Source organism: Escherichia sp. 93.0816, from assembly GCF_013368855.2.
Taxonomy (GTDB): Bacteria; Pseudomonadota; Gammaproteobacteria; order Enterobacterales; family Enterobacteriaceae; genus Escherichia; species Escherichia ruysiae.
The window spans coordinates 1-54,071 of sequence record NZ_JABWNC020000020.1 but is presented as its reverse complement, the minus strand read 5'-3'; the positions used below and the strand labels follow the sequence as shown (position 1 = coordinate 54,071).

The following is a 54,071-nucleotide window of genomic DNA, read 5'->3' as shown; positions in this document are numbered from 1 at the left end:
GCTATCGCCATAACACCTCCGTTGAGTTGATTACGCCGTCAGCGGCGCGCCATTGCACACGTAACGTCAGATGTTCCCCGTCGATTACCGGTGTCACCTTCAGCAACCGGCAGCGCGGTTCCCACTGGCGGATGGCCTCTACCGACTCCCTTACCACATGCGGGATCGCCCGCTCGATGGGATAATCGATGTAGTGCCACAAGTTGCTGCCAAACAGCGGTCTGTGGGGATCACTGCCGCGCGGTGTGCGCAGAATGATGTGTATTGCCTGGTGAATATCATCCAGTCCGCAGACGTATTCTTCAGGCCGCTGCAAGGCGGGTTGCCAGTGCAGCGTAGAGGGGCGTGTTTTCGTGTTCATGAGGGTATTTTCGCCCTGAACAGGCGGCGGGGATATTAAAGCGATTTAGAAAACTGATTGATTAGAAAGAGAAAACCCGCCATCAGGCGGGTTAAACGTCAGTGTGAATGGTGGTTGGAGTTGCCACCGCTGTCCTGCAATGTGCCGCTGGCCTGAACGTTACCAATCACGTTGACATTGCCAGTTATCGTGGCGGCGTTGCCGATGCCTCCACTTCCTGCCATGCCACCAAGCCAGGTCAGTTTTTTCATCACCGTGACGTTGCCGGTAAAGGTGCTCATGGGCGCATCTACCGTCACTGCTGCCGCTTTAACATCGACCTTACTGGCTTCAATGCTGACATCGGTGGCTTTCACATCAACAGTGTCGGAAGTCACGGTGACGTGTTGGGCTTTAACCTCAACGTTGGGCGATGTCAGGCTGGTACGGTCAATAACCTCAATCACGATTTTTTCGATGCCACCATTAATCGTAAGCTGGTGGGTGCTGCGGTCATATTCAAACGCTGCGCCATCAGAAAACTGGACATAGCGTTTGTCGCGCGATGCTACTGGCGCAGTGTCTACCGTTGAATATACTGCGCCCAGCACCACGCCATCTTCACCGTTATCATCCAGCAGAACTTCCACCTGTTCGCCCATATCCGGTAGCCAGTAGTCTTTATTGTCCTGAGAATTGCGCTGCAGCACCGCAAGCCAGTTACTCTTCAGATTGTCACACTCTGGTAGCGTGACCCGCACCCGAACGCTGGTTTCGTCAATATCGCTGATAATCCCCGTTTGCCGGGTTACTCCTTTCATATTGCCTCCTTACTGGCTGGTTGCTGGCCCACGTGAAACGTCGATCTCAGTGGTATAGCCGCTGCGCACAAAACTGTGAGTCGATTTATCAATCAGCCACTGACCGGAAAGCACACCAAAATCGGTTAGCTCGATTTTATTGCCTGCCGTCAGTTCCGGGCAGCCCATCATCCTGAGCGTTCCGGTTTGTTGATATTCGTTGTGGCTGTCGAGCGCGGCGTTGGCCTTGGCCTGAGCTGCGCCAACGTCCGGCGCCCGACTGTTCAGTTTTAGCGTGTCGGCACTGGTGCCGACTCCACGGGCAGACGGCTTTTGCTGGCTGTCGTGAGTGTAGATAACCAGTTCTTTTTTCTTACTATTTTGATGCTGTACGGTGGCGTTTTTGTAGATGCGGTTAATGGTATCTTTGAAGGTGAAATGCGAAACGTCTTTGCGGTCGATCTTTTTCACCGGCGCCAGGCAGCGCAGCGTGGGTAAATGCAAAAAAATCAGTTCTTTGGTGGTCACCTTTACCGCATAGCCATATTCGCTGGCCAGGCGCTTGAGAAATCCGACATCGGTTTCGCCGTACTGTGTCACCCGGTCAATCGTCAGCGGCTCGATTTTGCCCACCAGCGTCAGGCCGTGAGTTTGCGCGATACGGCTGGCGATGGCTGAAAGCGTTGTCTCTTCAAAGCCCTGACTGTTACGGGTGCGCAGCGCCTGATTGACGGAAGTGGCGATGCCATCAATATTTACCGTGGAAGGTGGTGCTGAAATGTCAATTTTATCAATGATATATTGACCACAATCGAGCAGTTTTTCCCCCTGATAACCTATGTGCAGCGCCAGCGTATCGCCTTTGCCGGGATACCACTCTTTTATCCAGCGTCCATCGGTGTCATCCAGTGTAATCGCGATGGTATCCGACTCGTTTTTAATACTGTCCTGGTAACTGATGCTGGTGACATAAGGCGTGATGTCATAAGTGATATCTTTATGCCCATACCAGAGGGTAAAAATGGGCGCGAGCGTGGCAAAGACGCCGCCAGTTACGCTTATCTCAGCCATGGTGGGATCTCCGATACGGTCTTGTTGACGGTAATGACCGGAATAATGAGCTGAATACCGGCAGGCAGTACCGGATAAATGGCGACATGTGGATTGGCGGCGATAATGCGTTCATAAGCCAGTGCATCACCGTAGTAATGCCATGCCAGGTTATCCCAGCGTTCGCCGTCGGTGGTGATATGTTCAAGGTATCGCATTACCAGCTCCTCGTAATGGTCGCGGCAGCGAGCTGAGTCACTGCGGGAGTGGTTTGCTGTACCGTTGTACGCGCCTGCTCAACCAACGTTGTGGCTTTATCGAAAGTTGCTTCGGCGATGGCGCTGGTAATGTCGTCAAAAAGCGCCTGTGCATGGTCAACCAGTGTCCGGGCGTCTTTGGCGCAGTCGCGGATACCCGGCATGTTACCCAGCAATGCTTTAATCTGCGCCGACAACGCTTTTGGTAATCCTGCCAGCGTTTGCAGATCCATCGGTTGTTTAAACAGGGTTTCGATGGCATCGATAGTCTTTTTCAACGACGTAATTATCTTTTCACACTTTTCTTTTAACGCTTTGGCCTCTTTAATCAGTGCTTTGACCTTTGCCACTGTTTTTTTAATATCTTCAATGGATTGCGCCAGTTCATCGAGCATCTCTTTGGCTTTGCGCATACCTTCTTCAATGGCGTTCAATATCTGATCCAACCAGGACTCCACCTTGTCCGGAAAATCGCTCGCCTTTTCGTCAATATTAGGCTCCTGGGTGGTAATCGCCGGGGGCAGGAGTGGGTTTTTCGGATCGCCGGTATACTCCTGGAGCGACATTGTTCCGCTTTGGGCAATCACATTGCCCCAGGGATCGGTGTGCTGGTGGGTGGCGGTTAACTCTGTAATCACAAACCAGCCGCGATAATCACCGTTGCCAAACACCAGCGCCATTGCTTTGTGAGCAAGCATGGCTTCACGCAGTCGATTCAGCTCTGTTGTGGGTTGGCAAAACTGGCTGTGCAGGGAAAATTCCAGCGCCAGCATGTCCAGCTTATCGCCAATAAACTGCACGCCAGGTTTGCCTTCAATACGGGCATGTGTGGCGTAATCCACGCCCATTGTGCTTTTAAAGCCGTCCCAGAATGTGACAACCTTAAATTCAATCTCTCCTAAAACGGCATACATCAGGCATACCCCCGGCGCTGTTGCTGCGCCATTACGTCGTTAATCATTCTTTCCAGTTCGCGTTTACTCATCGTCAACACGTTCTGAATGTCTTTAGTGGTGTTTTGTCCGTTACCCTGCACGGTAATTTGTGGCGAAAAATTCACCTGGACTTTTCCTGGGGAACGGGAGGGTAGCGTCGCCGGTTTGGTTACGGATTTACCTGGTAAAGAGGCCGACGCGAGTTTTGCCGCTGGCACCGATGACGGCGTAGCCGTTTTGCTGGATGGCGCGAGTTGTTTGCCCACTGGAGGCGTTAAAATCGCACCGGCAACGCCTGGAACAACAGTCGCGGGGGAGACTGATGCGGTATTAGTCGTGCCTGTAACAGCCGTAGCCGATGCTTCTGTGCCGATACCCATTGTGGCTTTTAGCCAGTCTGGCATGGCATTTTTGACCTGATCAATAATGCCTTTCAGAGCGGGGAAAGCATTCATTATGCCGTCGGTCAGGCTACCCAGTATATTGCTGCCGAACTCGCTAAAACTCGCAGGCATCTCAACACCAAACCAATTCATCACATCGGAAAAGGCGCTGTAGAACAGCCCCAGTGGCGACCAGTCGAGAATCAACCGGCTAATACCAGCAATGCCGCCATCAAAGGCCGTGGTGATACGTTGCCAGATGGCGGAAAAGAACCTGGTGATAGGTTCCCAGTTGCGATAAATCAGATAAGCCGCGCCCGCAATCGCAGTGATGACCAGACCAATGGGATTCATCAGTAGCACCCGGCCTAGTGAGATAACGGTCCGACCAACCAGTTTCAATGCTCCGCTCAGGCCACGACCAAGCAGTTGCGTTAGCCATTTTGCGCCGCCACCCAATGACTTAACCGCCGATAGCACCTTACTCGCTGCGCCTCCGAGCGCCAGACTTGCCCTGACTTTCAGGAAGATATCGACCAGACGAATAAACGGCGAGGCGATGAAGTTCGCGCCCAGCTTTAAAATATTCAGCGCACCGTTAAACAGCCAAATCGCCCCGACGATTTTCGCAATGTTTTGCACCAGTGCCGGGTGTTCGCGTAGCCAGGCGCTGAACTGGCGAATAACCGGCGCAAGGCTTTGCGCCAGCTCGCCAATCGCCGGCATAAGTTGTAAGCCAATGCTGAGCCATAAATCATTTAACGCCAGTTGTAACGCTTTAGTCTGTTCAATGGGCGAAGCCATTTGCGCAGAAAAGTCAGCATCAATCAGATTCTTGCTGGTGGCTTGCATGGCAGAGGCTTTTAGCTGGCGATACTCTTCCATATTCGCCAGCATAGGGGCCAGGAATTCCACCGTTTGCGCATCGCCGAACATTTCGCCCAGATTAAACTGCGTCACCATCGATTGCAGCGCAGTGCTGCGAGCAGATAAATCTTCAATCTGCATGGTGCGTTTGAAAGTGTCGAGGATCGCCGGATTCATCTTCTCAAGCTGCATTTGCACGATATGAGTCATGGCTTCGCTAACACCCATACCGTTTTGTTGATGCTCAAGCAGAGAACCTTGCAGATCGACGCCCTGGCTGGCGAACCAGCTATCGGTTTTTTTCGAAAAGGTGGTTTGTAGAAAATGGTCGAAATTCTCCGCCGCTGCACTGGCGCTGGCACCGTTTTTCATGGCGATCTGCATGGTGGCGGTCAGTTCAGCCATACCTTCCAGACCCTGAGCGCCGGTTTTACCTGCAAATTTCTCTATCCACTGCGTTTGTTCGGCAATGGCAGGCCCACCGCTTTTGGTAACGCTGTACATCATGTTTTGCGCGGCGTGGAAATTTTCCGGGGCAATATTCAGTTGATCATGAGTCGCGAGCGCGGCTTTCGCCCATGTTTCGGCGCTGTCGCGCGTGGCGGTGGCGGCTTTGGCGATCTCCGGCATATAGCGGTTGAGATCCTGCAAAGACGATATGTTGCCTTCAACTAAGGTCAGAGCGGCGGACTGTAACGTGGTCTGCTGCTGGTTAAAATCCATACTCCAGTCGCGCAGATTCAGGCTAAGCGTCTCGCGAGTGGCATCACTCATCCCATCTTTGGTCGCCATATTGACCATATTGTCCTGAAACTCATACGGCAACTTCCAGTCGGGGGCTTCAACATTGAATACTTTGCTAAATTGCCCGGCAAATGTTTGGGTTTTCTCCATCAGATTAGCGCGGCTGCGGCTATTTTCCTCCAGGCGGAGAGCGGAATCGGCAAGTCGCTGCGTTAGTTTGATAACTGTCGCTTGCTGAGTAGAGAGAGTTAACAATGTTCTGGCGTTGAGTGAGCCGTAACGGGCTATTGCCTGCGTCAACGTCTCATTACGCGCCTGAAGCTGGGTAATAATATCGTTGGCCAAAATTGTTTCTCTTTAAATATTGATAATGGCCCGCTGGTTATTTTTCTAAAAAAAAGGGGCAGGGAAGAAATAAACCTGACGGGCTTGGAAAACTCGCAGACATCAGGTCTGCGAGTCATATTCGATTTTTATTTGGGCGTTGGCTTCATCCAGCCAGTTGCTAAAGTCATCGACGGTAAGGGCGTCTATCTCACTGGGCGGAAAGCGAAACCATCTCGCCAGTAACGCCATCGCTTGCCATAACAGTGGCGGATTCTGTAGCCACGCTAAGCATGGATTGAAATCGTTTCTGCAATGCCTGGTAATCCAGCAAATCCATTTCAGCTAAATCTTCTGGCACCAGTCCGGTCATTGCAGCCATTAGCGGTTCATCCCATTCTTCTGGTTTTTCGCTGATCCGGCGCGCGTTGCGCATATCTTTTACTTTCAGGCGACGTAATTGCAGAGTGTTAATTACGTCTCCCGCCGCTGAAGTAAACGGGAACTGTAAGGTATAATGTTCTTTCATTTTGTATCCTTATTGGTCATGCGGAAATCGGGGCCGTAGCCCCGAATAACTTAGCCACCGATGTTATTGCGATAGGTACTTAATTGATCCACGCCGTTAACGCGGAAAATATTCGCCAGGTAATCCAGTTCCAGCAGCGTTTCACCATCGACCACCTGTTTAATATAGGTACAACCAAAGGCGCTGCTGAATTCCGGGTTTTCATTCTGTTTAAATGTTCCCAATGGATTCTTTTTAAACATAACAGTCAAATGAGTGACTAACGCTAATTGATTCGCTTTCCCCTGGGAGTTATAGCAATCAATACTGGAGCGGCACTGTAATGCTACCGCCTGCCACGGGTTTGCCGTTTTACGCATGACGTCCTGATAAAAGGAGTTCCATTTAATTTCCCCTTCCAGTTTATCGAAACCTGCCGGGAGTTCGATTTTGCCGACCATGCCCAGTGCTTTATGCTCCTGCATAATTAAACTGACATCCGGTAATTTAATTTCGGTTGCACGACCTAAAAGGTTATTACCATCGAGATAAATATTGGCATTGGTAATACGGTTAATTTGAATTTTTCCAGCCATTAGCTATTGCTCTCCAGAGAGACTAAATATTCAGAGGTAATTTCAGTTTCAAACGTCAGACGTTCCAGCGGCGGTGGCGGGGTGAATTTATAGCTCAGCAATAAATGCCCGGCACTGAGTTCGGTCGGTGAATTTCGCGCCGGATCGTACCAGCACTCAAAGCCAAGCAGTGCGCCGTCGGCAATCAGCTTACGGCCCCAGGTATTTACCGACTCGGTCAGGGCATCAATTAGTGCCTGATTAATCGGCATATCGATATACTGCTGGCTGAAATAACGGATCGACTCGTTAATCACATCACCCGTGCGGCGAACGTTTTCAAAGTTACGCATATGGGTCACGGTTGGCCATGCCGCAGTGCGGTTGCCCCATAAACGCAGACCAGAGCCGTAACTATTGAAAACAGTGGTAATGCCGTTTTCGTTGAGCTGATTCACTTCACTTTGCGGGTCATCAACCATTGCGGAAAGTGAACGTTCGATACCGATAATGCCCTGAATTTCCTGGTTTGAGTTGCTCCACCAGAAACCTTTCTCCAAGTCTACTTTGGCACGCAGTCCGGCAGCGCGTGAAGAGAGCGGTTCGAGAACTTCCTGGTTGGTTGAGCCGTCATAAACTTTGACGTGCGGATAGCACAAACGCGCACGGTCAGAACTGGTGTTGAAGTTGATTGCGCCTTTCGAGCCGCGACCAGCCAGTACCTGCTGGAATGTAGTACCGATTGGGGCGTCAATGTAGGCGATAGCACCGAGTTTTTCCGCCTGAGCAATCAGTTCGGTGGTGACCGATTTTTGCGTACAGAAAACGGGAGCAAGCAGGATTTTGGCGTAGAAACCATACAGGTTATAGGTATCCTGTAGCAGTTTCATCCCCGTGCGATCGCCTGCGGTATTAACGGCGCCAATAATATCGGCTGCGGTAACTTTTGTTGGATCGGCCCATGAGTAATAGGCGCAAACTTTCGCTCCGGCAGGGATCTCAGTCTCTGCACGAGTGATTATTCCTGTTTGTTCATCAACATGAAACGCTGCGCTGCTATACGTAGTGGCTGATGTTGAAGAGGGTTTCAGGACGACATTGCGCACCGCACGATGAGCCAGTTTTGCCTGGTTGTTGGAATCAAAAGTGATACTCTCATTGCTGATGCTGGAGCCATGTTTTGCCGGATCCAGTACGTTAATCACCACCACCGTACCGGCGCCGTGGTCATAAATCGCCTTCAGCGCCTGCGGGATAGTAAAGTTAGCCTGAGTCGAGCCAAACTGCGCGGCGTCGCTTTCAGAAAGGCACAATGTTGGTTTGTTTACCGGACCGCATGGTGCACTACCGATTAAAGCGATTACAGCGGATTTTACCGCTTTAACCGGGCGCGGACCGGTTTCAATTTCAATGGTTTCTACACCGTGCAGGTAATTAGCTGCCATGTACAATTTCCTCTCCGTTATTTTGTTCTTCCTGAGTGATGACAGGAGTCAGGTGATTGCGGGCAATCATGGTCATAACCCACTCGTTTTCTTCTGGCAGATCAATTTCACTGTTCGGCCACAATAAGATTTCTTGTCCGTCGGCAAGGGTGACGCCGCTTGCCGGGCCGTTGTAGATGTATTTCATTCAGTTTCCTCGTAATTAACTTCAGTAAGCAGGGTAAGGTCCGTGCTTTCCCGTTTTGCGATAAACAGCGATCTGGTCGCCATTTCCAGGACGTAGCGGCAGAAACCACCGCTCTCGCCTGCATTGATTTCTGTTTCAAGCCAAAGAAGACGCTCGCAATCAGGAAGCTGGATCCCCCCCAATGCGCTGCGTATGCGATCCAGTGCGTTTAACGCGCCACAATTTTTGCCAACAATAACGGTGGCAGTTAAACGGAGCGTTTGCTGTTGCACGAGGGCATCACTGCTTTCAGGCATGGCAAATAGAGAACCGCTATAATTAATAATCACTGTAACTTGCTGCGTCTGCGGAATATATTTATTGGCATCAACCGATGAAATAAATACGTCCATTTCGGGATTCTGTTCACGTAATCTGGTCACAACAGAATTAATTACAGATAAAATTTCCATATAGGGTATTCCTTAATTACCGCTCACTTCGTTATCGTTGAAATGTATTCTGAAGCAGTGAAGGTGAAGAATCTTTTAATGTGATTTAGAGAAAAAATTGAATGGCTATAAAAAATCCCCACACTTACGTAAAGGTGGGGATGTATTTAATAGCTGCCACGTTGTAATAGCTCTATTTTGCTATATAAGGCATCCAGCTTTGCTTCTAATACTGCCTGGCCACGAAGATAATCTTCTCTGCGGACATAATGCAGCGGAAGCTCGGCACGAAATTCGAGAAATTCTCTTTCCAGTTTCGACCAGCTTGTTTCTGATTCCCGGCGCGCGTTTTCCAGAGATTCAAAACGCTCATTAAGTCTTTTTTCAATTTGCGCTAACAGCAATTTTCCGGCAGCAAACATTAATCCAACGAAGGAAAGCATAAGGGAGATCACTTCCCAAAAATCGATACTGAGTTTCATCGGCCCCTCTGATTAGTGAAGACAGCTTGCCTGCCCCCAGAGTAAGTAGCGGGCGGCATGTTGATAGAGGATCATCTTCGGATAGTGACGATTTTCTCGCCAGTTTGCGGCACTACGCCCGGCGTTGACGTGCTCAACATGACCAAACCAGATGGTGGCATCTAACCCTTTGGATGCGGCCAGTTTTTTATCCCGATTAACCCATCCCTGACCACCGTTATAGGCGCTTAGGGTAAATGCCATACGCTGGCAGCCATTTTTCGCCGAGATGTTTTTCCACAAATGCTGGTCATATTGCACCAATGCGCGAATCGCCCAGGTTGGGTTATAGGGCTTGTTTTCACGTAGCTGTGGATACAACTGGCTTATCCATGTCGCTGTGGCAGGCATAAATTGCGCCATACCCTGTGCGCCGACGGGGGAACGCGCCATTGGCTGCCAGGCTGATTCCTGGTGCAACTGCCCGGCGAAGTCTGCCACCGGGGCGTTCAGTCCCCAGACTTCTCGTGCAGTTCGAATCAGTTCGTTTCGCCATGCCAGAGATGCTCGCGGCGGTTCAGATGCGTTAAGCGGGAAGAACGCGAACAGAGTAATTAGCGCGAGAAATTTTACCTGCATCACTAAAGTCCTAACGCGACGGAAAGGCAGACGGCTGCAACGATGATAGCCCGACGAATCATTGCCGCCGCGCAGCATCGCGCCTCTTCCCAGGGGCAAAATGAGTCAGGCCGCGCCCAGGGAAACAGACTGCGATCGAGCCAGTATCCCAGCACAGCGGCGAGCGAAACCAGACTTAGTTTATAAATGACAACCGGGATCTGTGCGGAAGATGTCCAGCCGATCGCGACAAACAGCGCGACGGAAGCGACCAGCCAGCCGGAAAGACGGGGAAAAGTGACTTTTTTCATACGATATCTCCTGATAAGTGAGCGTTTAGTGTCGCCAGATCCCTCCAGTGAAGAATGAAAAAAGCTTTAATAAATAACTTTAAAAAATAGATCCTCTATAAATGAACATGCTTGCTAATAAATCCACCCATTAATAAAAGAGCAAAAGGTGTCCTGGAGAATAAGCGCGTCATTATGCAGGGAAAAGAGGACGATGAATCGTAGGAATAGTCCATAGTCATTTGATTTTTAAAGTTTGTTTAAGAAAGTCAGCGACTGTGAGGGAAACGATCTTTTTACACTACAGGTAAAAATAATACTGTATGCACATACAGTATCGTGTAAAATGATACTCCAGTTGACAAGAAACATAACGCAAACAATATATTTATTTTGTGAATTTATGACGTTCATTAATATTAAAAATTTATATTTTTGGTGATTGTTTATTTGTTTGTTGAATGTATTGAGTAGCAGTAATGACAACTGCTTAGCGTATATCCGTGGTTTTACACGCATCGGGTCTTATACAGGATGCAAGATATATGGAGATGAAAAATGATACGAAAATCAAAAGAGATGGCCCGGACACCGGAGATCATTAACGACCTGGCGTTTCATGCATCGCAAGTTCTGATTGAGAGCATCAATCTCGACAGCTCATCGGCGGAAAATGTGGGCTTTGCCATTGCCGACCGAATGATGCGTAACTGGGGTGGGCAAAGCATTTATTTCCCGAAAGGGATCTCCGGACGGGCGTCGGAGCGTGACTACCAAATCTATAGCGAGTGCGATGGTCGCAACTACGCCGAATTAGCGAAGAAATATAATCTGACGCTGCAATGGATTTATAAGATAGTGAAACGCGTACATGCGGAAAAGCAACAGCGCCGTAGTAATTCGTAATTGATCCGGCATGGTGAATAGCGACGTGGGTCGCTATTCACCTGTACTGGTCGTTTACTCAAACAAATTACTATGCAATTTCTGTACTACCTGCTCTGCATCAGCACCCGGCACCAGGAAGCACAGGTTATTGCTGGAAGCGCCGTAGCAAATCATGCGGATGTTGAACGGTTCCAGTACGCCAAATACTTCTTTGCCGACGCCGCAGGCTTTGGACAGGTCGTTACCAATCAGCGCCACCAGCGCCAGGCCTTCTTCCACTTCTACACGGCACAGTGCTGAAAGCTCCATCAGCAGTGATTGCGTCAACAATGTATCGCCGGTAGAAGTTGAACCAGTAGTATCAAGAGTTAATGCCACGCTCACTTCGGACGTAGTAATTAAATCCACCGAAATATTATGCCGCGCGAGGATACCGAAAACTTCCGCGAGGAAGCCACGGGAATGCAGCATATTCAGGCTGTGCAGGGTTAATAGCGTTTGTTTACGGCGCAGAGCCAGTGCACGGAACAGCGGTGGATTTTCGGTTTTATTACACACCAACGTACCGCCAGCACGTGGGTCTTTGCTGGAACCGACAAATACCGGAATATCGCTGCGCACTGCGGGCAGCAACGTCGCTGGATGCAGCACTTTCGCGCCAAAGGTCGCCATTTCAGCGGCCTCTTCAAAAGCGATTCTATCAATGCGTTTTGCTGCTGGCACCACGCGTGGATCGGTAGTGTAGATGCCAGGGACGTCAGTCCAGATATCAACGCGAGATGCGTGTAAGGCTTCCGCCAACAGGGCTGCCGTATAATCGCTGCCGCCACGTCCAAGTGTTGTAGTACGCCCTTTACTTTCGCTACCAATAAAGCCCTGGGTGATGACTAAACCTTCACTGAGCCGTGGAGTCAGATGCAACGCAGCCAGTTCCGCCAGTGCAACAACATCTGGCTCCGCACGACCAAAACGGTCGTTGGTGCGCATCACTTTTCGCACATCAAACCACTGCGCCTGGACATCGCGTTCGCGCAGGATTTCAACAAACAGCAGAGTGGACATCAGTTCGCCGTGGCTGACCAGTTCATCCGTCAGTGCCGGAGATGTTGCCAGTGCCGCCGCTTCGGCCAGAACGGTAATGTTCTCCAACAAACGTTCAATCTCTTCACGGATGACGTTCGGGTAACGCAGACGCTCCAGAATGGCGAACTGAATATTGCGAATAGCATCGAGTTTTTCGAAACGCTCAACCGGTTCCAGACCTTCAGCCAGTGCAACCAACAGATTGGTAATCCCCGCAGAAGCAGAAAGCACAACCAAACGAACATTCACATCAGAAAGCACAATGTCGGCGCTGCGGTTCATGGCGTCGAAATCAGCCACGCTAGTACCACCAAATTTGGAGACAACAATATCGGGCATAACAACCTCGTGTCAGGGAATGAAAGAAGCGACCTTGGCACAAAGGCAAAATAGAAACCGGTGCAGGCGCAGACCGTATTTATAAATAAAAGGTGTAGGGGAGTGTGTCAACGCCGGGATTATGCGGATTATTCATGCAGCGGGCGTGGTCAGAAATTGTGCTTATAACGTCTATACTTTTTATCCTCTTCAGTAGTTAGCTGAGCTAACGGCACTAAAACCATCACATTTTTCTGTGACTGGCGCTACAATCTTCCACAGTCACAATTCTCAATATCAGAAGAGTATTGCTAATGAAAAACATCAATCCAACGCAGACCGCTGCCTGGCAGGCACTACAGAAACACTTCGATGAAATGAAAGACGTTACGATCGCCGATCTTTTTGCTAAAGATGGCGATCGTTTTTCTAAGTTCTCCGCAACCTTCGACGATCAGATGCTGGTGGATTACTCCAAAAACCGCATCACCGAAGAAACTCTGGCGAAATTGCAGGATCTGGCGAAAGAGTGCGATCTGGCTGGCGCGATTAAGTCGATGTTCTCTGGCGAGAAGATCAACCGCACCGAAAATCGTGCCGTGCTGCACGTGGCGCTGCGTAACCGTAGCAATACGCCGATTCTGGTTGATGGCAAAGACGTAATGCCGGAAGTTAACGCGGTGCTGGAGAAGATGAAAACCTTCTCGCAAGCGATTATTTCCGGTGAGTGGAAAGGTTATACCGGCAAAGCAATCACCGACGTGGTGAACATCGGGATCGGCGGTTCTGACCTCGGCCCGTACATGGTGACTGAAGCACTGCGTCCGTACAAAAATCACCTGAACATGCACTTTGTTTCTAACGTTGACGGAACTCACATCGCAGAAGTGCTGAAAAAAGTGAACCCGGAAACGACGCTGTTCCTGGTGGCGTCTAAAACCTTCACCACTCAGGAAACCATGACCAATGCCCATAGCGCACGTGACTGGTTCCTGAAAGCGGCAGGTGATGAAAAACACGTTGCGAAACACTTTGCGGCGCTTTCCACCAATGCGAAAGCCGTTGGCGAGTTTGGTATTGATACCGCCAACATGTTCGAGTTCTGGGACTGGGTCGGCGGTCGTTACTCTTTGTGGTCAGCGATTGGCCTGTCGATTGTTCTCTCCATCGGCTTTGATAACTTCGTTGAACTGCTTTCCGGCGCACATGCCATGGACAAGCATTTCTCCACTACTCCAGCAGAGAAAAACCTGCCTGTATTGTTGGCGCTGATTGGCATCTGGTACAACAATTTCTTTGGCGCGGAAACTGAAGCGATTCTGCCGTATGACCAGTATATGCACCGTTTTGCGGCGTACTTCCAGCAGGGCAATATGGAATCCAACGGCAAATACGTTGACCGTAACGGTAACGTCGTGGATTACCAGACTGGCCCGATTATCTGGGGTGAGCCAGGTACTAACGGTCAGCATGCGTTCTACCAGCTGATCCACCAGGGAACCAAAATGGTGCCATGCGATTTCATCGCGCCAGCTATCACCCATAACCCGCTCTCTGATCACCACCAGAAACTGCTGTCTAACTTCTTCGCCCAGACCGAAGCTCTGGCCTTTGGTAAATCCCGCGAAGTGGTAGAGCAGGAATATCGCGATCAGGGTAAAGATCCGGCGACGCTCGACTATGTAGTGCCGTTTAAAGTGTTCGAAGGTAACCGTCCGACCAACTCCATCCTGCTGCGTGAAATCACTCCGTTCAGCCTGGGGGCGTTAATTGCGCTGTATGAGCACAAAATCTTTACTCAGGGCGTGATCCTGAACATCTTCACCTTTGACCAGTGGGGCGTGGAGCTGGGTAAACAGCTGGCTAACCGCATTCTGCCGGAGCTGAAAGATGACAAAGAAATCAGCAGCCACGATAGCTCGACCAATGGTCTGATTAACCGCTATAAAGCGTGGCGCGGTTAATCATCGTGCATGTCTGATGTCGCTACGTAGGCCGGATAAGGCGTTTACGCCGCATCCGGCAACCGGTGCCTGATGCGACGCGGTCGCGTCTTATCAGGCCTACAGGTCGATGCCGATATGTACATCGTATTCGGCAATTAATACATAGCACGATTGATTAAATAACCTTAATAACAATGCCGACTATAAGTCGGCATTGTTTTATCAGATAAATCCTCTTGTCTGTGATTTAACGAAAATCATACCGTGAGGTTAATCCTAAAATAGATTTTCAGTCTGTAATTATTTCGGAATATACGCAGGTTAATCGCTTTTGTATTTATTTTAACTCCATGATTAACATGATTATTTATATATAATAAAAAATATATAATTGATATTAATTCCAATTATCCTAAAACCCCATCACTAATTCCCCACGCCGTAATTCACATGCTTTAGTTGTGTATACTCAATCCCGCCCGAAATGTTTTTGGGTAAATCTCCATTCATTTAATGAAGGGAAATTGATATGAAAAAAGTTCTGTATGGCATTTTTGCCATATCTGCGCTTGCGGCGACTTCTGCGTGGGCTGCACCTGTACAGGTGGGCGAAGCGGCAGGATCGGCAGCAACGTCGGTTTCGGCGGGTAGTTCCTCCGCGACCAGCGTCAGCACCGTAAGCTCAGCGGTGGGTGTCGCGCTCGCGGCAACCGGTGGCGGCGATGGTTCTAATACCGGAACTACCACAACCACGACCACCAGTACCCAGTAATAACGTATGTATCCCCAAAATAATTCGAGTTGCAGGAAGGCGACAAGTGAGTGAGGCCCAGGGAGCATAGATAACTATGTGACCGGGGTGAACGAGCGCGGTCACCGCATCTGCATCTTGAAGTAGGACGGGGATTAACCATAACCACACTCCGGTGTGGTTATTCTGCCCCTCTGGAGAAGAGTCGTGAAGCGACCTGCACTCATTCTTATCTGCCTGCTATTACAGGCCTGTTCAGCCACGACTAAAGAGCTGGGCAATTCACTGTGGGACAGTCTGTTCGGCACGCCAGGCGTACAGCTGACGGATGATGATATTCAAAATATGCCCTACGCCAGCCAGTACATGCAGCTTAATGGCGGGCCGCAGTTATTTGTGGTGCTGGCCTTCGCTGAAGACGGACAACAAAAATGGGTCACTCAGGATCAGGCCACTCTCGTTACACAACATGGTCGTCTGGTGAAAACTCTGCTCGGCGGCGACAACCTGATTGAAGTGAATAACCTTGCCGCCGACCCGCTGATTAAACCCGCACAAATTGTTGATGGTGCAACCTGGACGCGCACGATGGGCTGGACCGAGTACCAGCAGGTGCGCTATGCCACCGCACGCTCAGTCTTCAAATGGGCTGGCACCGATACCGTCAAAGTCGGCAGCGATGAAACCCCAGTTCGCGTACTGGACGAAGAAGTCTCTACCGACCAGGCGCACTGGCATAACCGCTACTGGATCGACAGCGAAGGGCAAATTCGCCAGTCGGAACAGTATCTCGGCGCGGATTATTTCCCGGTGAAAACCACTCTCATCAAGGCAGCAAGACAATGATTAAACTAACAATTGCAGCGTTGCTTTTGAGCGTGGGAGCGTCATCGGTCTTTGCGGCGGGCACCGTCAAGGTGTTCAGCAATGGCAGCAGTGAGGCCAAAACGCTGACGGGCGCAGAGCATTTAATCGATCTGGTAGGTCAACCACGACTGGCGAATAGCTGGTGGCCTGGTGCGGTGATTAGCGAAGAGCTGGCAACGGCGGCAGCATTGCGGCAGCAGCAGGCGTTGTTGACGCGGCTGGCAGAACTGACTGCAGATTCCAGCGCCGACGATGCCTCAGCGATCAACGCCTTACGCCAGCAAATTCAGGCGTTGAAAGTGACGGGCAGGCAAAAAATCAATCTTGATCCCGATATCGTCCGCGTTGCCGAACGCGGTAACCCGCCGTTGCAGGGTAATTACACGCTGTGGGTGGGTTCCGCGCCGTCAACGGTCACGTTGTTCGGGCTTATCAGTCGTCCTGGCAATCAGCCATTCACTCCAGGTCGCGACGTGGCGAGCTATCTCTCCGGTCAGAACCTGCTTAGCGGTGCAGATCGCAGCTACGCGTGGGTCGTTTATCCGGATGGACGAACGCAAAAAGCGCCGGTGGCTTACTGGAACAAGCGTCACGTAGAGCCGATGCCCGGCAGCATTATTTATGTTGGTCTCGCGGACTCCGCCTGGAGTAAGACGCCCGATGCCCTGAACGCCGACATTCTTCAGACTCTGACGCAGCGGATACCCCAATAATGAAAAAAAGACATCTGCTTAGCTTACTGGCGCTGGGCATTAGCACGGCCTGCTACGGTGAAACGTATCCAGCGCCTATTGGCCCATCGCAATCGGACTTCGGCGGCGTCGGTCTGTTACAAACGCCTACCGCCCGTATGGCGCGGGAAGGGGAGTTGAGTTTGAACTATCGCGATAACGATCAGTACCGTTATTACTCTGCTTCAGTGCAACTCTTCCCGTGGCTGGAAACAACGCTGCGCTACACCGATGTGCGCACCCGGCAGTACAGCAGCGTCGAAGCGTTCTCTGGCGATCAAACGTATAAAGATAAAGCCTTCGATCTCAAACTGCGTTTGTGGGAAGAGAGTTACTGGCTGCCGCAGATAGCGGTTGGTGCGCGGGATATCGGCGGTACGGGGCTGTTTGATGCGGAATATCTGGTCGCCAGCAAAGCCTGGGGGCCGTTCGATTTTACGCTCGGCCTGGGCTGGGGATATCTGGGCACCAGCGGTAACGTGAAAAATCCGCTCTGTTCAGCCAGTGATAAATATTGCTATCGCGATAACAGCTATAAACAGGCGGGATCTATCGACGGCAGCCAGATGTTCCACGGCCCGGCCTCACTGTTTGGCGGTGTGGAATACCAGACTCCCTGGCAGCCGCTGCGCCTGAAACTGGAGTACGAGGGTAATAATTATCAGCAGGATTTTGCCGGGAAGCTGGAACAAAAAAGTAAGTTTAACGTCGGGGCGATTTATCGCGTTACCGATTGGGCCGACGTTAACCTTAGCTATGAACGCGGTAACACCTTTATGTTTGGCGTTACGCTGCGCACCAACTTTAACGATCTACGTCCTTCGTACAACGATAACGCCCGACCGCAATATCAACCGCAGCCACAGGATGCCATTTTGCAGCATTCGGTGGTGGCGAATCAGCTAACACTGTTGAAATATAACGCCGGACTGGCCGATCCGCAGATCCAGGCGAAAGGTGATACGCTGTATGTTACCGGCGAGCAGGTGAAATATCGGGATTCACGCGAAGGGATCATCCGTGCTAATCGGATCGTGATGAACGATCTGCCAGATGGGATCAAAACGATCCGTATCACGGAAAACCGCCTTAACATGCCGCAGGTGACGACGGAAACCGATGTCGCCAGCCTGAAAAACCATCTCGCCGGCGAGCCGCTTGGGCATGAAACGAAGCTGGCGCAAAAACGCGTCGAGCCGGTGGTTCCGCAGTCCACCGAGCAGGGCTGGTATATCGACAAATCGCGCTTTGATTTCCATATCGATCCGGTGCTGAACCAGTCGGTCGGTGGCCCGGAAAACTTTTACATGTACCAACTGGGCGTGATGGGAACGGCGGATTTGTGGCTGACGGACCATCTGCTCACCACCGGCAGCCTGTTTGCTAACCTTGCCAACAATTACGACAAGTTTAACTACACCAATCCACCGCAGGACTCGCACTTACCGCGCGTTCGTACCCATGTGCGCGAGTATGTGCAGAACGATGTCTATGTGAATAACCTGCAAGCCAACTACTTCCAGTATCTGGGCAACGGCTTTTACGGTCAGGTCTACGGCGGTTATCTCGAAACCATGTTTGGCGGCGCGGGGGCAGAGGTGTTGTATCGTCCGCTGGACAGCAACTGGGCGTTTGGTCTGGATGCCAACTACGTTAAACAGCGCGACTGGCGTAGTGCAAAAGATATGATGAAATTCACCGACTACAGCGTGAAAACCGGACATCTGACCGCCTACTGGACGCCATCTTTCGCTCAGGATGTGTTAGTGAAAGCCAGCGTCGGGCAGTATCTGGCAGGCGATAAAGGCGGCACGCTGGAGATCGCTAAACGCTTTGACAGCGGCGTGGTGGTTGGCGGCTATGCCACGATCACCAACGTTTCGAAAGAGGAGTACGGCGAAGGGGACTTCACCAAAGGCGTGTATGTCTCTGTACCGTTGGATCTCTTCTCGTCTGGTCCGACACGCAGCCGTGCGGCAATTGGCTGGACGCCGCTGACGCGTGACGGTGGTCAGCAACTTGGGCGTAAGTTCCAGTTGTATGACATGACCAGCGACCGAAGCGTGAATTTCCGCTAAGTCATGGGAAAGGTGCCAGTTTTCGCAATCTCTGGCACCCTCATTCTTAATGGCCTGTCGAGCCATCAGGAACGCAGTTCACCCCCGGTTTGCGATCTGGTGTGTAAAGGCGAAAACATTCTGTCTTCCTGTCCGTCGATATCGGTTGCAGGTCTGGTTGCCTGAGCGACTGGGCCATCATTGGGCTAGAGACATTGCTTTGCGGTAGGTCGGCTTTATCAGCAGTACCGAGCGGACCAGCATAAGCAGGAAGAACAGAGACTGATAACAACAAAGCAGCAAAATAAGGCTTCATTTTTACCACCTTTATCAGGTTACGTTTCATTTGTTCCAGAGGAACATTGTCGATTTTTCGCGTATTGCTGGTGGCTGGGAATCACCTGAATGGGTGATTTTTGCAGTACAGGCTATGGTGTGGTTTGTCTTGCCGGATGCGGCGGGAGGCGCCATCTAACACCAGGTTGAACAAAACATACACAAAAAATATAGATCCCCGTCACATTTTTGCGTTATACAGGAAGCTCGCCACAGAGTTGGAGGGCTGTTATGACGTCGTTATCTCGTCCGCGCGTGGAGTTTATCTCCACCATTTTGCAGACCGTACTCAATCTTGGCCTGTTGTGCCTCGGCCTGATTTTGGTCGTATTCCTCGGCAAAGAAACGGTGCATCTGGCTGATGTGCTGTTCGCGCCAGAACAAACCAGCAAATATGAGCTGGTGGAAGGGCTGGTGGTTTACTTTCTCTATTTCGAATTTATCGCCCTGATTGTGAAGTACTTCCAGTCCGGTTTTCACTTTCCCTTGCGTTACTTTGTCTATATCGGGATCACCGCCATTGTGCGCTTGATCATCGTCGATCATAAATCACCGCTGGATGTGTTGATCTACTCGGCAGCGATCCTGTTACTGGTGATCACACTATGGCTGTGTAATTCGAAGCGGCTGAAGCGGGAGTAAAAAAAGGCGCTCCAGGGAGCGCCGAATAACAGTCACAAGTTGGGATAACGTAAGTTGAGGGTGCAGCGGCATAACATTGGCAGAACAACATCTTTAACCTTTCACACCACCTGCCGTCAGGCCGTTGACCAGCCAGCGTTGAGCCAGCAAGAAGACGATGGTGATCGGTAATGCAGACATCACGGCAGCGGCGGCAAAATCTCCCCACAGGTAGTTTTGCGGGTTGAGGTATTGCTGCATTCCCACGGCCAGGGTGTAGCTGTTCACGTCACGCAGTAACAACGACGCGACCGGAACTTCAGTAATGGCAGCGATAAACGACAGGATGAACACCACCGCCAGAATCGGTACTGACAGCGGCAGCAGTACGAGGCGGAAGGCCTGCCACGGTGTCGCACCGTCCAGCGCCGCCGCTTCTTCCAGCGAGCCGTCGATCGTTTCGAAATAACCTTTAATCGTCCAGACGTGCAGCGCAATCCCGCCCAGGTAAGCAAAGATAACGCCGCCGTGGGTATTCAGACCGATAAACGGAATGTACTCACCCAGACGGTCAAACAACGCATACAACGCCACCAGTGAGAGTACCGCCGGGAACATCTGGAAAATCAACATTCCTTTCAGCAGCGTCGCTTTGCCTGGGAAGCGCATACGGGCGAAGGCGTAGGCGCAGGTGGTGGAGAGCGCCACGATACCAATCGCGGAAATCCCGGCGACCTTTACCGAGTTCCACAGCCACAGCAGTACCGGGAATGGCGGTGGCGTAATGCGACCATCGGCCTGTTCAACGCTAAAGCCTAACGCCAGTTTCCAGTGATCCCACGAGATTTGTTCCGGGATCAGGCTGCCTGTCGCGAAGTTCCCCTGGCGCAGCGAGATTGCGACGACCATCAGCAGCGGGAACATAATCGCCGCGATAAAAAGTAGCAGTAGCAGGTGAGTAATAAACAAACGTGCTTTTTGTGATTTCGGTTGGACCATTGCCATTTTTGTTATCTCCCTTAATCAAACTTCATTCGCGTGGCTTTCAGGTTCACTATCGCCAGCGCGCCTACCAGCAGGAAGATCAGCGTGGCAATTGCTGCCGCCAGACCGAAGTCCTGACCTCCGCCGCCTTCAAAGGCGATACGGTAGGTGTAGTTAACGAGCAGGTCGGTATAACCGGCTGGCGTGGTGGTGCCAAGGCGATCCGGGCCACCGTTGGTCAACAGTTGGATCAGTACGAAGTTGTTAAAGTTAAAGGCGAAGCTGGCGATCATCAGCGGCGTCAGCGGCTTGATCAGCAGCGGCAGCGTGATTTTAAAGAAGTTCTGGAATGGACCTGCGCCATCCATCGCTGAGGCTTCATACAGATCGTCAGGAATCGCTTTCAGCAAGCCCATGCAGAGGATCATCATGTACGGATAACCCAGCCAGGTGTTGACGATAATCAGCATCGTCCGCGCGGTAGTAGGGTCGCTGAACCAGGCGGGCTTCACGCCAAACAGCGCGCTCAGCATCATGTTGATTTCACCGAAGCTCTGGTTGAACAATCCTTTGAAAATCAAAATGGAAATAAACGATGGCACCGCGTAGGGCAGAATCAGCAGTACGCGGTAGATAGCTTTGCCGCGCAACGCTTCCCATTGCACCAGACAGGCCAGCACCATGCCGACTGCAACCGTTAAAAAGACAGTGATCAGTGAGAACATCACGGTCCAGACGAAAATCGCGAGGAACGGTTTCTGAATGCCTTCGTCGGTGAAGACGCGGGTAAAGTTTTTCCAGCCGGTAGTCACGGTGTAACCGGGGCTGAGTTTGTCGTCGCCCCAGTTGCCATCGGCGGTGATGGACTGGTAAAAGCCGGTCTGGTCATTCGGACGATATTTTACGCCGCTCTGGTTATTGGTCAGCGTACCGTCATCGCCCAATGTGTAGAGCGGTTGTGTGCCAGAGAACTGGCGCAGGGAGCTCATCATCACTTTGTTGTCATCTGGAAGAATGGCGGTAATGTTGCTCAGTGCCTGACGATTTTGGGTAATCACGCGCAGATTTGCGCGCTCGCCTTCAGGTTGTGTGGCGCTTTCTTTCAGTTGCAGCTTTTGCTCGCCGCCAAATTTAAAGGCGTCGGAGAGATAATGCTTACCGGTTTCGCCATCGGTGAGCGCCAGTTGCCACTCATCACCTGCGGGATAAAGCCCAAAGTTATAGGTTTTGCCAGCTTGCCAGGAACGATCTAACAGAACTTCCTGGGCGCGTTCAAAAGTTAGCTGGTTAGTGCTGCTGTAGTTGGTAAAAGCAATGGCGATGGTGCAGACCAGAGGGAAGAGGACGAATAATCCCATTCCTGCCATTCCCGGATAAACATAGCGCCAGGCGTAGGCTTTCCGGTTGGCGAAAATATACAGTCCCGCAGAACTTAAAATCAGCGTGGTAATGGCGAACAGGTACTCCCCTTGTGCGTACATTAAAACAACAAGGTAACCCACCAGCAGGCCAAGCAGACCTAACACTGACCATTTCAGTGCGTCGCTTTGCCACCAATGTTTCTTTTTAATGACATCCATGGGGTTCTTCCTCATTCCTGGACGGATAAATGATTACACCGCATCCGGCAACAACTGCCTGATGTGGCGCTGACGCGTCTTATCAGGCTTACGTACAGTTCGTTTTTCCAGGTCGGATGAAGCATTTACGCCGCTCCGACAACAACCGCCTGATGCGACGCTGACGCGTCTTATCAGGCCTACATATGCTTCGGTTTCGTAGGCCGGATAAGGCGTTCACGCCGCATCCGGCATTTCACAGCATTACTTGGTGATACGACCCTGTGCATCTTTCAGCGCGGCATCAACAGTCTGACGACCGCTGGCGGCGTTGATCACTGCGGTACGCACGGCATACCAGAAGGCGGACATCTGCGGGATGTTCGGCATGATTTCACCGTTCTTGGCGTTATCCATAGTGGCGGCAATGCGTTGATCTTTCGCCAGCTGATCCTGGTAAGACTTCAGCGCCACGGCGCCCAGCGGTTTATCTTTATTTACCGCTTCCAGCCCTTCGTCAGTCAGCAGGTAGTTTTCGAGGAACTCTTTTGCCAGTTCTTTGTTCGGGCTGGCAGCGTTAATGCCTGCACTCAGAACGCCAACGAACGGTTTGGAAGGTTGTCCCTTGAAGGTCGGCAGCAGCGTCACACCGTAGTTCACTTTGCTGGTATCAATGTTGGACCATGCCCACGGACCGTTGATGGTCATCGCCGTTTCACCTTTGTTAAAGGCCGCCTCTGCGATGGAGTAATCAGTATCCGCATTCATGTGTTTGTTTTTAACCAGATCAACCAGGAAGGTCAGACCCGCTTTCGCGCCAGCGTTATCCACACCAACGTCTTTCACATTGTATTTGTCGTTTTCATACTTGAACGCATAACCACCGTCGGCAGCAATCAGCGGCCAGGTGAAGTACGGTTCTTGCAGGTTGAACATCAGCGCGCTCTTACCTTTCGCTTTCAGTTCTTTATCCAGCGCCGGGATTTCTTCCCAGGTTTTTGGCGGGTTCGGCAGCAGGTCTTTGTTATAAATCAGCGATAACGCTTCAACGGCAATCGGATAAGCAATCAGTTTGCCGTTATAACGTACAGCATCCCAGGTAAACGGATACAGCTTGTCCTGTAACGCTTTGTCTGGGGAGATTTCAGCCAACAGGCCAGATTGGGCATAGCCGCCAAAGCGGTCGTGCGCCCAGAAAATAATGTCCGGACCATCGCCAGTGGCCGCAACCTGAGGGAATTTCTCTTCCAGCTTATCTGGATGCTCAACGGTGACTTTAATTCCGGTATCTTTCTCGAATTTCTTACCCACTTCTGCGAGGCCGTTGTAGCCTTTATCGCCGTTGATCCAGATTACCAGTTTACCTTCTTCGATTTTGGCGAGAGCCGAGGCGGAAAACATCATCGTCGTCAAAACAGATAATGCGAGGATGCGTGCACCTGTTTTTATTTTCATAATCTCTGGTCCTTGTTGGTGAAGTGCTTGTGAAAACGCCTGAACGGACTCTAGTTTCTTTATACGGCAACCTCTTTCCATCCTCCTTGCCCCTACGCCCCACCTGCGTTTTATGTGATCTGCATCGCAGAAACGGCAGTATTGCGGTAAGGCGCACACAAAATTGCCGTGTTTTTTGCAAGCAATATCACGAATTTCCTTACTTTCCCTCGGATTACTATGCAGACCCCATCTTCTCATCCTCCCGCCTCCTCCCCCATAAAAAAGCCAGGGGGTGGAGGATTTAAGCCATCTTCCGATGACGCATAGTCACTGCATCATGAATGTTGCTGTCGATGACAGGTTGTAACGAAGGGAGAAGGGCATGGCGAGCGTACAGCTACAAAATGTAACGAAGGCCTGGGGGGATGTGGTGGTATCGAAAGATATCAACCTCGACATCCACGAAGGTGAGTTCGTGGTGTTTGTCGGACCATCTGGCTGCGGTAAATCCACTTTACTGCGCATGATTGCCGGTCTTGAGACGATCACCAGCGGCGACCTGTTCATCGATGAAAAACGAATGAACGACACCCCGCCAGCAGAACGCGGCGTCGGCATGGTGTTCCAGTCCTATGCGCTCTATCCCCATCTGTCTGTGGCAGAAAATATGTCTTTTGGCCTGAAACTGGCAGGCGCGAAGAAAGAGGTTATCAACCAGCGTGTTAACCAGGTGGCGGAAGTGCTGCAACTGGCGCATTTGCTGGATCGCAAACCGAAGGCGCTCTCCGGCGGACAGCGTCAACGTGTGGCGATTGGTCGTACGCTGGTGGCTGAGCCAAGCGTGTTTTTACTCGATGAACCGCTTTCTAACCTTGACGCCGCGCTGCGTGTACAGATGCGTATCGAAATTTCCCGTCTGCATAAACGCCTGGGTCGCACGATGATTTACGTCACCCACGATCAGGTCGAAGCGATGACGTTGGCCGACAAAATCGTGGTGCTGGACGCCGGTCGCGTGGCGCAGGTCGGGAAGCCGCTTGAGTTGTATCACTATCCGGCCGACCGCTTTGTCGCCGGTTTTATCGGTTCACCGAAGATGAACTTTTTGCCGGTGAAAGTAACTGCCGTTGCAATCGATCAAGTCCAGGTTGAGCTGCCGATGCCAAACCTCCAGCAGGTCTGGCTGCCGGTTGAAAGCCATAACGTTCAGGTCGGCGCCAACATGTCGCTGGGCATTCGCCCGGAACATTTACTGCCAAGCGATATCGCCGACGTCATCCTTGAGGGTGAAGTTCAGGTGGTCGAGCAGCTCGGCAACGAAACGCAAATTCATATCCAGATCCCTTCCATTCGTCAAAACCTGGTGTACCGCCAGTCTGACGTGGTGTTGGTAGAAGAAGGTGCCACATTCGCTATCGGCCTGCCGCCAGAGCGTTGCCATCTGTTCCGTGAGGATGGCACTGCATGTCGTCGACTGCATCAGGAGCCGGGCGTTTAAGCACCCCTACAAAAGACACAAAGCCTGTAACAGGCGATGTGAAAAAAGAAAAGCAATGACTCAGGAGATAGAATGATGATTACTCTGCGCAAACTTCCTCTGGCGGTTGCCGTCGCAGCAGGCGTAATGTCTGCTCAGGCAATGGCTGTGGATTTCCACGGTTACGCTCGTTCCGGGATCGGCTGGACAGGGAGCGGCGGTGAACAACAGTGTTTCCAGACCACTGGCGCTCAAAGTAAATACCGTCTTGGCAACGAATGTGAAACTTATGCTGAATTAAAATTGGGTCAGGAAGTGTGGAAAGAGGGCGATAAGAGCTTCTATTTCGACACTAACGTGGCCTATTCCGTAGCACAACAGAATGACTGGGAAGCCACCGATCCGGCCTTCCGTGAAGCGAACGTGCAGGGGAAAAACCTGATTGAATGGCTGCCTGGTGCCACCATTTGGGCCGGTAAGCGTTTCTATCAGCGTCATGACGTTCATATGATCGACTTCTACTACTGGGATATTTCTGGTCCTGGTGCCGGTCTGGAAAACATCGACGTTGGCTTCGGTAAACTTTCTCTGGCAGCAACGCGTTCTTCTGAAGCGGGCGGTTCTTCTTCTTTCGCCAGCAACAATATCTATGACTATACCAACGAGACAGCGAACGACGTCTTCGACGTGCGTTTAGCGCAGATGGAAATCAACCCGGGCGGCACCCTGGAGCTGGGTGTTGACTACGGTCGCGCTAACCTGCGTGATAACTATCGTCTGGTTGATGGCGCATCGAAAGATGGCTGGATGTTCACTGCCGAGCATACCCAGAGCATCCTGAAAGGCTTCAACAAGTTTGTTGTTCAGTACGCTACTGACTCGATGACCTCGCAGGGTAAAGGTCTGTCGCAGGGTTCTGGCGTTGCGTTTGATAACGAAAAATTTGCCTATAATATCAACAATAACGGTCACCTGCTGCGTATCCTCGATCACGGTGCGATCTCCATGGGCGACAACTGGGACATGATGTACGTGGGTATGTACCAGGATATCAACTGGGATAACGACAACGGCACCAAATGGTGGACCGTCGGTATTCGTCCAATGTACAAGTGGACGCCTATCATGAGTACCTTGCTGGAAGTGGGTTACGACAACGTCGAATCCCAGCGTACTGGCGACAAGAACAATCAGTACAAAATCACCCTCGCACAACAATGGCAGGCTGGCGACAGCATCTGGTCACGCCCGGCTATTCGTGTCTTCGCAACCTACGCCAAGTGGGATGAGAAATGGGGTTATGACTACAACGGTAGCTCCTCTTCCAACCCGAACTACGGCAAAGCTGTTCCGGCGAATTTCGAAGGCGGTAGCTTCGGTCGCGGTGATAGCGATGAGTGGACCTTCGGTGCCCAGATGGAAATCTGGTGGTAATAGCAATGTGTAGGCCGGATAAGGTGCTTGCACCGCATCCGGCATAAAACGGGTTGTCATTATCTATAAGGGGCGTAAGCCCCTCTGATTATCGGGTTAAGCGCGCTATTGCCTGGCTACCGCTGAACTCCAGATTTTGAGGTGAAAACAATGAAAATGAATAAAAGTCTCATCGCCCTCTGTTTATCAGCAGGGTTGCTGGCAAGCGCGCCTGGAATCAGCCTTGCCGATGTTAACTACGTGCCGCAAAACACCAGCGATGCGCCAGCCATTCCATCTGCCGCGCTGCAACAATTAACCTGGACGCCAGTCGATCAATCTAAAACCCAGACCACCCAACTGGCGACTGGCGGGCAACAACTGAACGTCCCTGGCATCAGCGGTTCAGTCGCCGCATACAGCGTCCCGGCAAACATTGGCGAGCTGACTCTGACGCTGACCAGTGAAGTGAACAAACAAACCAGCGTATTTGCGCCGAACGTGCTGATTCTTGATCAGAACATGACACCATCGGCCTTTTTCCCCAGCAGTTATTTCACCTACCAGGAACCGGGTGTGATGAGTGCTGATCGTCTGGAAGGCGTTATGCGCCTGACACCGGCGTTGGGGCAGCAAAAACTTTATGTACTGGTCTTTACCACTGAAAAAGATCTCCAGCAGACGACGCAACTGCTCGATCCGGCAAAAGCCTATGCCAAAGGCGTCGGTAACTCGGTGCCGGATATTCCAGACCCGGTTGCTCGTCATACCACTGATGGTCTGCTGAAACTGAAAGTGAAAACCAACTCCAGCTCCAGCGTGTTGGTGGGGCCTCTATTTGGTTCTTCCGCTCCGGCTCCGGTTACGGTAGGCAACACGGCGGCACCAGCCGCAGCCGCACCTGCTCCGGCACCGGCGAAGAAAAGTGAACCTATGCTCAACGACACGGAAAGTTATTTTAATACCGCGATTAAAAACGCTGTCGCGAAAGGTGATGTTGATAAGGCGTTAAAACTGCTTGATGAAGCTGAACGCCTGGGTTCGACATCTGCCCGTTCCACCTTTATCAGCAGTGTAAAAGGCAAGGGGTAATTACGCCCCACAGTGCTGATTTTGCAACAACTGGTGCGTCTTCGGGCGCACCTTTTTTTCTCTCCTTCCTGTGATTGTTGCGTTATTGTTGCGTATTAGATCACTTAATATGCTTTACATCTCCCGTTAACGCTTTTCTGCGATACAATGCCTTTACGTTATGTAACGGAGAGTTCGGCATGTCACACCCCGCGTTAACGCAACTGCGTGCGCTGCGCTATTTTGCAGAGATCCCTGCGCTGGAACCGCAACTGCTCGACTGGTTGTTGCTGGAAGATTCCATGACCAAACGTTTTGAACAGCAGGGAAAAACGGTGAGCGTGACGATGATCCGCGAAGGGTTTGTCGAGCAGAATGAAATCCCCGAAGAATTACCGCTGTTGCCGAAAGAATCCCGTTACTGGTTACGTGAGATTTTGTTATGCGCTGATGGAGAACCCTGGCTCGCCGGGCGTACCGTCGTTCCTGTGTCAACGTTAAGCGGCCCCGAGCTGGCGTTACAAAAATTGGGCAAAACGCCGTTAGGACGCTATCTGTTTACATCATCGACATTAACCCGTGACTTTATTGAGATAGGCCGTGATGCCGGACTTTGGGGGCGACGTTCCCGCCTGCGATTAAGTGGTAAGCCGCTGCTGCTGACCGAACTGTTTTTACCGGCATCACCGTTGTACTAAGAGGAAAAAAATATGGAGTGGAGTCTGACGCAAAATAAGCTGCTGGCGTTTCACCGCTTAATGCGTACGGATAAGCCAATTGGTGCGTTACTGCTGCTCTGGCCAACTTTATGGGCGCTATGGGTGGCGACACCCGGTGTTCCCCAACTCTGGATCCTGGCGGTGTTTGTCGCTGGCGTCTGGCTGATGCGTGCAGCCGGTTGTGTAGTGAATGACTATGCGGACCGTAAGTTTGATGGTCATGTTAAGCGCACGGCAAACCGACCGCTTCCCAGTGGCGCCGTGACGGAGAAAGAGGCGCGCGCGCTGTTTGTCGTGCTGGTGCTAATTTCGTTCTTACTGGTGCTGACGCTGAATACGATGACTATTCTGTTGTCGATTGCCGCGCTGGTGCTGGCGTGGGTTTACCCGTTTATGAAGCGTTACACCCATCTACCGCAAGTAGTGCTGGGGGCGGCGTTTGGTTGGTCGATTCCAATGGCTTTTGCCGCTGTGAGTGAATCGGTGCCGTTAAGCTGCTGGTTAATGTTCCTCGCCAATATTCTGTGGGCGGTGGCTTACGACACGCAGTATGCGATGGTTGACCGTGACGACGACGTGAAGATTGGCATTAAATCCACTGCGATTCTGTTTGGTCAATACGATAAATTGATTATTGGCATTTTGCAGGTTGGCGTACTGGTACTGATGGCGATTATTGGTGAGTTAAATGGATTAGGCTGGGGATATTACTGGTCAATTCTGGTCGCGGGCGCGCTGTTTGTTTATCAACAAAAACTGATTGCCAATCGCGAGCGTGAAGCCTGTTTTAAAGCGTTTATGAATAATAACTATGTTGGCCTGGTACTGTTTTTAGGGCTGGCAATGAGTTACTGGCATTTCTGATGATGTAAAAAAGCCGGATGGTCATGGTCATCCGGCTTTTTTTCTGGGAAAAGCTGCCTGATGCGCTGCGCTTATCAGGCCTCCATAACACATCGCAATTTATTGAATTTGCAGGTCATGGTAGGCCGGATACATCCGGCAACGCTCACCAGTTACCCTTCGCCCTGCGTCGCACTCTCAATCGTTAAGCGCACATCGGACGTAATCAACTCCGCCAGCAACTGATAAACCTTCATCGTTTCTGCTGGTTCGGCGTCGCCGCTGTCGCTGATATACCCTTCATCACGCAGCGTCAGCACCAGAGAACTAAACACCGCTTTGTCGAAGAACTCCGGCGCGTTGATGCCGTGCAGCACGGAAAGACGTTGTGCCACAGTGCGGCTCTCTTTCTCCAGCGTACCGCGATTGATCGACGGGTTGGCGCTCAACAGCCAGAAGGTAATCGCATAACGTTGCAGCGTTTCGCGCGCACCTGCGGCAAGCAACTGAAGCGTGCGGGAGTGCGCCGGATTGATATGCAACTCATCATCTTGCAGCGTAATCAGCCCCTGGCGTTGCATCTCATTCGCCAGCGCATCAATAACGCCCGGCAACTCGTCACGCTCCCAGCGCAGGAACAGCTCCGCTTTTAGCATTGGGTAAAGCACATTGACGTGCTCCATCAATACTTCGCGGGAGATGTGCCGATGCTGCGTCACAATTGCTGCCATCAGCGAAGGCAGAACCAACATATGCGCAATGTTGTTGCGATAGTAGGTCATCAGCACCGCTTGCTCACGCGGCAGAATGATAATGTCGCCGATGGTGTCTTTCTCGACTTCAAACTTGTTCATTTGCAGCGCGTGATCAATCAGCTCACCGGCGCTGGCTGAAGGAACGGTAGAGTCCGTGGAGTAAGGCACGTTGCGCATCAAATCGAGATAACAATTAAGCTGCTCAGTCAATTGCTCGCGAGTGAGTGAACGCTGACGTGACGCCAGCAGCGCAGTACAGCACAGGTTCATGGCGTTAGCCGCGCCTGCGTTGTTAATGCGCACCATCAGATCGGCAGCAATGTTATTGACCGTCGGCGTTAACCAGGCCGGGCGTACAGCTTCGATAGGGTCAATAGATTCACGCCAGTCTGGCACGTGCTGGTTGAGATAGGTCATCAACGGCATCGGTTCACCGAAGTTGACATACCCCTGACCGAGATTACGCAGCTTGCTTAAACCGCGCAGCATCTGCGGCAGGCTCTCTTTCTCTTTCGTCGCGCCGCGCAGTTCTTTGGCGTAAGTACCCACTTCCATGACGTGCTCATAACCGATGTAGATCGGAATCAACGTAATCGGACGTGTACCGCCACGCAGCATCGCCTGAATGGTCATCGACAGCGTGCCGGTTTTCGGATCAAGCAAACGCCCTGTACGCGAACGACCGCCTTCCACAAAGTACTCAACGGAATAACCACGGCTGAACAGTTCGCCGAGATATTCACGGAAGACAGTAGAGTAGAGTTTATTGCCTTTAAAAGTACGGCGAATAAAGAACGCACCCAGACGGCGGAAAATCGGCCCGGCAGGCCAGAAGTTCAGGTTGATCCCGGCAGCGATATGCGGCGGCACCAGCCCCTGGTGATACAGCACGTAAGAGAGCAGCAGGTAGTCCATGTGGCTACGGTGGCATGGCACATACACCAGCTCATGACCGTCGTGAGCCAGCTGGCGAACGCGTTCGGCATTATGGACGTTGATGCCCTGATAGAGCCGGTTCCAGGTGAAGCCCAGAATACGGTCAGTCAGGCGGATCATCTCGTAAGAGAAATTCGCCGCAATCTCTTCCATCAGCGCAATCGCGTTCTGCTGCGCTTTTTCATGGGAGATTTTTTTGCTGCGTGCTTCATCTTCTACCGCTTTGGCAATTGCACGCGAGGCGAGTAGCTTATTGAACAAATCCTGACGAGCAGGCAAGCGTGGACCCACGGCAGCAAGACGCTGACGGGCAAAGTGCATACGCGCCACACGCGCCAGTTTCTGGGCGATAGTTTTATCTGTGCCGTGTTCATCAGCCATGCGGCGTAGCGAAACTGACGGCGAGAAACGCACAAAGCTATCGCGACCAAGCCACAGTACGGCGAAAAATTTCTGTACGCCGTTGAGCATACGTAGTGGCGGGTTTACTTCGCCTTTTTCACGTCCTGGCGCACGACCAAACATCACCGATACCGGCACCATCTGCACATCCAGATTTGGGTTGCTACGGTGCAGATCGAGATAGTCGTGGAACAGCTTGATAGACTCTTCTTTCGGCGTGTAATAGGTGAAAACACGCGGCCCGCCATGAATAAACACATAGCGCGGCAGTAGCGTGCCGTCTACCTCCAGCGGCTCTAATGGATCAGGCAGGTCATGCGCCAGGCACTGGGCGCGCAACGTCAGCAAATCCGCTTTTGAGTTGTACGGTAAAACGTACATAATTGGGCGAGAGGTATCGAGCCCCAGTTCCGGGGCAGGAGCTGCCGGAATAGACTTGCTTTTTACCAGGATGCTTAATGGTAAATTCAGTAATTTGTAGTAAATTCGTGGCCAGCCGGACATAAACGATGTAAAGCCTCTGGTTAATAATGCAAATGCGCGGGAAGGATAGCAGAAAGTCATGGGAAATTCTGTGGTATCCGCTCATGTTTCGCGCGGCGCTACGCTACCGGAATCATCGGATTCAACGGTACACTGATATTGACGCTCATAATGTAAAAAGGTTCTTTCAATGGCCAATAATACCACTGGATTCACTCGAATTATCAAAGCCGCTGGCTATTCCTGGAAAGGTTTACGCGCTGCATGGATCAACGAAGCGGCATTCCGTCAGGAAGGCGTGGCGGTATTGTTGGCGGTGGTCATCGCTTGCTGGCTGGATGTGGACGCGATTACCCGCGTACTGCTTATTAGCTCCGTTATGTTGGTGATGATTGTGGAAATTCTCAATAGCGCCATCGAAGCGGTGGTTGATCGTATTGGCTCTGAATACCACGAGCTTTCCGGGCGGGCAAAAGATATGGGGTCCGCAGCGGTGCTGATCGCGATTATCGTCGCTGTGGCAACCTGGGTCATTCTGTTATGGTCACATTTTGGATAACCCTTCCAGAATTCGATAAATCTCTGGTTTATTGTGTAGTTTATGGTTCCAAAATCGCCTTTTGCTGTATATACTCACAGCATAACTGTATATACACCCAGGGGGCGGAATGAAAGCGTTAACGGCCAGGCAACAAGAGGTGTTTGATCTCATTCGTGATCACATCAGCCAGACAGGTATGCCGCCGACGCGTGCGGAAATCGCGCAGCGTTTGGGGTTCCGTTCCCCAAACGCGGCTGAAGAACATCTGAAGGCGCTGGCACGCAAAGGCGTAATTGAAATTGTTTCCGGCGCATCACGCGGGATTCGTCTGTTGCAGGAAGAGGAAGAAGGGTTGCCGCTGGTAGGTCGTGTGGCTGCCGGTGAACCGCTTCTGGCGCAGCAGCATATTGAAGGTCATTATCAGGTCGATCCTTCCTTGTTCAAGCCGAATGCTGATTTCCTGCTGCGCGTTAGCGGGATGTCGATGAAAGATATCGGCATTATGGATGGCGACTTGCTGGCAGTGCATAAAACTCAGGATGTACGTAACGGTCAGGTCGTTGTCGCACGTATTGATGACGAAGTTACCGTTAAGCGACTGAAAAAACAGGGCAATAAAGTCGAACTGTTGCCAGAAAATAGCGAGTTTAAACCAATTGTCGTTGACCTTCGTCAGCAGAGCTTCACCATTGAAGGGCTGGCGGTTGGAGTTATTCGCAACGGCGACTGGCTGTAACATATCTCTGAGACCGCGATGCCGCCAGGCGTCGCGGTTTGTTTTTCATCTCTCTTCATCAGGCTTGTCTGCATGGCATTCCTCACTTCATCTGATAAAGCACTCTGGCATCTCGCCTTACCCATGATTTTCTCCAATATCACCGTTCCGTTGCTGGGACTGGTCGATACGGCGGTAATCGGTCATCTTGATAGCCCGGTTTATTTGGGCGGCGTGGCGGTTGGTGCAACGGCGACCAGCTTTCTCTTTATGCTGTTGCTGTTTTTGCGCATGAGCACTACCGGGCTGACTGCGCAGGCTTATGGTGCCAAAAATCCTCAGGCATTAGCCTGTGCGCTGGTGCAACCGTTGCTGTTGGCGTTGGGGGCTGGGGCGTTAATTGCGCTGCTGCGTACACCGATTATCGATCTGGCGCTGCATATTGTTGGCGGTAGTGAAGCAGTCCTGGAACAGGCGCGGCGCTTTCTTGAAATCCGCTGGTTAAGCGCACCTGCGTCGCTGGCGAATCTGGTATTACTCGGTTGGTTACTCGGCGTGCAATATGCCCGTGCGCCAGTAATTTTGTTAGTGGTCGGCAATATCCTCAACATTGTGCTGGATGTCTGGCTGGTGATGGGGCTGCATATGAACGTGCAGGGCGCGGCGCTGGCGACGGTTATTGCGGAATATGCAACATTGCTGATTGGTCTGCTAATGGTGCGTAAAATCCTCAAACTACGCGGAATTTCCGGCGAAATGCTGAAAACAGCCTGGCGAGGGAACTTCCGTCGCTTGCTGGCGCTTAACCGCGACATCATGCTGCGCTCACTGCTGCTGCAACTCTGTTTTGGTGCGATAACGGTACTTGGCGCGCGACTGGGGAGTGACATTATCGCCGTTAACGCGGTTCTGATGACGCTACTCACCTTTACCGCCTATGCGCTGGATGGTTTTGCCTACGCGGTTGAAGCGCATTCAGGTCAGGCATACGGTGCGCGCGACGGGAGCCAGTTACTGGATGTCTGGCGCGCAGCGTGCCGCCAGTCGGGGATCGTAGCGTTGCTGTTTTCTGTGAGTTATTTGCTGGCAGGGGAACACATCATTGCGTTGCTGACGTCATTAACCCAGATTCAGCAGCTGGCCGATCGCTATCTTATCTGGCAGGTCATTTTACCGCTGGTCGGTGTCTGGTGTTATCTGCTGGACGGCATGTTTATAGGTGCAACGCGCGCCGCCGAAATGCGAAACAGTATGGCGGTGGCAGCAGCAGGGTTTGCTCTTACGCTCCTCACGTTGCCGTGGTTGGGTAATCATGGTTTGTGGCTGGCGTTAACCGTCTTTCTGGCGCTGCGCGGGCTTTCTCTGGCGGCTATCTGGCGTCGTCACTGGCGCAACGGAACCTGGTTTGCCGGAACGTGACGGTTAAATATTCTGAATAAATAATCCTAAGCCAAATTCCTGACTACACTTAATCCCACGTTCAGAAGAAAAGCGAGCGTACTCTCATTCACCACCTAACGATGAGGACTTGAATATGAATAAAGACGAAGTCGGCGGTAACTGGAAACAGTTCAAAGGTAAAGTGAAAGAGCAATGGGGCAAACTGACCGATGATGATATGACGGTCATTGAAGGTAAACGTGATCAGTTAGTGGGTAAAATCCAGGAACGTTACGGTTACCAGAAAGATCAGGCAGAGAAAGAGGTCGTGGACTGGGAAACCCGCAATGAATACCGCTGGTAATTAATCCCTCCTGCCCGACGTGTACAAGGATGTACGCCCTCTTAACGAGGTTTCTTTTTCACCTGAATAGAGTGGTCATGATGGCACTGTTCAGGATGACGACACGCTTCTACTTCTACACATGCTGAACATAATCCATGTGCTTCAATCACATTATGCCGCAGGGCAAAACCCATTTTTGCCGCCAGCGTATGCATGATGTCCTCCACACCTTCCGCACATTCTTCTTTCACTGCGCCGCAGCGATCGCAAATAAACATAGCTGAAGTATGTGTTGGTTGATCGAACAGGTGACAGAGCACATAGCTGTTGGTGGATTCCACCTTATGCACAAAACCTTGCTCAAGTAGAAAATCCAGCGCGCGATAAACCGTTGGCGGCTTGGCCTGCGGCTCTGCTTCACGCAGTAAATCAAGCAGATCGTAGGCGCTGATTGCCCCTTCCTGCAGACTCATCAGGCGCAACACTTCAAGGCGCTGCGGGGTCAGGCGCACATTACGCTGCGCACAGAGTTTTTCAGCCTGCGCTAATAACTCCTGCGTTGTGGTCTTTTCCATTGGGCACCTCAAAGTGGGGTTAAGAATGTCCTTACTTTACCATAGTTCTCATTTAAACGCCGAGAACAGGGCGTCATAGCTGCCGCATTGCCTGATCGCATATTCGTTATGCTATAGTAGCGCCCCCAATTCACCAGGTGCTTAAAAAAACGCCATGTCAGCAGAATCACAAACCGCTTATCCCGCATACCGTTTCTCCATTGCCCCGATGCTCGATAGGATGTATCGTTTTTGAAAAACAATTGGTTATGTGTTTTGTGGGAGCCTATTGGGAACCTATCAAAAGATTTTTTGTCATAGCAGTGTGAGATGCAAAACACTGTGATGGTCGCTTTGTTGACATCGCAACTTCTGCAGGTATAATTCGCCACCAATTTGTAACCTGTGTATATGTACAGTTCTTTGCTGGTTATAAACACAGTGAATTGCTCTTGCAATCTTCCAAAATTTTTTTGTTCGTGCTAGGTTGAGATAACAGTGATGATACTGTTTGCACATTCAGTGTAATGAGGAGGGTGGTTATGTACAGCCCGGTACAAATAGCCAATAAATTCATAACGTTGGGAAACCAACATCATAATCCTCTGACCCACATGCAACTGCAGAAGCTTACTTATATTGCACATGGTTACTATTTAGCATTAACAGGTAAGCCTTTGCTCAATGAATGTGTCTCCGCGTGGAAGTACGGTCCAGTTATTCCTGGAATGTACGATGCTTTCAAAGATTATGGGAATAAACCTGTTACGAATGTAGCAGTAGCTCCTTTTGGTGGCATTGTTACTATGGATCCACAAGCAGAGAGCATTATAGGGGCTGTTTATAAATTTTACGGCTCGAAAAATGGAATTGAGTTATCAACTCTAACTCATATGCCTGGTACGCCTTGGTCACAAGCTTATAATGGTATTGGCTCGTCAATCATCTCAAATGATGCGATCAAGGCTTATTATCATGATTTATTGAATAACCGACAGCAATGTCAGGGCCTCTGAAAAAGTAATATTCAGGGATGACATGTCTCACAATTCAGATATCTATAAACTTATCGGAGCGGCCGCAGGTGTTGAAAATGGTCGCTCTGAAGCATCCTTAAACTCTACTGACAGTCAAGAACAGATTTTTAAATCTGCATTTGAGCCGTCTAATCATGAGAGCGACGATGATTCTTCTTCAGAAAATAAAGCTATTCTGGAGGCAGAAGAGTTTGGTTCTAATACTGGTGCATTGCATGAGTTTATGCAGCAGAACAGAATGGACAGTCTTCAAGCTCAGCTTGATATGCTCAAATCACAAGTACGGGATAAGATAGCTGACGCAACTGGTAAAGAAATAGACAATGAGCTTCGGACAAAAATGGCCTCATTCACGGTTTGGTTTATGTCGTGTTGGTGCTTATTCGTTGTCGCAATGTTTACATCGTTTCTTATTGCACATGAAGGAAAGCCTCCAGTTGAAGCGATCGTTGCATTACTAGGTACAAGTACAATTAGTATTGTTGGTTTGGTTGGTTTCGTTGTTAGTGGATTGTTCAAATCAAGAAAAGATAGTGATAAAGAAAAATAACCCGTACATATACGGGTTATCCATAGTTTTAGTTTAGTTATATTTTTGTTTTTCCGTTCTGACTTTTTCCCACTCAGCTCGCCCTTCTTCCCGTCTTTTGTCAATATATTCCGCAAGATCCTGAATGTTGATGCAGCGTTTTGCTTTTTGTGATGTGCCGATGCGATATGTTGGAACGGGCAACTTACAAGCGTTTGCTTTTGCTTCTGCCGTGGCTGGACTCATGCCAAAGTACTTTTGGCTAACTGCTGAGAGTTCAATGTTAGGGGTATTGAATTCAGCCATCAGTAAAAACAAGGTGTTCATAATTTTCTCCATCAAAACCGGCTGCACCCGGGAAAATCATAATTCTGTGCTGGTGGCAGAAATTAATTTCTGCCAGATAGCGGAAACATATTTTGCCTGATGACGGGCATCGGCCAGGGCGTTGTGCCGTTCGCCATCGAAAGGCATGTCCATTTTGGGGTCGAATCCGATGGAACGCCCAAGCGTAACGATCGTGCGTACATCGTGGTCATTCCAGTATGCCCACGGGCAGATTTGTCCTGCTCGCTCATAAGCTCCACGTAAAATTACGTTGTCGAAGGTGGCCCCGTTACCCCAGACTTTTAAATATTTTGTATTGTCTGCATGCTGATTAATGAAATGGCTCAGTTCAGAGAGTGCATCGCTGATCGACAAAGTATCATCAATACAGATTGCAGCTCGTGCTTCAGGGCTCTGTTTCAACCACCACAGGATGGTATCGCCGTCAGGTGTGGCCCCTTGCTCCATAGCACTTTCCAGGCTGACAACCGTATAGAATTCTTGTCCGATGTCTCCGGTTTCTGGGGTGAAGAACACCGCGCCAATGGAAACGATTGGAGCATCCTTATTTTTCCCCATCGTCTCAAGGTCGATCATTAAGTTGTTCATTACTTCACCTCCTGCGTTTCTTTGCTGCTGTGAATTCGCCAGTTACCGACGCCTTCCCATTCAAACTGGCGGTTACTAATTCGCGTCCAGCCCCTGCCGAAAAGCAAATCCAGATACCAGTATTTTAAAGTTCTGATAATTGCTCTTACAGTTGGTTTGCATCCAGAAGTCTTTGATGCGCAAATAAAGCACCGAGTTATGCTCATGGCCTCTACAAAAGGCCAGATAAACCAAACCCAGATGCAAAGAGCCACGAACAACATGAGCGCAATGTTAGCCACTAAGCCAGACCAGTACAGATAATTGCTCACTGGTTGCCTCCTTTACGGATCTGCGCTGCGATGCGCGAAAAAAAAGACTCCCGCGTATGACTGTTAAGAGCTGGCGCGAACGCCGCGTTAAGAACGGCAGCATCACAGCCGTCATCGATATAGAGCGCAATTTTTTTCTCCAAGCGCGCTTTGGCTTCCTGCAACTGCATACCCCGGCACGCACGCGGGATATACTCAGCAATTTGAGCGATAGATTTTTCGTTCTGTTTAAACATGCTTCACCTCGATAGGCTTGATGGTGTCGATCAGTAGTCGGCGGCGCGTATTTTCTGCAAAGTGGCGGCGTCCGGTTTCTTTGTGGTAAAACTCGTTTTTGCCGACGACCCACATCCGCTCTGTCTGGTGAAGTTTTTTTACCTGCGGGCCGTCTTTGGTGATCACAATGCCGGTATGGGTTTTTACGATTGTCATGCCACCACCTCTTCGAATTTCAATTCCAATTGATCACCCCAGATTTCACATGACTCTGAACACGAGCCGGTATCGAATCGCCTGGCTTGCACCATCGCCTGATACAAATTTCTGTAGTCGCTGTCGGCATACATTCTGGCAATCCCGTCAAGGCTCAGATGACCACGGTACATAACGTCTTTATTTGTCTTTCGGTGACCATCCCGGACGTGTTTACCTGTAACCAGCTCATTAAAAACTCGCATCAGACCAGGTTCGTCTTTACATGCAAGCCCCAGCTTTTGCGTGGACTTTTTGATGCAGAAAACACAGTTCCCGAGGTGCTCCGGGATTTGCAAATCAAAAGGTTGTTTATGCCACCACCGGATAACATCCGACTTATCAAAATCAGATAGCTCGGCAAGATACCGGACGCCCGATTTCGGTTTCAGCCTATGAGGTTCGTCTGCACGAATACCCAGCCATGTGATGTAATTCCCTCGTCCGAAATGGTCATCGCAGTATTTTGTGAAGGGGGTGAGTTTTAATCTGTCAGTGCAGAACGCGCCGCCGATGTATGGCGTGCCATATTTTTTTACCATGTCCATAAACGGTTTAAGCACCGGCATTCGTGTCTGAATATCCTTTGGTTCCCATTCCGTATAACCATTTGGCTGCCCAAGCTCTGGATTTATATCGACCTGCAACACAGTTAGCGGTATGCCCCAGAACTTCACAACCTCCCGAATAAAGCGGTATGTCAGCGGATGTTCGCAACCGGTATCCATAAAGATGTAGCAGACGTTATTGTCAGCCTTTCTTTGTTCTTCCATCAGGTGAACAAGATATGCAGATGTTCTCCCGCCAGAAAAACTAACTACATGAGTTATACACATTTGCGTAATTCCGATAACTCGTTGAATCGTTACATAAACATCCCGTAGGCATGGCCCGGTGCCAGTGGAATCACGTTGAACATCTCTGTTGCCGGGATGCCTTCCAGTACAGGCCAGAAAGAGCCATCATCAAGCCCGAGATCACGGCGTTCGGTTGCCAGCATGATGAGATCGGCATATTTCACGGGCGTACTCATAACCGGGGGTAACCCGTATTTCTCACGGATTACGGCGTCTATTTTTTCTTCCATCCGTTTATAGTCAGGAAGAAGGCGTTTCAGTGGCGCGGGGATGTCCTGGCAATACGCTTCTGTTGCATCATGCATTAACGCTTCAAAAGCAAATTCCTGCGGCACCAGCTGGCTGCAAAGCACCGCATGTTGGGCGACGCTGTAGAAGTGTGAAAGATGACCGGCAAAGCGACAGATATTTGAAAGGGAAACCGCGATATCGTTAATATCGATGTTGTCTTTATTTATCCTGTCATAATAAAAATGCTTCCCGGAAAAAGTTTTAATAAATGACATTTTGTTCTCCACGTTATATGCGCTGCACCGCGCTGAATTCGGGTAAAAGGAAGCCCTCACCATCCGGCGATTATTGAGTTAACTACGTTTCCATAAATGCCCCCGCAGGGGCATTTGCAGTAATGAAATCAGGCGGTGAAAGTACCAATAAAGGTTTCTACTTTGCTGTCTTTGAATTTCTCAACAAGCAGATCACGAAATTCGTTAGCCATTTCTTCCTGCACTGCTTCCAGCTGAATAATGCGCAGAACCAGTACAGGACGATCGCCAGTGATAATGCTGAGGCGTAATTTAAATGGACGTTCTTTCAGACCTTCAAACGGAACGCATTTAAATTCAAATGCCACTGGCATAATATCTTTGGTCTTCGCTTCGACAGACTCCATCAGGGAGCGTTTGCCGCTGAAGTCATTATCTTCAAAATCAGCGGTCTGGTTTGCTTCAATCGTGATTTTACGGACCGCCGCAGCCGCTTTTGTTGCCTGAATAGCGTCACCATTAGCATCAAAGCCCACAAGGTAGTCGGCCCAGTCTTCAATCCATTCTGCCAGTGACTTCTGGGAGTTACGCTCGCCGTTAACAGACAACAGGGCAGAGAACGGTGCTGTCTTTTTCAGTTTGAGAGTGGCGGTGTTATCTGCGTGACCTGGTTCATCAATAGTACCCAGGTTAAGCACACTGACTGCTCGCATATTATCGGCATCGATAAAGCAGCGGGTGCCTTCATCTGCAAGATCTTTAGAATAACGGGTAAAGTCATCGATGCTGGCAGTGGAAAGCGCACCACGGAAACGGAAGCGATTTAAATTAAATTTTTCCAGATCATGAATGCGGAAATTCTCAGGCAATGCCACAGCATCGGCACCAATCTTACTGATAATTTCATTAACACCCTGAGCAGAAATAAGGGCATGGATTTGATTAATTGCGGTTGCGTCTAAGTTCTGAGACATAATAAGTCCTCACTATATAAAGATATTCAGTGATGAGATAAATAATCGGTTAATTAAGAACGATATTAATGACCTGCTGCGCGGAGTTTTCCGTCAGGTTCACCGGCAAGAGTTAGTAATTGTCCCTGGTCTTCCTGCAGAATAGTCAGGCGACCACCGCGATTGACATACATCGGCGTTTCGGTGGTGTCTTCTTCGGAAATTTTCCCACGGTTAGTCGGGCGAACATATGAGAGTTTGTGTTTGATTTTCACACGGTTCTCATCAAATGGTTCGATTTCCAGGTTGAGTGAGACCTTACCTTTGGTTTTCGTGTTCATCACACCGGAAGCGACTTCACTGAGAACTGCGCCGATTTTGGTTTCAAATACGCCGCCGTCCAGCTCCCCGATAAATGCCTGCACATCAGTACTGCGTTCGCTAGCCATTTTGCTGCTCCTCATCATATCGACCCTGCAAGGCCGATTAGTTTCTCCACAAAACAGAGAAGAACACCTGCGGTGGCAGCCGCCCGGATGGATTGGGTTATGAGCCCGTCGTCCGGTGATGCTCTTCTCTGTTTTGTAAAAAGGACGGTACCAGCCGGAAGCAAGTGTACAAACTGGTACCGCCAAAGCAGTGGCTGTTGTGGTGCCGGGTGCCTCCCGGTGCCTGGCGAAGGTTGCACACCAGGCGGGTGGGTATCCACAGAAGGTCGACTGTCAGTCTCAACCTTAACCCGCGTGCGCTGAGCCGCATTCACCACAACGCTAAGGATTCTCTCTGGTTGAAAATACTTAGCTGTTATGTGCCTGCTTTTAGCCACATCAGGCGAGGTGGTAGGTACGTGAGCTACTTGGTGGTATTTGCCTTCGATGAGGCAAGATAGGCATCAAGATCACTTTTTAGGTAAATAACCTTTCTACCGATTTTTAAAAAAGGTATTCGAACTTTTCCTGTGCTAGCCCAATTAGCTAAGGTTTGCGCTTCTACGCCGATATAGGCTGCGGCGTCTTCTCTATTCATTTTTTCATGTTGTTCTGACAGAATACTCGTTGCTTCAAAATCAAAGCCCAGCTTTTCAAAGGCATAGATAATAGAGCCCAAAGCCATTTGTTTAACTGTTCTGTAGTTACTGCTTTCAACTTGGCTTAATGCAGTTTTTGCTGCTTCAATCACCACAAGCCAGGCATCTCGTTGGTTGTCGATACTGCCATCCATATTCACTCTCCTGCCATGTGCGAATCATCCGGTCATTCATACGCCACCGTCGGCTACTTCGTGGGCGTCCTGCCTGTTCGTTATCTTTGATATAAAATCTAACTTAACTTAGTTTTGATGGCAAGAGAAAACACCAAACTTTTCTTAGTTCGGTGTTTTGGTTAGAGAAAAGGGGGGGGCTAGAGTTCGTATTGAACTCCTTTGACTACACCAATGATGAGGCAATTACCATTGATCGGGATGTTGGGGTACCGGGGATTTAATGGCACTAAAAACTTTTGAGGGCCATCGATAACTAATTTTTTTACTGTGGCTTCGTTTGTTCCATCAAGTCTAGCGATGACTATTTTTCCATGCCGGGGTTCTGCATCAGGATCTACAATCACTGTTGCGCCTTCTGGTATTGTTGGGAGGCCGTTAGGGTTAGTCATGGAGTCGCCTTTAACCTCCAATGCAAATGAGTTATCACCAATCTTTAATGATGTATCTACCCACTTGTCTACTTCACTAAACACTTCTGCTGTCCTGCACTCAGTAAACTGCCCAGCCTGAACCCACGAGATTACAGGAACTCTGCGCATGTTTGTGACGAGTTTGCCTTCAAACTCCGCACCATAAAGAATGTAATCTATTGACGTATTGAAGAACTTCGCTAATTTTGAAAGTGCTTCCCCACCAGGGACATTGATGTCTTTCTCCCAGTACCCCACAGCAACGTCACTTACTCCACAAAATTTACCCAATTCTTTCTGGGACGTTCTGGTAACTCTTCTCAGAGCTTTTATACGCTGACCAACCGTTTCCATAGGAGCACCATTTCTTTAATTACTAAGTAATCTTAGTTTTTATTGACCTAAGATAGATTGATAATTAACATCTAATAAAACTTAGTTTGGAGGGCATATGACGACTGACGATATCGAAAGCTACTTCGGCAGCATTGAGAAAGTTGCTGCTTTTTTCGGCATAACAACTGAAGCCGTTTATCAGTGGCGAAACCGTCCTGGCCAGTTAATTCCAAAAGGACGTGCAGCAGAGGCTGCATATAGAACTTGCGGACGGTTGCCATTTAAACCTGAGCTTTATGAAAAATCTAATGGATAAATCGATTTACAGAAACCACAGATATGAGGGCTTAAACGTGGGTAAAGAACCTGAATGGAAAGTTGATAAGCAACCAGCATGGCTGGTGGCAGCAATACGAAGAACGATTGCTGATTTACCTCATGGCTATGAGGAAGCAGCAGAAATTCTTGGTTTGTATAAATCTGATGATATCACCCCAGCAAAAGATCAATTGCATAACAGACTGCGTAGCGGTGGGGATCAAATTTTTCCACTTGAGTGGGCCATGGTTTTACAGGATGCCAGTGGTACCAGGCATGTAACGGATGCAATAGCCCGTCGTAGTAATGGGGTGTTTGTGCCGCTGGTGGTCATTGATGACATTGACAATGGTGACATTAATCAGCGGCTGATGGAGTCAATAGAATGGATTGGCAAGCATTCCCAGTACTTACGCAAGGCAACTGCTGATGGAGTTATTGACCAAGCTGAGCGTGAGCAAATCGAAGAGAACAGCTACCAAGTAATGGCGAAGTGGCAGGAGCATTTAACACTGTTATTTCGTGTTTTTTGTGCGCCGGAAAAGAGTAACGCCCGCGAGTGTGCAGCTCCGGGCGTCGTGGCGTCGATTGCTTCTGGTTGTGGAGAAACTAACGCATGAACAGTTTAACAACACACTACCGTCGCTCGCAACTGATTGCGCTTCCTGTACCGGGTGGAAAAGCGAAGGTGGAGTATTGCTATGCAGTGAATGTACCAGGTGACAGGGAAATTGTAACCCACAGCTTTGCAGAGTGGGCTGTGGGGGATTTCAACCGGCAGAAGGAGACAGTCCTTTGCGACAAGTTAACCGCTGGTTCAAAGATCACTACGGAGTGCCCGTCAGAGTCATTCGTTGGGAGCCGGAAACACAACGGGTTATCTACCTCCGTGAAGGCTATGAACATGAGTGCTTCAGCCCGCTCGAACAGTTTCGTCGTAAATTCAGGGAAATAGAGGTCGGTCATGAGCCTGTTAATGACATCCCAGCCCATTGTGATAAATCGTGATCTTGCATGCCGTATTGGTCTGAATGAGGCAATTGTGTTGCAGCAGCTTCATTACTGGCTGAATGAAACGAATTCAGGCACTGAGCATGGCGGAATTCGCTGGGTTTATAACACGACAGAACAGTGGCTGGAGCAGTTTCCGTTCTGGTCAGAGTCCACTCTGAAACGCACATTTGCAAGCCTGAAATCACTTGGGGTTTTGCGTCGCGAGCAACTCAATAAATCGAAGCGTGACATGACCAACTTCTACACGATCAACTATGAAAGTGAGCTTTTAGAAGAGGTCAAAGTGAACGAATCAATCAGGTCAAAATGCACTTCTCCATCGGGTCAAAGTGACCTGATGGATGGGCGCAAAATGACACGATCCATTGGTTCAAAACGACACGCTGTCATCGGGTCAAAATGGCCCAATGATCTTACAGAGAATACAACAGAGATTACTACAGAGAATAAAACCTCTTCTCGTCCGGACGCTTCGCAACCGGACACGCAAACGGCTGAACAGGAGTTTTTAACTCGCCATCCTGATGCGGTTGTATTCAGCCCTAAAAAGCGCCAGTGGGGAACGCAGGATGATTTGACCTGCGCACAGTGGCTCTGGAAAAAAATCATCGCCCTGTACGAGCAGGCCGCCGAATGTGACGGCGAGGTGGTTCGTCCCAAAGAACCGAACTGGACAGCCTGGGCAAACGAAATTCGCCTGATGTGTGTGCAGGATGGTCGTACTCACAAACAAATCTGCGAGATGTACAGCCGCGTCAGCCGCGATCCGTTCTGGTGCCGTAACGTGCTCAGCCCGTCGAAGTTGCGGGAAAAATGGGATGAGCTTTCCCTGCGCTTATCGCCGTCCGTCAGCACGCACACAGAAAAACGTGAAGACCCGTACTTCAAAGCCAGTTACGACAACGTGGACTACAGCCAGATCCCGGCAGGATTCAGGGGGTGATCATGAGTCTGTTAAATGACGTTCAGAAATTCATTGAAGCCCATCCGGGGTGTACTTCCGGAGACATTGCGGATGCTTTTGCAGGTTACTCACGGCAGCGCGTTCTGCAGTCAGCAAGCAAGTTACGTCAGAGTGGGCGTGTGGCTCACCGTTGTGAAGGAGATACACGCAGACATTTCCCGCGCCTGACTGAGAGAGCGCAGGAACCGGAACCACAACCAGTTCGAGAAACCAGACCTGTGCGCAATTTCTATGTCGGCACTAACGATCCACGGGTGATTTTGTGCCTGACCCGCCAGGCTGAAGAACTGGAGTCCAGGGGCTTATACCGTCGTGCTGCAACCGTGTGGATGGCGGCATTCCGTGAAAGCCACTCCCAGCCAGAACGAAACAATTTTCTGGCGCGTCGTGAGCGGTGCTTACGGAAAAGCAGCAAGCGCGCTGCATCGGGTGAAGAGTGGTATCTGTCAGGGAATTACGTGGGGGCTTAATGAGTAATAAATATTGCCAGGCGCTGGTGGAACTGCGGAACAAACCAGCCCATGAACTGAAGGAAGTGGGCGATCAGTGGCGCACGCCGGACAACATTTTCTGGGGAATTAACACCCTGTTTGGCCCGTTTGTTCTGGATCTGTTTACTGACGGTGATAACGCCAAATGTGCCGCGTATTACACGGCGGAAGATAACGCGCTGGCGCATGACTGGTCAGAACGTCTTGCGGAGCTTAAAGGTGCTGCCTTTGGTAATCCCCCATACAGCCGCGCCAGTCAGCATGAGGGGCAATACATCACCGGCATGCGTTACATCATGAAACATGCCAGTGCCATGCGTGATAAGGGCGGGCGCTATGTTTTCCTGATCAAAGCGGCCACCAGCGAAGTGTGGTGGCCGGAAGATGCAGATCATATTGCTTTTATTCGCGGGCGTATTGGTTTTGAACTGCCTGCCTGGTTTATACCGAAGGACGAGAAGCAGGTGCCGACAGGCGCTTTCTTCGCTGGTGCTATTGCTGTTTTCGACAAGACCTGGAAGGGACCGGCAATCAGCTACATCGGGCGTGATGAACTTGAGGCATGTGGTGAGGCGTTTCTGGCGCAGGTTCGCCAGCAGGCGGAAAAACTGGTCAGGGAGATGGCGGCATGACGACGTTAACTCAATGCCAGCAGCAGGTGCTGGATATGCTGATTTCTTACCAGAAAGAACGTGGCTTCCCGCCAACCAATCAGGAGGTGGCAACCATGCTGGGATACCGTTCAGTGAATGCAGCGGTGGAACATCTTCGCGCACTGGAGAAAAAAGGCGTCATCACGATAAAGCGTGGCGTGGCCCGGGGTATCACTCTTCATACCGCGGTGAAGGACGACGACAGCGAGGCGGTCGGGATTATCCGCTCACTGCTTGCCGGTGAGGAAAACGCCAGGCTGCGTGCAGCCCACTGGTTACATGAGAGAGGCCTGAAAGTATGAAGCTGATCCTGCCTTTCCCGCCCAGCGTGAACACGTACTGGCGACACCCCAACAAAGGGGCATTTGCTGGTAAGAGCCTGATAAGCGCGGCGGGGCGAAAATTTCAGAGCGCGGCGTGCGCAGCAATAGTTGAGCAGTTACGTCGTCTGCCAAAACCAACGTCGGCACCTGCTGCAGTGGAGATCGTGTTGTTTCCTCCGGATAACCGGATCCGCGATCTGGACAACTATAACAAGGCGCTGTTTGACGCGTTGACCCACGCGGGTGTGTGGGAAGACGACAGACAGGTGAAAAGAATGCTGGTGGAGTGGGGACCGGTTATCCCGAAAGGGAAGGTCGAGATCACCATCAGTAAGTACGAGAAAACGGCGGGTGCAGCCGCCTGATCAAGAGGAGAAACGAAGTATGAATAATCTGATGGTCATTGATGGTATTGAAGTTCGTCGTGATGCTTATGGGCGTTACAGCCTGAACGATCTGCATCGCGCAGCAGTAGCATCTGGTGCAAATGCCAGAACCAAGGAGCCAGGAAAGTTTCTTTCCAGCCAACAAACTGTTGAGCTTGTTCATGAATTGACCAACACCCAGAATTTGGGTGTTGACCCGGTGAGTGTGATTCATGGGGGAAATGAACGGGGAACGTATGTCTGCAAGGAACTGGTGTATGCCTATGCAATGTGGATCAGCCCGTCATTCCATCTGAAGGTGATCCGTACTTTCGACATGGTAACCAGCGCACCGGAAAAATTATCCGGACAGGCTGCTGACAAGATGCAGGCTGGTGTGATTCTGCTGGACTTTATGCGCCGGGAATTAAACCTGTCTAACTCTTCAGTGCTTGGTGCCTGTCAGAAACTCCAGGAGGCTGTTGGCTTACCGAATCTGGCACCGCGCTATGCCATTGATGCTCCTGCTGACGCGCCTGATGGCTCAAGTCGTCCTACGCTGTCGCTGAGTGCACTGCTGAAACAGTATGGTATCCGCCTTACGGCTAATCAGGCATATCACCAGATGGCGAAGCTGGGGATCGTTGAACAACGCGAACGATACAGCCGTACCGCGATTAACAACATCAAAAAATTCTGGTCGCTGACAGCGAAAGGTTGCATGTTCGGCAAGAACATCACCAGTCCCGAAAATCCGCGCGAGACGCAGCCGCATTTCTTCGAATCCCGATTCCCTGAGCTGTTAAAGCTGCTCGATACCGTTCATTGAGGTGACCGTGAGAGCACTACTGACCCCTGAAATTGCCCCGCGTATGGGGATCGTATTGTTCAGGCCAGGTTCAGAGCTGATGCCCCTGTTTATGCAGGGGCGTGTCCTGCTGGAGCCTGAGCCGGAACGTTATTCATCTTTCGCCAGTGGTGCCGTTCCGGCGGCATCACAACCGCTGGCGGATGATCCTGCCGTTCGGGCCGTGTTCCGCAATGAGGAAGTGATCCGTCGTGCTGGTGGCGTGGAATGTCTTGAAAGCTGGTTACTTCGTGAAAAAGGCTGCCAGTGGCCTCATTCCGACTGGCACAGCGAGAACATGACAACAATGCGACACGCGCCGGGCGCAATCCGTCTGTGCTGGCACTGCGATAACCAGCTGCGCGATCAGTTCACGGAACGGCTGGAATCAATGGCAACGGATAACTGTGCCCGCTGGGTGTTGTCTGTTGTGCGTCGGGATCTCGGTTTTGATGATAGTCACGTTGTGACAATGCCGGAACTGTGCTGGTGGCTGATTCGTAATGACCTGGCGGATGCCTTACCGGAAAGTGCAGCCCGTAAGGCACTGAGATTACCAAAGCCTGTTGTGCCGTCTGTCACCCGGGAAAGTGACCTTGTGCCTTCGGTTCCTGCCACCAGCATCATCCAGGATAAGGCAAAAAAGGTGCTGGCGCTGAAAGTGGATCCGGAGTCGCCGGAGTCTTTTATGTTACGCCCAAAACGCCGCCGCTGGGTTAATGAAAAGTACACGCGCTGGGTTAAGACACAGCCGTGTGCATGTTGTGGAAAGCCTGCTGATGATCCCCACCACCTGATAGGCCACGGTCAGGGTGGAATGGGTACAAAAGCGCATGACCTCTTTGTGTTGCCTTTGTGCAGAAAGCATCACGACGAGCTGCATGCGGATACCGTGGCATTTGAAGAGAAGTATGGCTCCCAGCTGGAGCTGATATTTCGTTTTATCGATCGTGCGCTGGCAATTGGCGTATTGGCGTAAGTGGAGAACGAGCATGAACCTTGAAGCCTTACCAAAATATTACTCCCCAAAATCTCCAAAATTGAGCGATGACGCACCGGCGACAGGCTCAGGTGGTTTAACGATTACGGATGTGATGGCTGCGCAGGGGATGGTGCAGTCGAAAGCACCGCTTGGGTTTGCTTTATTCCTGGCAAAAGTTGGTGTTCAGGATCCTCAATTTGCGATTGAAGGTCTGCTCAATTACGCGATGGCACTGGATAACCCGACATTGAACAAATTGAGTGAAGAAACCCGGTTACAGATCATCCCTTACCTTGTGAATTTTGCCTTTGCTGATTATTCCAGGTCTGCGGCAAGTAAGGCTCGCTGTGAGCATTGTGCTGGTACTGGATTTCATAATGTATTGCGCGAAGTGGTGAAACACTCCAGAAGCGGGGAATCTGTTATCAAGGAAGAGTGGGTGAAGGAACTATGTCAGCATTGCCATGGTAAGGGAGAAGTCAGCACAGCGTGCAGAGGGTGTAAGGGTAAAGGTATTGTCCTGGATGAAAAAAGAACCCGGCTTCATGGTGTGCCTGTTTATAAGATTTGTGGGCGTTGCAATGGCAACCGGTTTAGCCGTTTACCAACCACACTGGCGCGGCATCATGTCCAGAAACTGGTACCTGACCTGACGGATTATCAGTGGTACAAAGGATATGCAGACGTTATTAATAAACTGGTTACAAAGTGCTGGCAGGAAGAAGCGTATGCTGAATCGCAATTGAGAAAAGTGACAAGATAGATAATTTTCGCCGAAGATGTCGACGTGATACTTGCATTTTTCAAAAAATATGGATAAGATTTTCTCAACGATGGGCCTTGTATGTCTACCGTTGGTAAATGTCAAAAACCCGCCGCTGAGCGGGTTTTTTTGTGCCTGATGTCTCATGAAACTATGAAATGGATTGGTGCGTTAAACATTTTTTCTTATTATCTTTTAGATTTTGGAGAGATGGTTAACGTCTGTATTCCAGAAACTCGATGGTTATTTAATAAATTAGTTTCAATGATGCTTCTAGGTTATGACTGTAATGAAAAAGGTATTAATAGCAGCGATAGGTTTTTGTTTAGTTGGTTGTGCAGGTATGAAATTACCTGAGTATTCGCAAGTTAAAGCAAGTCCGTATTATACAGATTGCCGTGCGTTTGCCATGGATGTTTATAAAAATGATGGATACAGCAAAATTGCGAAAACTACTATCCTTAGCATGGATGATGTGAAAGCTAGATATATTGTGACAGGGTGTGTAGTTGCTATGGGGAAAAACACTGTAGAGGAAATCAAAGCTGATCTCTCTGCTAAAGGGAGTTCTTTTGGGCTTATCAGTGGAGCTTGTTCTAGTGCGGCATGTCGGGTTGATGTAGAGCAGCAAATGAACGCTTATGTACTTGGTAGTTATTATGCTGCAAATAAAAAATTCCCGGATAAAATGAAAGCAGAGTTTTAAGCAAACCTTGTTTTCGATTATATGTCGAAGATAAATGTTAGTAACGGCATAATAAGTAAATATATAGCTGTGATAGCAACCCGCCACTGAGCGGGTTTTTTGTACCCGTAAACTTGGTGCAGTACAGTAAACACGCTGGTGGACAAGTGAAAAACAGCATTTAATCAGGCCTTCTGAAGATATTGCAGTATTAATTCTGTAACGTTATTATTCTGCGCGCGGCCCTTTAGCTCAGTGGTGAGAGCGAGCGACTCATAATCGCCAGGTCGCTGGTTCAAATCCAGCAAGAGCCACCAACTGCCACTAGCTCATCAGGAAAGAGCGTCAACCCTTTAAGTTGAGAGTGCGAGGTTCGAGTCCCCGGTGGCGGTCCAGTGCCGACTTAGCTCAGTAGGTAGAGCAACTGACTTGTAATCAGTAGGTCACCAGTTCGATTCCGGTAGTCGGCACCATGTGCGGGCATCGTATAATGGCTATTACCTCAGCCTTCCAAGCTGATGATGCGGGTTCGATTCCCGCTGCCCGCTCCAGTTAGAGTCTTTCAGTCTGCGATGATGGGAAATCCCGGAGTGACTGAAAGACGTTTAAGTTATGAATGATCGCTTTTTTTGCAAAATTGCTGTGCAGAAATACTAACCTTCGGGCAGGCGATCATTCATAAGCACTCTGCTTTTATTCCGATTAACTGTGGGTGGTTTGTTGGATAGAGTGCTTCTCTTACTGTATATATCGTTTCGCCCGCTTTTGCGGGTTTTTCTTTTCAAATCCCTTTCATTTCTCAGTGTAAAACTACGCCATCCGTTATTTGCGGAGGTGAGGCTATGAAATCCATGGACAAAATTTCAACGGGCATTGCCTACGGCACCTCCGCAGGCAGTGCTGGCTACTGGTTTTTACAGTGGCTTGATCAGGTCAGTCCGTCACAGTGGGCTGCGATTGGTGTACTGGGGAGTCTGGTTCTGGGCTTCCTGACTTATCTGACAAATCTGTACTTCAAAATAAGAGAAGACAAGCGTAAGGCTGCACGGGGAGAGTAATTCAATGACACAAAAATATGAACTGATTGTGAAAGGGATCCGCAATTTTGAGAATAAAGTTACGGTAACTGTAGCGTTACGGGACAAAAAACGCTTTGACGGTGAAATTTTTGACCTGGACATCTCGCTGGACCGTGTTGAAGGTGCCGCGCTGGAGTTTTATGAGGCAGCAGCCAGAAGGAGCATCAGACAGGTCTTCCTGGATGTTGCTGCCGGGTTATGTGAAGGGGATGAGCAGTCGCCGGAAAAGCGCCCCGTAATTTTAGATGCGCAGAATGTGTGGATAACCTACAAAGGAAAGCTACCAGGAAGAATTACTGGTTCTCTGAAGACTCCTCCGGAATCACAACCTTAAGTCACTGACCGGAACAGATAAACCTGTCCGTGGGCAGAAACCGATAAATCCTGATAAATATCCATGAACGCAAAAATCAGATACGGCCTGTCGGCTGCCGTTCTGGCGCTGATTGCTGCAGGCTCGTCTGCTCCTCAAATACTTGACCAGTTTCTGGATGAAAAAGAGGGTAACCACACTACGGCATACCGCGATGGTTCCGGTATATGGACCATCTGTCGTGGTGCCACAATGGTGGATGGTAAGCCCGTCATACCGGGAATGAAGCTGTCGAAGGAAAAATGCGACCAGGTTAACGCTATTGAACGTGATAAGGCGCTGGCATGGGTGGAGCGCAATATTAAAGTACCACTGAACGAACCACAGAAAGCGGGTATAGCGTCATTTTGTCCCTATAACATTGGCCCCGGTAAGTGTTTCCCGTCGACGTTTTATAAGCGGCTGAATGCCGGTGATCGTAAGAGTGCATGCGAGGCGATTCGCTGGTGGATAAAAGATGGTGGGCGCGATTGCCGCATACGTTCAAATAACTGCTATGGACAGGTTATTCGTCGTGACCAGGAAAGCGCATTAGCCTGTTGGGGGATAGATCAGTGAGCAGAGTCGCCGCGATTATTTATGCTCTGGTTATCTGCATCATCGTCTGCCTGTCGTGGGCGGTCAATCATTACCGTGATAACGCCATCGCCTACAAAGAACAGCGTGATAAAAAAGTCAGTGAGCTGAAGCAGGCGACCGCCACCATTACTGACATGCAGCAACGCCAGCGTGCTGCTGATGTACTCGATGCTAAATACACGAAGGAGTTGGCTGATGCGAAAGCTGAAAATGATGCTCTTCGGCGCAAGCTTGATAATGGTGGTCGGGTGCTCGTCAAAGGAAAATGCTCTGTGCCATCCTCAGCCGAAACCTCCAGCGCCTCCGGCATGGGCAATGATGCCACCGTCGAACTCTCTCCAGTTGCTGGACGAAACGTTCTCGGTATCCGGGACGGAATCATCAGAGACCAGACAGCACTGAGAACGCTTCAGGAATATATCAGGACGCAATGCCTTCGATGATAGAGATAATTTTACTCATCATCCTTCACATCTGGCTCTGTAGACAGGGTGGTGATCACTTCTGGAGTGAATCCAGATTAAACATCTCATTGCTGATGCTTAAAGTTGAGCATTTGGCGCGCGGTAAGGGGCTGCGTTTAGATAAGAGCCAGTCATCACAAACACCAGGATTTAGCCTCGCATTCGCGGGGCTTTTTATTGCAACAAAGGTAAAGACGATGGATGAAGAATATCGTAAAGACCTGCAACTGTGGTTTGGTCTTACGCATGCGTCGTTCTGCGTGATGCCGCGAGTATTCATGGAGGCTATGCCTCCAGAATGGCAAGAGAAGATGGCTCAGTTGCTTTTTGAGTATAGCGACACGATCAAAACGGATGTCTGCGGAGTTCACAGCTGTTTTGTTACTGCCAAAGACGGCAACAACCGCTTTATGAGGATGCCAGAAGATATTCTGAACTATCGTCATCCTCGACGTGAATTCATCGAATCATTTCTGAAGAAGTAGCCATTACAAAGCCTATCTACGGGTGGGTTTGATAATGGCTTATACCCTGCACGGGATAACTTAACTGATATCCCTTTTAACGGATAAACGGAGCCAACAATGGCAGAGAATGTCGGCATTATGGCAGTGAAATTTGGATAAATCGGGGATTAGAAAGATAGAGGCGAGCCGGTCAGGTAGAAATGAATCAGGCTCAAAGTGAAGCGGAAAAGGTCTGTGGCACAAACTGATGCTGCCATAATTACAGCCTGATGACTTGTGGAATGAAACATGTTGAACCTCCTTAATTGATGTGATTCGAGTGAGGAAGGCATTCTGTCCTTCTATAGTGTCCAGTAAATCAAACAGGAAGCTTGTCTCACGTGTGAGACAAGCCTCTCCATTAGCGAGTTGTATTGATTACAACTCTTCAAAGAGTTCATTACTGGGTAGATGAAAATAGTTTCACGACGAATGGAGGAGACTATGTCGGTGGCTTCTTCATTGGAGTACATATGCTCCCTCGAACCTCAAAAGCATGCCGAGTTCGCGGCTGCCGCCATACCACGACTGACCCGTGTTGAAGCTCCGTAATTGATGTTATTCGAGTGAGGAAGGCATTCTGCCCCCCTATACTGTCCAGTAAATCAAACAGGAAGCTTGTCTCACGTGTGAGACAAGCCTCTCCATT

General features: G+C 50.2%; 69 protein-coding genes, 4 tRNA genes and 1 pseudogene (1 of these 74 running past the window's edge). 41 read left to right on the top strand and 33 right to left on the bottom strand.

All coding sequences use genetic code 11. The features are described from left to right. From HEM79_RS17830 to HEM79_RS17755, 15 genes are all read right to left on the bottom strand, one after another. A protein-coding gene (locus HEM79_RS17830; protein WP_176241316.1) for a baseplate assembly protein crosses the window boundary here: on the bottom strand, positions 1-11 show its 5' end (the start). Its footprint begins 1,105 nt before the window's first position; the window shows 11 of its 1,116 coding nt (coding positions 1-11); it begins with the start codon at positions 9-11; its stop codon lies beyond the left edge, outside the window. After that, positions 2-361 (bottom strand): GPW/gp25 family protein, encoded by a 360-nt coding sequence (locus tag HEM79_RS17825; protein WP_001093498.1) that lies wholly within the window; start codon positions 359-361, stop codon positions 2-4. Before HEM79_RS17825 ends, HEM79_RS17830 begins: the two co-directional genes overlap by 10 nt. 98 nt (positions 362-459) lie before the next feature. Beyond that, positions 460-1,161, bottom strand: coding sequence for a phage baseplate assembly protein V (locus HEM79_RS17820; RefSeq protein WP_016159857.1), 702 nt, complete (start codon positions 1,159-1,161; stop codon positions 460-462). Positions 1,162-1,170: 9 nt separating this feature from the next. Beyond that, positions 1,171-2,211 (bottom strand): phage late control D family protein, encoded by a 1,041-nt coding sequence (locus HEM79_RS17815; protein WP_176241317.1) that lies wholly within the window; start codon positions 2,209-2,211, stop codon positions 1,171-1,173. Beyond that, positions 2,199-2,408 carry a tail protein X gene (locus tag HEM79_RS17810; protein ID WP_016159859.1) on the bottom strand — a complete coding sequence of 70 codons (210 nt, stop codon included), beginning with the start codon at positions 2,406-2,408 and terminating at the stop codon, positions 2,199-2,201. The genes HEM79_RS17815 and HEM79_RS17810 overlap by 13 nt, the downstream gene beginning before the upstream one ends. After that, positions 2,408-3,361 (bottom strand): phage tail protein, encoded by a 954-nt coding sequence (locus HEM79_RS17805; RefSeq protein WP_176241318.1) that lies wholly within the window; start codon positions 3,359-3,361, stop codon positions 2,408-2,410. Before HEM79_RS17805 ends, HEM79_RS17810 begins: the two co-directional genes overlap by 1 nt. Beyond that, entirely contained in the window at positions 3,361-5,721 is a 2,361-nt protein-coding gene (locus HEM79_RS17800) for a phage tail tape measure protein (RefSeq protein ID WP_176241319.1), read from the bottom strand. The genes HEM79_RS17805 and HEM79_RS17800 overlap by 1 nt, the downstream gene beginning before the upstream one ends. A 190-nt stretch (positions 5,722-5,911) precedes the next feature. Next, positions 5,912-6,229 carry a phage tail assembly protein gene (locus HEM79_RS17790; RefSeq protein WP_016159862.1) on the bottom strand — a complete coding sequence of 106 codons (318 nt, stop codon included), beginning with the start codon at positions 6,227-6,229 and terminating at the stop codon, positions 5,912-5,914. 50 nt (positions 6,230-6,279) lie between these two features. Continuing rightward, positions 6,280-6,804, bottom strand: coding sequence for a phage major tail tube protein (locus tag HEM79_RS17785; RefSeq protein ID WP_000907501.1), 525 nt, complete (start codon positions 6,802-6,804; stop codon positions 6,280-6,282). Continuing rightward, complete coding sequence (locus tag HEM79_RS17780) at positions 6,804-8,228, bottom strand: phage tail sheath subtilisin-like domain-containing protein (RefSeq protein ID WP_016159863.1); 1,425 nt, start codon at positions 8,226-8,228, stop codon at positions 6,804-6,806. The genes HEM79_RS17785 and HEM79_RS17780 overlap by 1 nt, the downstream gene beginning before the upstream one ends. After that, on the bottom strand, positions 8,218-8,415 hold the full coding sequence (locus HEM79_RS17775; protein ID WP_016159864.1) for a hypothetical protein: 198 nt from the start codon (positions 8,413-8,415) through the stop codon (positions 8,218-8,220). The genes HEM79_RS17780 and HEM79_RS17775 overlap by 11 nt, the downstream gene beginning before the upstream one ends. After that, positions 8,412-8,867 carry a Gp37 family protein gene (locus HEM79_RS17770; protein ID WP_176241320.1) on the bottom strand — a complete coding sequence of 152 codons (456 nt, stop codon included), beginning with the start codon at positions 8,865-8,867 and terminating at the stop codon, positions 8,412-8,414. Before HEM79_RS17770 ends, HEM79_RS17775 begins: the two co-directional genes overlap by 4 nt. A gap of 146 nt (positions 8,868-9,013) precedes the next feature. Beyond that, complete coding sequence (locus tag HEM79_RS17765) at positions 9,014-9,328, bottom strand: membrane protein (protein ID WP_000777272.1); 315 nt, start codon at positions 9,326-9,328, stop codon at positions 9,014-9,016. 12 nt (positions 9,329-9,340) lie between these two features. Further along, complete coding sequence (locus tag HEM79_RS17760; RefSeq protein ID WP_016159866.1) at positions 9,341-9,946, bottom strand: transglycosylase SLT domain-containing protein; 606 nt, start codon at positions 9,944-9,946, stop codon at positions 9,341-9,343. A 2-nt stretch (positions 9,947-9,948) separates the two neighbouring features. Then, positions 9,949-10,236 carry a putative holin gene (locus tag HEM79_RS17755; protein ID WP_016159867.1) on the bottom strand — a complete coding sequence of 96 codons (288 nt, stop codon included), beginning with the start codon at positions 10,234-10,236 and terminating at the stop codon, positions 9,949-9,951. 537 nt (positions 10,237-10,773) lie between these two features. On the opposite strand from HEM79_RS17755, the gene HEM79_RS17750 reads away from it, so the two are divergent. Then, positions 10,774-11,121: a Mor transcription activator family protein gene (locus HEM79_RS17750; protein ID WP_000619864.1), complete on the top strand. Its 348-nt coding sequence runs from the start codon at positions 10,774-10,776 to the stop codon at positions 11,119-11,121. A 54-nt stretch (positions 11,122-11,175) separates the two neighbouring features. Here HEM79_RS17750 and lysC read toward each other — a convergent pair whose 3' ends face one another. Further along, the gene (gene lysC, locus HEM79_RS17745; protein WP_001112918.1) at positions 11,176-12,525 is read right to left on the bottom strand and encodes a lysine-sensitive aspartokinase 3; all 1,350 of its coding nucleotides are present in this window, start codon (positions 12,523-12,525) and stop codon (positions 11,176-11,178) included. Positions 12,526-12,818: 293 nt separating this feature from the next. Here lysC and pgi point away from each other — a divergent pair, with 293 nt between their 5' ends. From pgi to HEM79_RS17720, 5 genes are all read left to right on the top strand, one after another. After that, complete coding sequence (gene pgi / locus HEM79_RS17740) at positions 12,819-14,468, top strand: glucose-6-phosphate isomerase (RefSeq protein ID WP_000789996.1); 1,650 nt, start codon at positions 12,819-12,821, stop codon at positions 14,466-14,468. A 511-nt stretch (positions 14,469-14,979) separates the two neighbouring features. Then, the gene (gene yjbE, locus HEM79_RS17735) at positions 14,980-15,222 is read left to right on the top strand and encodes an exopolysaccharide production protein YjbE (RefSeq protein WP_000757333.1); all 243 of its coding nucleotides are present in this window, start codon (positions 14,980-14,982) and stop codon (positions 15,220-15,222) included. A gap of 186 nt (positions 15,223-15,408) precedes the next feature. Beyond that, positions 15,409-16,047, top strand: coding sequence for a YjbF family lipoprotein (locus HEM79_RS17730; RefSeq protein WP_176241321.1), 639 nt, complete (start codon positions 15,409-15,411; stop codon positions 16,045-16,047). Further along, a complete protein-coding gene (locus HEM79_RS17725) occupies positions 16,044-16,781 on the top strand; it encodes a capsule biosynthesis GfcC family protein (protein WP_176241322.1) in 738 nt (245 codons plus the stop codon). The genes HEM79_RS17730 and HEM79_RS17725 overlap by 4 nt, the downstream gene beginning before the upstream one ends. Beyond that, entirely contained in the window at positions 16,781-18,877 is a 2,097-nt protein-coding gene (locus HEM79_RS17720) for a YjbH domain-containing protein (protein WP_176241323.1), read from the top strand. Before HEM79_RS17725 ends, HEM79_RS17720 begins: the two co-directional genes overlap by 1 nt. 46 nt (positions 18,878-18,923) lie before the next feature. Here the strand turns inward: HEM79_RS17720 and HEM79_RS17715 are convergent, their stop codons facing one another. Further along, entirely contained in the window at positions 18,924-19,202 is a 279-nt protein-coding gene (locus HEM79_RS17715; RefSeq protein WP_024212568.1) for a hypothetical protein, read from the bottom strand. On the opposite strand from HEM79_RS17715, the gene HEM79_RS22730 reads away from it, so the two are divergent. After that, complete coding sequence (locus tag HEM79_RS22730; protein ID WP_286178618.1) at positions 19,203-19,331, top strand: hypothetical protein; 129 nt, start codon at positions 19,203-19,205, stop codon at positions 19,329-19,331. It begins immediately after the preceding gene. A gap of 92 nt (positions 19,332-19,423) precedes the next feature. After that, positions 19,424-19,834 (top strand): phosphate-starvation-inducible protein PsiE, encoded by a 411-nt coding sequence (gene psiE / locus HEM79_RS17710; RefSeq protein WP_000202902.1) that lies wholly within the window; start codon positions 19,424-19,426, stop codon positions 19,832-19,834. 93 nt (positions 19,835-19,927) lie between these two features. Here the strand turns inward: psiE and malG are convergent, their stop codons facing one another. The 3 genes from malG to malE all read right to left on the bottom strand — a co-directional run bounded on the left by malG (position 19,928) and on the right by malE (position 23,811). After that, positions 19,928-20,818, bottom strand: a complete 891-nt coding sequence (gene malG / locus HEM79_RS17705; protein ID WP_001252052.1) for a maltose ABC transporter permease MalG — start codon at positions 20,816-20,818, stop codon at positions 19,928-19,930. 14 nt (positions 20,819-20,832) lie between these two features. Further along, the gene (gene malF / locus HEM79_RS17700) at positions 20,833-22,377 is read right to left on the bottom strand and encodes a maltose ABC transporter permease MalF (RefSeq protein WP_176241324.1); all 1,545 of its coding nucleotides are present in this window, start codon (positions 22,375-22,377) and stop codon (positions 20,833-20,835) included. Positions 22,378-22,620: 243 nt separating this feature from the next. Further along, positions 22,621-23,811, bottom strand: coding sequence for a maltose/maltodextrin ABC transporter substrate-binding protein MalE (malE, locus tag HEM79_RS17695; RefSeq protein ID WP_000695404.1), 1,191 nt, complete (start codon positions 23,809-23,811; stop codon positions 22,621-22,623). A gap of 364 nt (positions 23,812-24,175) precedes the next feature. Here malE and malK point away from each other — a divergent pair, with 364 nt between their 5' ends. The 5 genes from malK (at position 24,176) to ubiA (ending at position 29,337) form a co-directional block, all read left to right on the top strand. After that, positions 24,176-25,291 carry a maltose/maltodextrin ABC transporter ATP-binding protein MalK gene (gene malK, locus HEM79_RS17690; protein WP_000179159.1) on the top strand — a complete coding sequence of 372 codons (1,116 nt, stop codon included), beginning with the start codon at positions 24,176-24,178 and terminating at the stop codon, positions 25,289-25,291. 72 nt (positions 25,292-25,363) lie between these two features. After that, positions 25,364-26,704: a maltoporin LamB gene (gene lamB / locus HEM79_RS17685; RefSeq protein ID WP_000973648.1), complete on the top strand. Its 1,341-nt coding sequence runs from the start codon at positions 25,364-25,366 to the stop codon at positions 26,702-26,704. A 150-nt stretch (positions 26,705-26,854) separates the two neighbouring features. Beyond that, positions 26,855-27,775, top strand: coding sequence for a maltose operon protein MalM (gene malM / locus HEM79_RS17680; RefSeq protein ID WP_176241325.1), 921 nt, complete (start codon positions 26,855-26,857; stop codon positions 27,773-27,775). Positions 27,776-27,954: 179 nt separating this feature from the next. Beyond that, positions 27,955-28,452 carry a chorismate lyase gene (gene ubiC, locus HEM79_RS17675; RefSeq protein ID WP_000019214.1) on the top strand — a complete coding sequence of 166 codons (498 nt, stop codon included), beginning with the start codon at positions 27,955-27,957 and terminating at the stop codon, positions 28,450-28,452. 12 nt (positions 28,453-28,464) lie between these two features. Next, complete coding sequence (gene ubiA / locus HEM79_RS17670) at positions 28,465-29,337, top strand: 4-hydroxybenzoate octaprenyltransferase (protein WP_000455232.1); 873 nt, start codon at positions 28,465-28,467, stop codon at positions 29,335-29,337. Positions 29,338-29,489: 152 nt separating this feature from the next. Here the strand turns inward: ubiA and plsB are convergent, their stop codons facing one another. After that, a complete protein-coding gene (plsB, locus tag HEM79_RS17665; protein ID WP_176241329.1) occupies positions 29,490-31,913 on the bottom strand; it encodes a glycerol-3-phosphate 1-O-acyltransferase PlsB in 2,424 nt (807 codons plus the stop codon). 169 nt (positions 31,914-32,082) lie between these two features. Here plsB and dgkA point away from each other — a divergent pair, with 169 nt between their 5' ends. From dgkA to HEM79_RS17645, 4 genes are all read left to right on the top strand, one after another. Continuing rightward, positions 32,083-32,451: a diacylglycerol kinase gene (gene dgkA, locus HEM79_RS17660; RefSeq protein WP_000002906.1), complete on the top strand. Its 369-nt coding sequence runs from the start codon at positions 32,083-32,085 to the stop codon at positions 32,449-32,451. A 109-nt stretch (positions 32,452-32,560) separates the two neighbouring features. Beyond that, positions 32,561-33,169 (top strand): transcriptional repressor LexA, encoded by a 609-nt coding sequence (gene lexA / locus HEM79_RS17655; protein ID WP_000646078.1) that lies wholly within the window; start codon positions 32,561-32,563, stop codon positions 33,167-33,169. 72 nt (positions 33,170-33,241) lie between these two features. Beyond that, a complete protein-coding gene (gene dinF, locus HEM79_RS17650) occupies positions 33,242-34,567 on the top strand; it encodes an MATE family efflux transporter DinF (RefSeq protein ID WP_176241326.1) in 1,326 nt (441 codons plus the stop codon). A 115-nt stretch (positions 34,568-34,682) separates the two neighbouring features. After that, on the top strand, positions 34,683-34,892 hold the full coding sequence (locus HEM79_RS17645) for a CsbD family protein (RefSeq protein ID WP_001030603.1): 210 nt from the start codon (positions 34,683-34,685) through the stop codon (positions 34,890-34,892). Between the two features lie 41 nt (positions 34,893-34,933). Here HEM79_RS17645 and zur read toward each other — a convergent pair whose 3' ends face one another. After that, positions 34,934-35,449 (bottom strand): zinc uptake transcriptional repressor Zur, encoded by a 516-nt coding sequence (gene zur / locus HEM79_RS17640; protein ID WP_000416266.1) that lies wholly within the window; start codon positions 35,447-35,449, stop codon positions 34,934-34,936. A gap of 521 nt (positions 35,450-35,970) precedes the next feature. Between zur and HEM79_RS17635 the strand changes: the two genes are divergently transcribed. Beyond that, positions 35,971-36,444 carry a Panacea domain-containing protein gene (locus HEM79_RS17635; RefSeq protein WP_000287252.1) on the top strand — a complete coding sequence of 158 codons (474 nt, stop codon included), beginning with the start codon at positions 35,971-35,973 and terminating at the stop codon, positions 36,442-36,444. A gap of 22 nt (positions 36,445-36,466) precedes the next feature. After that, on the top strand, positions 36,467-37,015 hold the full coding sequence (locus HEM79_RS17630; RefSeq protein WP_000019187.1) for a hypothetical protein: 549 nt from the start codon (positions 36,467-36,469) through the stop codon (positions 37,013-37,015). 33 nt (positions 37,016-37,048) lie between these two features. On the opposite strand, the gene HEM79_RS17625 is transcribed toward HEM79_RS17630, so the two are convergent. The 11 genes from HEM79_RS17625 to HEM79_RS17575 all read right to left on the bottom strand — a co-directional run bounded on the left by HEM79_RS17625 (position 37,049) and on the right by HEM79_RS17575 (position 43,034). Beyond that, complete coding sequence (locus HEM79_RS17625) at positions 37,049-37,321, bottom strand: pyocin activator PrtN family protein (protein ID WP_001093913.1); 273 nt, start codon at positions 37,319-37,321, stop codon at positions 37,049-37,051. A gap of 36 nt (positions 37,322-37,357) precedes the next feature. Beyond that, entirely contained in the window at positions 37,358-37,930 is a 573-nt protein-coding gene (locus HEM79_RS17620; protein ID WP_094308024.1) for a 3'-5' exonuclease, read from the bottom strand. Continuing rightward, positions 37,930-38,241 carry a hypothetical protein gene (locus tag HEM79_RS17615; protein ID WP_000073886.1) on the bottom strand — a complete coding sequence of 104 codons (312 nt, stop codon included), beginning with the start codon at positions 38,239-38,241 and terminating at the stop codon, positions 37,930-37,932. Before HEM79_RS17615 ends, HEM79_RS17620 begins: the two co-directional genes overlap by 1 nt. Continuing rightward, the gene (locus HEM79_RS17610) at positions 38,238-38,477 is read right to left on the bottom strand and encodes a hypothetical protein (protein WP_000476212.1); all 240 of its coding nucleotides are present in this window, start codon (positions 38,475-38,477) and stop codon (positions 38,238-38,240) included. The genes HEM79_RS17615 and HEM79_RS17610 overlap by 4 nt, the downstream gene beginning before the upstream one ends. Beyond that, positions 38,470-38,673: a hypothetical protein gene (locus HEM79_RS17605; protein ID WP_000156999.1), complete on the bottom strand. Its 204-nt coding sequence runs from the start codon at positions 38,671-38,673 to the stop codon at positions 38,470-38,472. Before HEM79_RS17605 ends, HEM79_RS17610 begins: the two co-directional genes overlap by 8 nt. Further along, the gene (locus HEM79_RS17600) at positions 38,670-39,548 is read right to left on the bottom strand and encodes a phosphoadenosine phosphosulfate reductase domain-containing protein (protein WP_094308025.1); all 879 of its coding nucleotides are present in this window, start codon (positions 39,546-39,548) and stop codon (positions 38,670-38,672) included. The genes HEM79_RS17605 and HEM79_RS17600 overlap by 4 nt, the downstream gene beginning before the upstream one ends. Before the next feature lie 29 nt (positions 39,549-39,577). Continuing rightward, on the bottom strand, positions 39,578-40,075 hold the full coding sequence (gene yfdR / locus HEM79_RS17595) for a 5'-deoxynucleotidase (RefSeq protein ID WP_176241327.1): 498 nt from the start codon (positions 40,073-40,075) through the stop codon (positions 39,578-39,580). 128 nt (positions 40,076-40,203) lie between these two features. Next, positions 40,204-41,028, bottom strand: a complete 825-nt coding sequence (locus HEM79_RS17590; RefSeq protein ID WP_000081287.1) for a YfdQ family protein — start codon at positions 41,026-41,028, stop codon at positions 40,204-40,206. A 65-nt stretch (positions 41,029-41,093) separates the two neighbouring features. After that, positions 41,094-41,456, bottom strand: a complete 363-nt coding sequence (gene yfdP / locus HEM79_RS17585) for a protein YfdP (protein ID WP_000135680.1) — start codon at positions 41,454-41,456, stop codon at positions 41,094-41,096. A 403-nt stretch (positions 41,457-41,859) separates the two neighbouring features. Beyond that, on the bottom strand, positions 41,860-42,033 hold the full coding sequence (locus HEM79_RS17580; protein ID WP_032174256.1) for a helix-turn-helix domain-containing protein: 174 nt from the start codon (positions 42,031-42,033) through the stop codon (positions 41,860-41,862). Between the two features lie 374 nt (positions 42,034-42,407). Next, positions 42,408-43,034 carry a LexA family protein gene (locus HEM79_RS17575; protein ID WP_000450740.1) on the bottom strand — a complete coding sequence of 209 codons (627 nt, stop codon included), beginning with the start codon at positions 43,032-43,034 and terminating at the stop codon, positions 42,408-42,410. A 97-nt stretch (positions 43,035-43,131) separates the two neighbouring features. Between HEM79_RS17575 and HEM79_RS17570 the strand changes: the two genes are divergently transcribed. The 22 genes and pseudogenes from HEM79_RS17570 (at position 43,132) to HEM79_RS17465 (ending at position 53,401) form a co-directional block, all read left to right on the top strand. After that, positions 43,132-43,332 carry a Cro/CI family transcriptional regulator gene (locus tag HEM79_RS17570; RefSeq protein ID WP_000205494.1) on the top strand — a complete coding sequence of 67 codons (201 nt, stop codon included), beginning with the start codon at positions 43,132-43,134 and terminating at the stop codon, positions 43,330-43,332. 37 nt (positions 43,333-43,369) lie between these two features. Beyond that, the gene (locus HEM79_RS17565) at positions 43,370-43,954 is read left to right on the top strand and encodes a YmfL family putative regulatory protein (protein ID WP_000514174.1); all 585 of its coding nucleotides are present in this window, start codon (positions 43,370-43,372) and stop codon (positions 43,952-43,954) included. A gap of 175 nt (positions 43,955-44,129) precedes the next feature. Continuing rightward, entirely contained in the window at positions 44,130-44,342 is a 213-nt protein-coding gene (locus tag HEM79_RS17560; protein ID WP_001250270.1) for a DUF4222 domain-containing protein, read from the top strand. Further along, complete coding sequence (locus HEM79_RS17555; RefSeq protein WP_000054957.1) at positions 44,299-45,291, top strand: hypothetical protein; 993 nt, start codon at positions 44,299-44,301, stop codon at positions 45,289-45,291. The genes HEM79_RS17560 and HEM79_RS17555 overlap by 44 nt, the downstream gene beginning before the upstream one ends. Then, on the top strand, positions 45,288-45,782 hold the full coding sequence (locus HEM79_RS17550; protein WP_001332382.1) for a PerC family transcriptional regulator: 495 nt from the start codon (positions 45,288-45,290) through the stop codon (positions 45,780-45,782). Before HEM79_RS17555 ends, HEM79_RS17550 begins: the two co-directional genes overlap by 4 nt. Next, on the top strand, positions 45,782-46,435 hold the full coding sequence (locus HEM79_RS17545) for a phage N-6-adenine-methyltransferase (protein ID WP_000066917.1): 654 nt from the start codon (positions 45,782-45,784) through the stop codon (positions 46,433-46,435). Before HEM79_RS17550 ends, HEM79_RS17545 begins: the two co-directional genes overlap by 1 nt. Next, positions 46,432-46,758 (top strand): LexA family protein, encoded by a 327-nt coding sequence (locus tag HEM79_RS17540; protein WP_000210164.1) that lies wholly within the window; start codon positions 46,432-46,434, stop codon positions 46,756-46,758. The genes HEM79_RS17545 and HEM79_RS17540 overlap by 4 nt, the downstream gene beginning before the upstream one ends. After that, positions 46,755-47,144 carry a RusA family crossover junction endodeoxyribonuclease gene (locus HEM79_RS17535; protein ID WP_001402832.1) on the top strand — a complete coding sequence of 130 codons (390 nt, stop codon included), beginning with the start codon at positions 46,755-46,757 and terminating at the stop codon, positions 47,142-47,144. Before HEM79_RS17540 ends, HEM79_RS17535 begins: the two co-directional genes overlap by 4 nt. A 19-nt stretch (positions 47,145-47,163) precedes the next feature. Then, positions 47,164-47,973, top strand: a complete 810-nt coding sequence (locus HEM79_RS17530; RefSeq protein WP_176241328.1) for a KilA-N domain-containing protein — start codon at positions 47,164-47,166, stop codon at positions 47,971-47,973. A gap of 7 nt (positions 47,974-47,980) precedes the next feature. Beyond that, positions 47,981-48,970 (top strand): DUF968 domain-containing protein, encoded by a 990-nt coding sequence (locus tag HEM79_RS17525; RefSeq protein ID WP_001596849.1) that lies wholly within the window; start codon positions 47,981-47,983, stop codon positions 48,968-48,970. A gap of 13 nt (positions 48,971-48,983) precedes the next feature. Continuing rightward, on the top strand, positions 48,984-49,736 hold the full coding sequence (locus tag HEM79_RS17520) for an antitermination protein Q (protein WP_001047112.1): 753 nt from the start codon (positions 48,984-48,986) through the stop codon (positions 49,734-49,736). Positions 49,737-50,016: 280 nt separating this feature from the next. After that, entirely contained in the window at positions 50,017-50,442 is a 426-nt protein-coding gene (locus HEM79_RS17515) for a hypothetical protein (protein WP_000217632.1), read from the top strand. Between the two features lie 220 nt (positions 50,443-50,662). Beyond that, positions 50,663-50,738: transfer RNA gene (locus HEM79_RS17510), tRNA-Ile, on the top strand. A gap of 1 nt (position 50,739) precedes the next feature. Continuing rightward, positions 50,740-50,816, top strand: a tRNA-Lys gene (locus HEM79_RS17505). Between the two features lie 2 nt (positions 50,817-50,818). After that, positions 50,819-50,894: transfer RNA gene (locus tag HEM79_RS17500), tRNA-Thr, on the top strand. A gap of 3 nt (positions 50,895-50,897) precedes the next feature. Then, positions 50,898-50,972 (top strand) — tRNA-Gly (locus tag HEM79_RS17495). A 291-nt stretch (positions 50,973-51,263) separates the two neighbouring features. Then, positions 51,264-51,479, top strand: coding sequence for a class II holin family protein (locus tag HEM79_RS17490; RefSeq protein ID WP_000839572.1), 216 nt, complete (start codon positions 51,264-51,266; stop codon positions 51,477-51,479). 4 nt (positions 51,480-51,483) lie between these two features. Continuing rightward, the gene (locus tag HEM79_RS17485) at positions 51,484-51,834 is read left to right on the top strand and encodes a YdfR family protein (RefSeq protein ID WP_147723387.1); all 351 of its coding nucleotides are present in this window, start codon (positions 51,484-51,486) and stop codon (positions 51,832-51,834) included. 63 nt (positions 51,835-51,897) lie between these two features. Then, the gene (locus HEM79_RS17480) at positions 51,898-52,431 is read left to right on the top strand and encodes a lysozyme (RefSeq protein WP_147723386.1); all 534 of its coding nucleotides are present in this window, start codon (positions 51,898-51,900) and stop codon (positions 52,429-52,431) included. Further along, positions 52,428-52,895, top strand: coding sequence for a lysis protein (locus tag HEM79_RS17475; RefSeq protein ID WP_001300226.1), 468 nt, complete (start codon positions 52,428-52,430; stop codon positions 52,893-52,895). Before HEM79_RS17480 ends, HEM79_RS17475 begins: the two co-directional genes overlap by 4 nt. Beyond that, positions 52,883-53,032, top strand: a pseudogene (locus HEM79_RS17470) (lysis system i-spanin subunit Rz); the annotation flags it as partial. The gene HEM79_RS17475 and the pseudogene HEM79_RS17470, both read left to right, overlap by 13 nt. 81 nt (positions 53,033-53,113) lie before the next feature. Then, positions 53,114-53,401, top strand: a complete 288-nt coding sequence (locus tag HEM79_RS17465; RefSeq protein ID WP_000343116.1) for a hypothetical protein — start codon at positions 53,114-53,116, stop codon at positions 53,399-53,401. Positions 53,402-54,071: the final 670 nt, after the last annotated feature.

Bases quoted from the DNA above. Each gene is read 5' to 3' on its own strand.
- HEM79_RS17825 (WP_001093498.1), bottom strand. From the start codon at position 361: ATGAACACGAAAACACGCCCCTCTACGCTGCACTGGCAACCCGCCTTG.
- HEM79_RS17820 (WP_016159857.1), bottom strand. From the start codon at position 1,161: ATGAAAGGAGTAACCCGGCAAACGGGGATTATCAGCGATATTGACGAA.
- HEM79_RS17815 (WP_176241317.1), bottom strand. From the start codon at position 2,211: ATGGCTGAGATAAGCGTAACTGGCGGCGTCTTTGCCACGCTCGCGCCC.
- HEM79_RS17810 (WP_016159859.1), bottom strand. From the start codon at position 2,408: ATGCGATACCTTGAACATATCACCACCGACGGCGAACGCTGGGATAAC.
- HEM79_RS17805 (WP_176241318.1), bottom strand. From the start codon at position 3,361: ATGTATGCCGTTTTAGGAGAGATTGAATTTAAGGTTGTCACATTCTGG.
- HEM79_RS17790 (WP_016159862.1), bottom strand. From the start codon at position 6,229: ATGAAAGAACATTATACCTTACAGTTCCCGTTTACTTCAGCGGCGGGA.
- HEM79_RS17785 (WP_000907501.1), bottom strand. From the start codon at position 6,804: ATGGCTGGAAAAATTCAAATTAACCGTATTACCAATGCCAATATTTAT.
- HEM79_RS17780 (WP_016159863.1), bottom strand. From the start codon at position 8,228: ATGGCAGCTAATTACCTGCACGGTGTAGAAACCATTGAAATTGAAACC.
- HEM79_RS17775 (WP_016159864.1), bottom strand. From the start codon at position 8,415: ATGAAATACATCTACAACGGCCCGGCAAGCGGCGTCACCCTTGCCGAC.
- HEM79_RS17770 (WP_176241320.1), bottom strand. From the start codon at position 8,867: ATGGAAATTTTATCTGTAATTAATTCTGTTGTGACCAGATTACGTGAA.
- HEM79_RS17765 (WP_000777272.1), bottom strand. From the start codon at position 9,328: ATGAAACTCAGTATCGATTTTTGGGAAGTGATCTCCCTTATGCTTTCC.
- HEM79_RS17760 (WP_016159866.1), bottom strand. From the start codon at position 9,946: ATGCAGGTAAAATTTCTCGCGCTAATTACTCTGTTCGCGTTCTTCCCG.
- HEM79_RS17755 (WP_016159867.1), bottom strand. From the start codon at position 10,236: ATGAAAAAAGTCACTTTTCCCCGTCTTTCCGGCTGGCTGGTCGCTTCC.
- HEM79_RS17750 (WP_000619864.1), top strand. From the start codon at position 10,774: ATGATACGAAAATCAAAAGAGATGGCCCGGACACCGGAGATCATTAAC.
- lysC (WP_001112918.1), bottom strand. From the start codon at position 12,525: ATGCCCGATATTGTTGTCTCCAAATTTGGTGGTACTAGCGTGGCTGAT.
- pgi (WP_000789996.1), top strand. From the start codon at position 12,819: ATGAAAAACATCAATCCAACGCAGACCGCTGCCTGGCAGGCACTACAG.
- yjbE (WP_000757333.1), top strand. From the start codon at position 14,980: ATGAAAAAAGTTCTGTATGGCATTTTTGCCATATCTGCGCTTGCGGCG.
- HEM79_RS17725 (WP_176241322.1), top strand. From the start codon at position 16,044: ATGATTAAACTAACAATTGCAGCGTTGCTTTTGAGCGTGGGAGCGTCA.
- HEM79_RS17720 (WP_176241323.1), top strand. From the start codon at position 16,781: ATGAAAAAAAGACATCTGCTTAGCTTACTGGCGCTGGGCATTAGCACG.
- HEM79_RS17715 (WP_024212568.1), bottom strand. From the start codon at position 19,202: ATGAAACGTAACCTGATAAAGGTGGTAAAAATGAAGCCTTATTTTGCT.
- psiE (WP_000202902.1), top strand. From the start codon at position 19,424: ATGACGTCGTTATCTCGTCCGCGCGTGGAGTTTATCTCCACCATTTTG.
- malG (WP_001252052.1), bottom strand. From the start codon at position 20,818: ATGGCAATGGTCCAACCGAAATCACAAAAAGCACGTTTGTTTATTACT.
- malF (WP_176241324.1), bottom strand. From the start codon at position 22,377: ATGGATGTCATTAAAAAGAAACATTGGTGGCAAAGCGACGCACTGAAA.
- malE (WP_000695404.1), bottom strand. From the start codon at position 23,811: ATGAAAATAAAAACAGGTGCACGCATCCTCGCATTATCTGTTTTGACG.
- malK (WP_000179159.1), top strand. From the start codon at position 24,176: ATGGCGAGCGTACAGCTACAAAATGTAACGAAGGCCTGGGGGGATGTG.
- lamB (WP_000973648.1), top strand. From the start codon at position 25,364: ATGATGATTACTCTGCGCAAACTTCCTCTGGCGGTTGCCGTCGCAGCA.
- malM (WP_176241325.1), top strand. From the start codon at position 26,855: ATGAAAATGAATAAAAGTCTCATCGCCCTCTGTTTATCAGCAGGGTTG.
- ubiC (WP_000019214.1), top strand. From the start codon at position 27,955: ATGTCACACCCCGCGTTAACGCAACTGCGTGCGCTGCGCTATTTTGCA.
- ubiA (WP_000455232.1), top strand. From the start codon at position 28,465: ATGGAGTGGAGTCTGACGCAAAATAAGCTGCTGGCGTTTCACCGCTTA.
- plsB (WP_176241329.1), bottom strand. From the start codon at position 31,913: ATGTCCGGCTGGCCACGAATTTACTACAAATTACTGAATTTACCATTA.
- dgkA (WP_000002906.1), top strand. From the start codon at position 32,083: ATGGCCAATAATACCACTGGATTCACTCGAATTATCAAAGCCGCTGGC.
- lexA (WP_000646078.1), top strand. From the start codon at position 32,561: ATGAAAGCGTTAACGGCCAGGCAACAAGAGGTGTTTGATCTCATTCGT.
- dinF (WP_176241326.1), top strand. From the start codon at position 33,242: ATGGCATTCCTCACTTCATCTGATAAAGCACTCTGGCATCTCGCCTTA.
- HEM79_RS17645 (WP_001030603.1), top strand. From the start codon at position 34,683: ATGAATAAAGACGAAGTCGGCGGTAACTGGAAACAGTTCAAAGGTAAA.
- zur (WP_000416266.1), bottom strand. From the start codon at position 35,449: ATGGAAAAGACCACAACGCAGGAGTTATTAGCGCAGGCTGAAAAACTC.
- HEM79_RS17635 (WP_000287252.1), top strand. From the start codon at position 35,971: ATGTACAGCCCGGTACAAATAGCCAATAAATTCATAACGTTGGGAAAC.
- HEM79_RS17630 (WP_000019187.1), top strand. From the start codon at position 36,467: ATGTCTCACAATTCAGATATCTATAAACTTATCGGAGCGGCCGCAGGT.
- HEM79_RS17625 (WP_001093913.1), bottom strand. From the start codon at position 37,321: ATGAACACCTTGTTTTTACTGATGGCTGAATTCAATACCCCTAACATT.
- HEM79_RS17620 (WP_094308024.1), bottom strand. From the start codon at position 37,930: ATGAACAACTTAATGATCGACCTTGAGACGATGGGGAAAAATAAGGAT.
- HEM79_RS17610 (WP_000476212.1), bottom strand. From the start codon at position 38,477: ATGTTTAAACAGAACGAAAAATCTATCGCTCAAATTGCTGAGTATATC.
- HEM79_RS17605 (WP_000156999.1), bottom strand. From the start codon at position 38,673: ATGACAATCGTAAAAACCCATACCGGCATTGTGATCACCAAAGACGGC.
- HEM79_RS17600 (WP_094308025.1), bottom strand. From the start codon at position 39,548: ATGTGTATAACTCATGTAGTTAGTTTTTCTGGCGGGAGAACATCTGCA.
- yfdR (WP_176241327.1), bottom strand. From the start codon at position 40,075: ATGTCATTTATTAAAACTTTTTCCGGGAAGCATTTTTATTATGACAGG.
- HEM79_RS17590 (WP_000081287.1), bottom strand. From the start codon at position 41,028: ATGTCTCAGAACTTAGACGCAACCGCAATTAATCAAATCCATGCCCTT.
- yfdP (WP_000135680.1), bottom strand. From the start codon at position 41,456: ATGGCTAGCGAACGCAGTACTGATGTGCAGGCATTTATCGGGGAGCTG.
- HEM79_RS17580 (WP_032174256.1), bottom strand. From the start codon at position 42,033: ATGAATAGAGAAGACGCCGCAGCCTATATCGGCGTAGAAGCGCAAACC.
- HEM79_RS17575 (WP_000450740.1), bottom strand. From the start codon at position 43,034: ATGGAAACGGTTGGTCAGCGTATAAAAGCTCTGAGAAGAGTTACCAGA.
- HEM79_RS17570 (WP_000205494.1), top strand. From the start codon at position 43,132: ATGACGACTGACGATATCGAAAGCTACTTCGGCAGCATTGAGAAAGTT.
- HEM79_RS17555 (WP_000054957.1), top strand. From the start codon at position 44,299: ATGAGCCTGTTAATGACATCCCAGCCCATTGTGATAAATCGTGATCTT.
- HEM79_RS17545 (WP_000066917.1), top strand. From the start codon at position 45,782: ATGAGTAATAAATATTGCCAGGCGCTGGTGGAACTGCGGAACAAACCA.
- HEM79_RS17540 (WP_000210164.1), top strand. From the start codon at position 46,432: ATGACGACGTTAACTCAATGCCAGCAGCAGGTGCTGGATATGCTGATT.
- HEM79_RS17535 (WP_001402832.1), top strand. From the start codon at position 46,755: ATGAAGCTGATCCTGCCTTTCCCGCCCAGCGTGAACACGTACTGGCGA.
- HEM79_RS17530 (WP_176241328.1), top strand. From the start codon at position 47,164: ATGAATAATCTGATGGTCATTGATGGTATTGAAGTTCGTCGTGATGCT.
- HEM79_RS17520 (WP_001047112.1), top strand. From the start codon at position 48,984: ATGAACCTTGAAGCCTTACCAAAATATTACTCCCCAAAATCTCCAAAA.
- HEM79_RS17515 (WP_000217632.1), top strand. From the start codon at position 50,017: ATGACTGTAATGAAAAAGGTATTAATAGCAGCGATAGGTTTTTGTTTA.
- HEM79_RS17490 (WP_000839572.1), top strand. From the start codon at position 51,264: ATGAAATCCATGGACAAAATTTCAACGGGCATTGCCTACGGCACCTCC.
- HEM79_RS17485 (WP_147723387.1), top strand. From the start codon at position 51,484: ATGACACAAAAATATGAACTGATTGTGAAAGGGATCCGCAATTTTGAG.
- HEM79_RS17480 (WP_147723386.1), top strand. From the start codon at position 51,898: ATGAACGCAAAAATCAGATACGGCCTGTCGGCTGCCGTTCTGGCGCTG.
- HEM79_RS17465 (WP_000343116.1), top strand. From the start codon at position 53,114: ATGGATGAAGAATATCGTAAAGACCTGCAACTGTGGTTTGGTCTTACG.